Raw genomic sequence first — 56,885 nt, 5'->3', positions numbered from 1 at the left:
TTTGCGGTAATCGGCTCTTGTGCTGTTTCCAGCGCAGTCGTCTTGGTCAGACCGACAATCCCGTGTTTTGCAGCGATATAGGCCGATTTAAAGGGTGATGCTGTCAGGCCATGGGCCGACGCAATGTTAATCACCCGCCCCCAGCCTGCGCGCCGCATCATCGGCAATGCCGCAGCCGTGGTGTGAAAAGCCGAGCTTAGATTGATCGCAATGATCGCATCCCATTTAGCCGCCGGAAAATCGGGGATCGGTGCAACATGCTGGATACCAGCGTTGTTGATCAGGATATCGCAACTGCCCGCATCCTCAATCAGTTTGCGGCACGCATCGCCGTTGGACATATCGGCCTTGATGTAGCGTGCGGTCACACCTGTCACATTGGCGATCTCTTCAGCCAATGCATGGTCTTCGTCGCGGTCTGTGAATGAATTCAAGACAACATTTGCGCCTGCCTGTGCCAATTGCTGTGCAATGCCCAAACCGATGCCAGAGTTAGAACCAGTGATAACGGCAGTCTTGCCGGACAGATCATACGTAAGGGCCATTGTGGTGTTCTCCTGCGGTTAGGTTTACGCGTGCTTATGGCGTGCGTGGCTTGGAATGAAAATGCACAATGCGGTGTGGGCGTTCCAACAATCTGGTGAAAAACCAAACGGCGCATCAACGGACCAAGCAGTGCCCTAGTTTTAGGCTGCACAAACAAAAAAAACGCCCGCACAAGGCGGGCGTCAAGTTATTGAGGCAGGTTTCATACAGGCAAGAAACCTATCGAGCAGTGACACCTTTATAAGGAATTACCGCGCTTTCGCCAAGCATAAAGTTTGCGCCTGCTGTGATACCCCGTTAGACGTTTGGATAATAAAAAAAAGGGCAGCGCAGGATTGTTTCGAAAATGGCTTTAGATATTTTCCCAAGGCTACGGGGCGTTGTCGCCCTGTCTTCACTGATTCTCTGGGGAATCGCAGCGCATGCTGAACCGCAACATGCGATCGCTATGTATGGCGCTCCTGCCCTGCCTGCGGATTTCGCAAATCTGCCCTATGCAAACCCTAACGCCCCTACAGGCGGCAGCATCGTTTTGGGCAATACGGGTGGTTTTGACAGCCTTAATCCTTTCGTTCGCAAAGGCACCGTTCCTTGGCAGCTGCGCTTTTTCACCCACGAAACGCTGATGGGCCGCTCGTGGGACGAGCCGTTCACGCTGTACGGTCTATTGGCGGAGACAATCGAAACCGATGAAGACCGCACATGGGTGGAATTCAAACTGCGTGAAGGCACCACATTCTCCGATGGCAGCCCGCTGGGCGTCGAGGACGTGATTTTCAGCTTCGAGCTTTTGGGCACACAGGGCCATCCCCGCTACTTGGGTCTCTACAATCAAATCGAAAGTGTTGTCGAGACCGCGCCGCGCACTGTGCGGATAACCTTCAACACTGAAAACCGCGAGCTCGCCCTGCTTGCAGGTCTACGCCCGATCCTATCAAAAGCGCAGTGGGAGGGCCGTGACTTCGCCAACGCGCCAATTCAGGACATCCCTCTCGGCTCTGGGCCATATTTGGTCAGTGACTATGAACCGAGCCGCTTTGTGCAGCTGACCCGCAACCCAGACTATTGGGGGGCAGACATTGCGCTGCGCCAAGGCACCCACAACTTTGATGGTATCAAGCTGGACTTTTACGGCGACGCCAAAGTACTGTTCGAGGGGTTCAAGGCCGGTGAAATCTCGGCGGTGCGCGAATTCAATGCCGAAAGCTGGGAGACCCAGTACGATTTTCCCGCCATTGCCCGCGGCGATATTGTGAAATCTGTGATCCCACACCAGAAACCTTCTGGCATGACCGGGTTTGTCATGAACACCCGCCGCGCACCTTTTGACGACTGGCGCGTGCGCGATGCGCTGATCCATGCGTTCAATTTCGAATACATCAATGACACGCTTACAGGCGGTGCACAGCCGCGCATCACCTCGTATTTCTCGAACTCCGTTCTGGGAAAAGAGGATGGCCCCGCCCAAGGCCGTGTGGCCGACCTGCTGCTGCCCTATCAAGATACCCTGCCCGTTGACACGATTGAGGGATATGACCTGCCTGTCTCGGATGGCTCTGCGCGCAACCGCGCTGGAATACGCGCGGCGATGGCGCAACTTGATGCAGCAGGCTACGTCGTTCAGGAAGGGACCATGCGGCGCGGTGACGGTACGCCTGTCACTTTCACAATCCTGATCGCAAAGGGCAGCACAGAAGACATCGCCATCGCCGAGCTGTACCTGCGCGCGCTTGAACGGTTGGGCATTGGTGCCACCATCGACGCAGTGGATGACGCGCAGTATTTCGCACGAATTGCGGCGTTTGATTTTGACATGACACCCTTTCGCCGTGCCCTATCGCTGAGCCCTGGCAATGAGCAGAAATTCTATTGGGGCGTAGCGGCCGCCGATCAGGAAGGCTCGCGCAATCTGATGGGCGCGCGCAATCCTGCGATTGACGCTATGATCGATGCAATGCTCAACGCGCGCGACAGCGCCGATTTCGTCGCCGCCACCCGCGCATTGGACCGTGTTTTGACCGCGGGCCGCTACGTCATCCCGTTCTGGTCCTATACCGAGGGGCGCATCGCCCACAGGCAAGAGATGAAATTCCCCCAGACCCTGCCGATCTACGGAGACGGATCACAATGGATGCCAGAGGTATGGTGGTGGGAGCCAAGCCAGTGATGCAAGCGTCTTGTCATAAATCTGCAATAACGCTCCGCTAAGCAGGCTCACATGAATATTCTTGTCCTCTGCACCGGTAATTCCGCCCGATCAATCTTGCTCGAATGTATCCTGTCGCGCCTCGGCGGCGATACATTTGCCGCCTTTTCTGCAGGCAGCAAACCAGCGGGCAAGGTGCATCCACAGTCCTTGTCACTCTTGAAAGCCAAAGGATACGATACATCCCAACTCGCCTCCAAAAGCTGGGACGTATTTGCGGGAACCGATGCACCCCGAATGGACGTGGTCATCACGGTTTGCGGCTCAGCCGCTGGCGAGGCTTGCCCCCTTTGGCCGGGTACACCGCTGCGGGCGCATTGGGGCGTAGAAGACCCCGCAAATGCACCGCAAGCCGAAGCGCCTACGGCGTTTGAGACAGCTTATGACATCCTCTACCGCCGCGCCGAACGCTTCGTTGATGCCCGACTATCAGGTATGGACCGCGCTGCACTGCAGTCTCACCTAAACACTTGTGGGGCAGTAAAATGAATAGAAAACTAGCTGCCGAATTCTTGGGGACGGCAATGCTGCTCATCTCCGTCATCGGATCGGGGATCATGGGAAGTGCGCTTGCGCAAGGGAACGATGCAGTTACCTTGCTGGCCAACGCTATCGCCACAGGCTGTATGCTGTTCGTCATCATTACGGTGCTCGGCCATATTTCAGGGGCACATTTCAATCCTGCGGTCAGCCTTGCCTTCTTTTTGCGCGGCGAATTAAAACCATTTGCGCTGGCTGGTTTTGTGACCGCCCAAGTTGCGGGTGCTGTGATCGGGGTCTGGGCTGCGCATCTCATGTTTGATCTGCCCGTCTTGCAGGTAAGCCAGACGATGCACCGCACCGGCGTTACGCAATGGTTCTCAGAAGGGCTGGCGACGCTGGGCTTGCTGTTTGTGATTTTTGGGGGTTTGCGGGCGCGGGCCGATGCGGTTCCCGTTTTGGTCGCGCTCTATATCACGGGGGCCTATTGGTTTACGTCATCCACCAGCTTTGCAAATCCTGCCGTCACATTTGCACGCGGTTGGTCTGATACATTTGCAGGCATCTACCCCGGCCATATCGGCGCCTTCATCGCGGTTCAGATCACTGCCGTAGTCATCGGCCATCTGGTTTTGCGACCCCTCCTAGAGGAGTGATGTGACCCACAATATCGTTGCATCATCATCACTGGTCGAGATCACGTTATGGCCCATCGCGGCATCGTAATATGCACTGTCCCCGCGCCGCAGTTCTATCGGCTCATAAAACTCGGTGAATAGCTGAACCACACCTGTGAGGACATATAGAAACTCCTCACCGTCATGGCGGACCCAGCCGTCAAATTCTTCCATCTGGCGCGCACGGATGCGGGCGCGATACGGCAGCATGTTCTTTTTACGCAGGCTATCGGCAAGCAACTCATGCTCGTAGGTTGCGGTTGCCTGCTCAGCTCCTTCACCTGATTTTGTGATCGCCATCCGACCATTGATCTGCTCTCCCGCTGGCGGAGTGAACAGCTGCGGCACCGAAATTTCGAGCCCGACCGCCAGCTTTTTCAGCGCGTCATAGGTAGGCGACATCTGCGCATTCTCGATCTTGGAAAGGGTCGAGCGGGCAAGCCCCGCCTGCGACGCGGCCTGTTCCAGCGTCCAGCCGCGCGCCTTGCGCAATTCGCGCACCCTCGCGCCCAGATCAACAGGCGGCGCGGGGTGCGATGCGCCGTCTTCGCGGGCGATCTGGATCATTGATTTTGCAGCGGTGTCATTCATACGCCAACATATAGCTGCCCACCTCGGACCTTGCAACGCACCTGCACTCAAGGTACCGAAATGAAATGCTTTCCGTTTTTGATCACGGCCCACCGCCACCCTGCCCTGCGCCATTCAATATGGCTGCCCATGTCCTTGGGCATGCCGATATGGCACCAGATAAGATAGCTCTTAGTATTCTGGGGGTTGAAGAGTGGACTTATGCCGCGCTCAAGGCCGCTGTGCTGGGCACTGCAACAGGATTATTGCAGGCTGGAGCCAAGCCTGGCGCACGCATCTTGATGCGTTTGGGCAATACGATAGATTTTCCGATTGCCTATCTGGGCGCGTTGGCTGCCGGGCTGGTGCCTGTGCCCACTGCCGCAGCGCTCACAGCGCGGGAAGTGGCCCCCATGATCGCAACGCTGAACCCCGCACTGATCCTGCGAGATGGCGATGTGGCCTGCCCCGATAATCCACGGATTATTCCGATCGACAAATTGCGCGCCATGCGCAGCCTACCGCCAGCCGATTGGCACATGGGCGACCCAGAGCGTGCGGGCTATATCATTTATACTTCTGGCACTGCTGGCAAACCCCGCGCAGTAGTGCATGCCCACCGCGCCATCTGGGCGCGCCAGATGATGCACCGCGACTGGTACGGATTGCGCAACACCGACAGGATGCTGCACGCGGGCGCGTTCAATTGGACCTATACATTGGGCACTGGCCTGATGGATCCATGGACAGTGGGTGCAACTGCACTCATCCCAGCGCCTGAAACAGCAGCCCAAGACTTGCCCGCACTGATAGCGACCCACCGCGCAACGATTTTCGCCGCAGCCCCGGGTGTTTACCGACAGCTTTTAAATGCCCAGCGTGTCCCGCCGATGCCCCACTTGCGCCACGGCCTGAGTGCGGGGGAAAAACTGCCTCCCGCCACGGCAGCAAAATGGCAGCAGGCGACAGGAACTGCTGTGTATGAGGCCTATGGCATGTCCGAATGCTCGACCTTCATTTCCGCCAGCCCTGACCGTCCGGCCCCCGCCGATATGCTGGGCTGCCCGCAAATAGGACGCCGCATTGCGCTGGTCGGGCCTGACGGGCCGGTTCCCTTGGGCGAAGAAGGCACGATTGCCGTACATCGCAGCGATCCCGGCCTGATGTTGGAATATCTGAACGCACCGGAGGAAACTGCCGCTAAAATGCAGGGCGAGTGGTTTTTGACTGGCGATCAAGGCCGCATGAACGCCGATCATCAGATTGCCTATCTGGGCCGCAATGACGATATGATGAACGCAGGCGGCTTTCGCGTTTCACCCGTGGAGGTAGAGGCATGCCTTGCCCGCTTTGCCGGCATCACTGCTGTGGGTGCCGCAGAAGTGATGATAAAGCAGGACGTCAGTGTAATCGCTGCCTTCTACACTGCCCCTGCTCCACTGGACGAAGCAGCCCTGCGCGGGTATGCGCAAGCCAATCTGGCGCGCTACAAGCAACCGCGCCTCTATATCCATTTGCCACAGCTGCCCATGGGCGCAAACGGCAAGATCCTGCGCCGCGCGTTGCGCGAGAATTTTGAGGCCACCAGATGACCGATCCCGTAAAACTCGACATCATGTCAGATCCGATCTGCCCTTGGTGCTATATCGGCAAGGCGCATCTGGACCGCGCCCTTGCGGCGCATCCCGACCATCCGTTTGTGATTGAATGGCATCCTTTCCAGCTGAACCCCGACATGCCCCCAGAAGGCATGGACAGACGCGCGTATCTGGAGGGTAAATTCGGCGGTAAGGACGCGGCAGTAAAGGCCTATGCTCCTGTGGTTGAGCATGCTGAAAAGGCAGGCCTCAATATCAATTTCGAGGGGATGAAGCGCACGCCCAACACGATGAACGCGCACCGTCTGATCCATTGGGCCGGAATTGAAGGGCGCCAGACAGCAGCCATATCTGCCCTCTTCAAAGCCTACTTTGTTGAGACACGGGACATTGGCGATACCGAAGTGCTGGCCGACATCGCTGATAGCATCGAAATGGATGCCGCCATGGTAACGCGCCTGCTGGGTACCGATGCAGACCTCAAAGAGATTGCAGATCGTGACCAACACAGCCGTGAGATGGGTATCAATTCTGTCCCGACGTTCATTGTCGGCGGCCAACACGCCGTTCCGGGCGCACAGCCGCCCGAACTCTGGGCGAAAGTGATTGCCGAAGTGATGGGCAGCGCCTGACAAGATATCCTTGCTACAATTTCTGCCGTTCTGTTGCAAATGGGTCGCATCGCGATGGCTCTTGTCGCAACAGGCTGGCCGAATTATGCGCGCTGGCCTAGGGTTAGTCCCAAGGGGCAAAAAGCCTCAAGAATAAAAATACCTTTGAGCAGGTGTGCAGGCAGTGAACAGGACAGCGCCGTTTTCCGGCGCACCCTTTCCAATTTTCAGCGGCGATAACGCCGCCATACCGCTCTTTTCGCGCGTTTGCGCGGGGTTTGGTGATGTTGAGAAAGGCTTGTCTATGATTACTCCGATGTCTTCGCGTGTTGTGCTAACCTATGGCTCGTTTGATATGTTCCACCAGGGACATGCGCAGCTGTTGCAACGCCTCTCGATGTTGGGAAGCGAACTGATCGTCGGGTGTTCAACCGATGCATATAACGAGAAGATGGGCGTGCCTGCTGTTACCTCATACGCGCAACGCCGCTTGATGCTGGAAAGCTGCCGTTTTGTCAGTCGCGTCATTGCCGAACAGGACTGGGATCAAAAATACACCGATATCGTCAACTACAATGTCTCTGTCTTTGCCATGGGCGAAGAGTGGACAGGGCAGTTTGACCAATTCGAGGATGTCACCCAAGTGGTCTATGTCCCGCGCAGCGAGATTATTGGTGCCCGCCGCCCTTTTCATGCTGTGCCGCAGCCGTCTTTACGTGTGGCCGCAGCGGGCTGAGCCACAGACCCTCCGCCCTTTGACATTGCGTTACGCTGTCTCAGTCTCTACCTGCTTGAGGGAATTCAATTTTCCGAACGGCGGAGCAGGCTTTGACCACCCCAATTGATCCCCCCCAAGACGCCCCCTTTCGGATGAGCCGCACAGAGTTTGTGGCCCTTATCGCGATGATGCTCGCGTGTGTTGCTTTTTCAATCGATGCGATGCTACCTGCCCTGCCCCAGATCGGCGTTGATTTGTCACCCAACGCACCTGAACGCGCGCCGCTTATCCTTAGTACGTTTTTGTTGGGGATGGGCTTGGGGACATTCTTCATGGGACCGCTTTCGGATGCATTCGGGCGCAAGCAGGTGATCCTAGGCGCAAGCGCCCTCTATATCGCTGGTGCCGTGCTGGTTTTGGTCAGCCAAACCATCGAGATGGTAATGATCGCACGGGTATTGCAGGGCCTCGGTGCCGCTGGGCCGCGCGTTGTATCGCTGGCGATTGTGCGTGATCGTTATTCGGGGCGGCAGATGGCGCAGGTTGCATCTGTTGTGATGATGATTTTCACCTTGGTTCCTGCGGTTGCCCCCCTGATTGGAGCAGGCATTCTACACATCGCAGATTGGCGCGGCATCTTTGTAGCGTTCATCACATTCATCTCGGTGCTGTGCATCTGGATGATGCTGCGTTTGCCCGAGACATTGCCCGCAGAAAAACGCCGCCCCCTGCGTATACCTGTGCTGCTGTCTGCCCTGCGTGAGATGGCAACACACCGCATCGTGCGTCTGTCTGTCTTTGTGCAAATGCTCGTCTCGGCGATGCTGTTTCTGACGCTTATGCTGGTGCATCAGACCTACGATCATGTTTATGGGCGTGGTGACGAATTTCCCTATTGGTTCTTTGGTGTGGCCATTGTGGCAGGCAGCGCCAGTCTACTCAACGCGCTGCTTGTGATCCGTTTGGGCATGCACAGGTTGATCGTACTGGCCCTTGGCTTCCAGATCGTTCTGTCAGGCTCGTTTTTGCTGTTTGATCTCGGCGGTGGCACTTATGGGTTCTACTTTTTCGTGTTCTGGCAAACCTTCATTTTCTTTCAGGCAGGCCTGACCATCGGCAACCTCAACGCAATCGCGATGGAGCCTATGGGCCATATTGCAGGCATGGCTGCATCCGTAATCGGGGCGTTTTCGACAGTGGGCGCAGTTTTGATTTCTGGCCCCATCGGCACCATGTTCAACGGCAGCGAAAAGCTATTGGTTGTTTCGGTATTTATCATGGCCGCCGCAGCCTTTGCCGCGATGATGTGGATGGGCCGCTTGATGCGCCGGACAGGGACCGCCTAAGAGGCCGCCTTGGCCTTCTTTGCCGCCTTTTGTTTTGCCACCACATGTTCGGCCAGATCGCGTGCGATTGCAAAACCACCTTTGATTTTATCAGTGTCGGTTTTCCAGTCACGGCGCACAACGATCTTGTTGTCTTTAACGGACGCCAAGCCACGCTGATCCTGAATGAACTTCACCAGCCCTTCGGGTGACGCGAACTTGTCGTTATGGAACTGTATTGTCGCGCCTTTTGGTCCGCCATCGAGCTTTGCGATCCCTGCCCGTTTGCACATGGCCTTGATGCGCACGACCAGCATCAGCGTGTTCACCTCCTTGGGCAAGCTGCCGAAACGGTCAATCAACTCGGCTGCAAAGCCTTCCAGCTCCACTTTCTTGGTCAGTTCGGACAAGCGACGATAGAGCCCCAGCCGGACGTCGAGGTCGGGCACATAGGCTTCGGGGATCAGGACGGGCACGCCAAGATTGATTTGAGGCGCCCACTGGCCGTCATCATCTACTACACCTTCCAATTCACCAGAGCGGATCTTGGCAATCGCTTCCTCAAGCATGGACTGATACAACTCGAACCCGACGTCGCGCATCTGGCCTGATTGCTCCTCGCCCAGCAAGTTGCCCGCGCCGCGAATGTCCAGATCCTGAGACGCCAGCGTGAACCCTGCCCCCAGCGTGTCGAGCGAGCCTAGGACCCGCAAACGTTTTTCTGCCAGCGCCGTCAGCTTGGCGCGCGGCTTGGTCGTGAGGTAGGCATATGCGCGGGTCTTGGAACGTCCCACGCGGCCCCTGATCTGATAGAGCTGCGCCAGACCGAACATGTCGGCACGGTGCACAATCATCGTATTCGCGGTCGGGATATCTAGCCCGCTCTCGACAATCGTGGTGGCCAACAGAATGTCATAGCTGCCATCGTAGAAGGCATTCATGCGGTCATCCAACTCACCCGCTGCCATCTGGCCATGGGCGATGACATAAGACAGCTCTGGCAACTGATCTTTCAAAAACGCCTCGATCTCTGGCAGATCGCTGATACGTGGCACAACATAAAAGGACTGTCCGCCGCGGTAATGTTCGCGCAGTAGCGCCTCGCGCAGGGTGATGGCATCAAACTCGGAAACATAGGTACGGATGCTTAGGCGGTCGACGGGCGGTGTGCCGATAATGCTCAGATCGCGCACACCTGTAAGGGACAGCTGCAAAGTACGCGGGATGGGCGTTGCGGTAAGCGTCAGCACATGCACGTCCGTGCGCATCGCCTTTAGCCGCTCTTTATGACCCACACCAAAATGCTGCTCTTCGTCGATCACCAACAGGCCAAGGTTTTTGAACTTGATAGATTTCGCCAACAGGGCGTGGGTGCCGATAACGATATCGACGGTACCTTTGGTAATCCCGTCACGGGTCAGTGTCGCGTCTTTTGCGCTGACAAACCTGCTTAGCTGGCGCACTTCGATTGGAAAGCCGCGAAAACGCTCCGCAAAGCTTTTATAGTGCTGCCGTGCCAGCAGGGTTGTGGGCGCAATCACAGCCACCTGAACGCCAGACATCGCCGCAACGAATGCCGCACGCATTGCCACTTCCGTCTTGCCAAAGCCTACGTCGCCCACGACGAGGCGGTCCATCGGATTGCCGCTGGTCAGATCGTCGATCACATCGCCAATGGCCGATAGTTGATCGTCGGTTTCCTGATAGGGGAACCTTGCGCTGAAGGCATCCCACATACCCGGTGGCGGCTCCAGCACGGGCGCGCGGCGCAGCGCACGCTCGGCCGCGATGCGGATCAGTTTGTCCGCCATCTCGCGGATACGTTCTTTGAGTTTCGCTTTTTTCGACTGCCACGCACCACCGCCAAGCTTGTCTAACAGGCCTTCGTCATGGCCGTATTTGCTCAGCAGTTCGATGTTCTCAACGGGCAGGTACAGCTTGGAACGCTCCGCGTATTCCAGCACCAGACATTCATGCGCGGCGCCCGCTGCGGTCACAACCTCCATCCCCAGATAACGGCCAATGCCGTGATCCACATGTACGACCAGATCGCCGGGCGTCAGGCTCTGCACCTCACTCAGGAAGTTCTCTGCGCGACGTTTGCGCTTGGGACGGCGGATCAGTCGGTCGCCCAGCACATCCTGTTCGGAGATGACCGTCAGCTTGCCCGTACCACTGCTGCCATTATTCCAAGGCGCTTCAAACCCATGCTCCAGCGCCCAGACGGCTAGATGCAGACCGCGCTTGCCCATGCGGGTGGCGTCGGTAATCGGGATCGCTTCGGCCAGCCCTTCCTCTTCGATCAGACCTGTCAGACGTTCGCGCGCACCTTCGGAATAGCTTGCGATCAGTACAGGACCATCCTCAAGTCTTGCCTTCACATGGGACGCCAAAGCACCAAAAAGACTGATAGATTCCTGTTGGCGCTCTGGCGCGAAATTGCGCCCGATGCGCCCGCCTGTGTCCAGCACCCCCATGCCTGTTGGCTGTGGGAGCGGGGCCAGTTGCAGAACACGGCGCTGGGCAATCGCAGCCTCCCACGCGGCATCATCCAGATATAGCCCCTCGGCCGGAGCAGGTTTGTAAACGCTGTCCATACGCGAGCGGTTCGCCATAGCGATTTTGCGCGTCTCATATTGATCGGCCACACTGTCCCAACGGGCAAGCCGCATCGCGGTCAATTGATCGTCCAGCGTGACTGTCGCTTCGGGAAGATAATCAAACAGCGTCTCTAGCCGGTCGTAATAGAACGCCAGCCAATGCTCTGCCCCCTGATGCTTGCGGCCCGCGCTAATCGCCTCATAGAGCGGGTCATCCGTCCCCGCCGCGCCAAACTCGATCCGGTAGTTCTGGCGAAACCGCGTGATCGCGGCCTCGTCAAGGATCACTTCGGAAACGGGAGCAAGCTCTACCAGCTCCAGTTTTTCCGTGGTTCGTTGTGTGGCAGGGTCGAAACGGCGCGCACCGTCCAGCACATCGCCAAACAGATCAAGACGGACTGGCCCCAGATCACCGGGGGGATAGATATCGATGATACCGCCGCGCACCGCGTAATCGCCTGGCTCCATCACTGTGGGGCTTTGCACAAAGCCCATGCGCACCAGAAATTCGCGCAATCCCTTTTCATCCACGCGCCCGCCGACTTGCGCGCTCCATGCGGCGGTACGCAACACTTCGCGCGCAGGCACGCGTTGAGTTGCGGCGCCCAAAGTTGTCAGCAGAATATATTGTGCCGGCATTCCGTGCACCAACCCCGCCAATGTCGCCATCCGCGTAGCAGAGATATCCGCATTCGGTGAAACACGGTCATACGGCAGACAGTCCCACCCCGGAAAGACGACAACAGGCATATCTGGCGCAAAAAAGCGCAGCGCTTCTTGCATGGCGGCCATGCGCTTGTCATCGCGCGCCACATGGATCAGCGGCGCGCTGGACTTGGCAACCTCGTCCAGCAACAGCTTGGCGTCAAAACCCTCGGGTGCGCCCGACAGAGTGATATGTGTGTCAGCTTTCATAGGGTGTGTGATGTGGCGCAAGCGCTGCTTGTGTCAACCAAAGGGGCCAACACTTAGGTTTTGGAACATGCCCCAGAGAGCCGTCACGAAAATCGCGATCATTCCGATAATCTGGCTATAGAGCCTGTGACGCATCAAACGGCGGCGCAACTGCTCTCCACGCGCATCTTCTTCCTGAATCAGCCGTGCTGTAGACAAGCTCAGCAGTCCCACCAGCGACAGCGGAAAGCCCAGCAACAAAAGTGCTTGCGCAAATTCATTGCCATAGACAAATCCCAACAGCGCCAGCATCGTCAGGAAAAAGCAGCCGAACCCCGCAATCCACAGCCCTGACATCTGCGCGATGAACAGCAACCGGTTGGTGTTGATCCGCACAAGGTCTTCGAGGTCTGTCTCGCTTTGCCCGCCGTGGCGCTTGGCCCGCAGAACCATGTCAAACGGAACACCGAGGCCATAATGGCTGGTCGTCGACCACACGACAGCAAGCACAATCCAGAACCACAGGTTCGAGAATGAGCGCATGTCAATCAGTTCAAAAAGTGTCTGGTACCAGTCCAAATCAATACTCGATATTCGCGTCACCCGTGTCATAGCGGGGCAAGCCTGCGATTCCTACCCCTAGAGACCTCTTGAGCGTGGCAAAAATACGTGTCAACTTTGCGTGACAGTATTTGAGGACCAGACCATGCAACCCATTCAAGCCCCCTATCCCGCCACCCGCCTGCGCCGTGTGCGCCAAAATGAGGGCGTGCGCGGTCTGGTGCGTGAAAACTACATCGCTCCGGCTGATTTCATCTGGCCGGTTTTTGTGCGCGGTGGTGAAGGTATTGTTGAAGAAATCCCTTCTATGCCAGGCGTGATGCGCCGCTCGGTGGACAAGATCGTCGAGGCAGCGCAAGAGGCGTGGGACCTTGGTATCGGAGCTTTGTGCCTCTTTCCCTATACAGGTCTGGAAGAACGCACAGAGGACTGTGCAGGCGCATGGGACCCCGAGAACCACGTGAACCGAGCAATCCGTGCGATCAAGGCCGTGTTGCCCGATCTGGTGATTATGACGGACGTGGCGCTGGATACCTACAATATCAACGGCCATGACGGGTTTGTGGTAGACGGCGAGATTATCAATGATGAAACCGTTGAAGCGCTCGTGAAGATGTCAATAGAGCAAGCCCGCGCTGGCGCTGACATCATCGGCCCTTCGGATATGATGGATGGTCGCATTGGCGCGATCCGCGCGGGGCTTGAGACAGACGGCCACCGCAATGTCATGATCCTGAGCTATGCGGCCAAATACGCCAGTGCATTTTATGGCCCCTTTCGCGATGCCGTGGGCGCATCCGGCGCGCTGACGGGTGACAAGAAAACCTACCAGATGGACCCCGCCAACAGCGACGAGGCATTGCGTCTTGTTGCCCGCGACCTGACCGAAGGTGCTGACATGGTCATGGTCAAGCCCGGCCTGCCCTATCTCGATATCTGCCGCCGCGTGAAAGACGCCTACGGCGCACCGACCTTTGCCTATCAGGTGTCTGGCGAATACAGCATGATCAAAGCGGCAGCAGCAGCAGGCATGATCGACGAAGAGCGCGCGATGATGGAAAGCCTCATGGCGTTCAAACGCGCAGGCTGTGACGGTATCCTCACATATTTCGCACCTGCCGCCGCCCGTTTGCTGAATGCACAGACCCCGCATGGCTGACCCGTGCATGAAAGCGGTGCTTGTCACCCCCGAAATTCCATTCAACACTGGTGCGATCGGGCGCACATGCGTGGCCCTTAACATGGAGCTGATCCTGATCAAGCCTTACGGATTCTCACTGGATGAGAAATCCGTGCGCCGTGCTGGTACGGATTATTGGCAATATGTCACGCTGACGGAATACGACAGCTGGGCAGACTTTATTGCGGCACGCCAGCCTGCGCGCGATCACCTTTACTTCTTTGAGGAACACGCAGCGCAAAGCATCTATGAGCCAGTGTTCCAAAACGATGCCTATCTGGTATTCGGATGCGAATCTGCCGGCCTGCCACAGTCCATTCTGAACGGTGTCGAAGACCGCATGTTTCACTTGCCGATGCTGAACCCGAAAGTGCGTTCCCTCAACCTTGCCAATGTAGCCACAGCAGTGATCTATCAGGCAATGCGCACGCAGCTCGCCCCCTAGCCGAGAAATGGCGGTAACAGCGTCTTTTCGCCACCGTGCTCAAACACCATGACAACCTGCAAAAAACCGCCTATAGGTGGGGACAAGTCGGACTATACCGGCAATTTTTGAGCAGTGTAACGATGACAGGCAAATCACATGACCCAATCTAATATTACGCGCCGTGCATTTGGCCTTGGCGCGGTGGCTGGCACATCCGTGCTGGCGGCGTGCGGCAATGGTGTAGGCTCCACCGGTTCGGGGCGCATCGACGCGCGCGTGAACGCCACCCTATCGGAGATGTACCGCACCTTTCCCAATACCCGCACACTGGCCGAGAAATCCAACGGAATGCTGGTGATGCCACTGGTCACCGAGGCAGGTCTCGGGCTGGGCGGCGCATACGGACGCGGTGCGCTGCGGGTAAACGACATTTCGGTCGACTACTACTCGGTCACCAAAGCATCGGGCGGTTTGCAGATCGGGGCACAGCAATATGCCCACGTTTTGTTCTTCATGACCAATGATGCGCTAAGCAATTTCCGCCGCTCGCCCGGCTGGGCAGCGGGTGCCAACATTGAATATGTGATCTCGGATCGCGGTGACAGTGTGAACGCGGATACAACCACCGTTCTGTCGCCTGTGCTGGCTGTCGTGTTTGGCCGTGCAGGTTTGCGCATAGGTGCGACGCTTGAAGGCAGCAAATACACCCGCATCATTCCCTGATACACTTAAGGCGCTACCGAAGCGTAGCGCCTTAAGATACTGCTTTTACTAGCCCATCTTGCGCAATCTCTGGATCAGGCTGGAGGTATCCCAGCGCCCGCCGCCCAACTTTTGCACGTCCTTGTAAAATTGGTCGACCAACGCGGTGAGGGGCAAGCTCGCGCCTGTCTCGTCAGCGGTGTCCAGACATATCCCGAGATCTTTGCGCATCCAGTCTACAGCAAAACCATGCTCGAATTCATCATCCAGCATCGTCTCATAGCGGTTGGACATCTGCCAGCTGCCAGCGGCACCTTGTGAAATGACCTCGACCACTGCGCGCCCGTCGAGGCCCGCCTTCTCGGCAAAATGCAGTGCCTCCGATAATCCTTGTACCACACCTGCAATCGCGATCTGGTTGCACATTTTGGTCATCTGGCCTGCGCCGCTATCGCCGATACGGCGGCAAATTTTCGAATACACTTCCATCACGGGCAACGCACGGTCAAACGCGCTTTGATCGCCGCCACACATGATCGACAGCTGCCCGTTTTCGGCCCCTGCCTGACCGCCCGAAATAGGCGCATCAACGAAGCTGATCTGCGCCGCCTGCGCGGCTGCATAAAGCTCTCGCGTCACCGCAGCAGATACGGTTGTGTGATCCACAAAGACTGTATCCGTGGACATGCCGGCAAAGGCACCATCGTCACCTAAGGTGACCGAGCGCAGATCATCATCATTACCAACGCACGCAATCACAAAGTCAGCACCCTGCGCCGCCTCGCGCGGCGTGGTCGCATAAGCACCATCATAGGTACTGACCCAGCTTTCCGCTTTGGCTGTTGTGCGGTTGTATACCGTCACGCTGTGGCCCGCTTTTTGCAGATGCCCTGCCATTGGGCCACCCATTACGCCCAGACCTAAAAACGCCAGCTTCGCCATGTGCTTTTCCTTGCTTTGATGTTGCGCTATTGCTGCGCCATACCTAACACCGTGGCCCGCAGGGTCAAACGCGGGCTTGGGCGTTCTCAGAGAGGGATCTGATATGGCATTGGTGTTTCGCTGGCTCATACGACTGGCTGCTGGCCTGCTTGTGCTGAGTGTGCTTGCCGTTAGCATGGTCTATTGGTTGGCCTCGCGGTCCTTACCTGATTACAACGCCGAGGTCATTGTACCCAACCTACAGCGACCGGTGGAGATTGTGCGCGACAACGCCAATGTCCCGCATATCTTCGGTGAGGAGGATGTTGATGTCTTCTTTGGCCTCGGTTTTGCCCATGCCCAAGACCGTTTGTGGCAAATGACAACCATGCGCCGCACGGCGCAAGGGCGGTTGTCTGAGGTGTTTGGCACAACGACTCTGGACATAGACAAGCTGCTGCGGCGCTTTGATATCTACGCCCTCTCCGTCGCCTCGATGGAAGCACTGGACCCGACAACCCAAGCCGCTCTGCGTGCCTATGCAGCGGGCGTCAATGCGCGGCTTGACCAGATCAACACCGAAGCATTAGGGCGTGGCGCGCCCGAGATGTTTCTCTTTAACGCGCCTATGGCCCCTTGGCGGCCTGCCGATAGCATCGCAATCGTAAAGTTAATGGGCCTGCAGCTATCAGGCCATCTGGACGCCGAAGTCATTCGCGCGCGCGTCTCTCTTGCTCTGCCCGATGCTGCACGGCTGCAAGATATACTGCCCGACGCGCCCGGCAGCGGTGTCGCAGCCTTGCCCAAATTTGCATCGCTCTTTCCCACAGCACCCCGCTTTGCCCAGACCGAACCTTATACATCGCACCCTTTGTCCCCGTTCAAGCGGACAGCCCTAGCCGGAGCATCCAACGCTTGGGCAGCCGCACCTTCCCGTTCGGCATCGGGCGGCACATTGCTGGCCAATGATCCACACCTCGGATTTACCGCACCGGCGATCTGGTATCTGGCACGGCTAGAGCTGCAAACAGGTGGTGTTATCGGTGCCTCCATTCCCGGCCTTCCTGTCATCCTGACAGGACGCTCTGCCGATCTCGGCTGGGGGCTCACCTCCTCTTATCTCGACGATCAAGACGTCTATATAGAAGAGCTGAATCCAGCCAACCGTGAGGAATACCGCACACCAGACGGGTTCAAAAAGTTTCGCACCCGCGCGTCGATCATTACGGTCAAAGACCAAGATCCCGTCACTCTGACACTGCGCTGGACCGACAACGGCCCCGTTTTGCCAGGCAGCCATTACAACCTCGCCAGCATTACCCCGCCCGGCCATGTGGCCTCGGTCAACTGGACCGTTCTCAGCCAGCGCGATACAACCCTGCAAGCGGCGATGGAGCTTATGCGTGCCAAAACGGTGGGTGAAGGTATTGCGGCGGCAGAGCGGTTTATCGCACCGTCCCAAAACCTGACGCTGGTGGACCGCGAAAACATCGCCATGAAAACGATCGGCGCAGCGCCAAAACGCGACCCCGCCCACCAAAGCCAAGGCCGCCTGCCCAGCCCGGGCTGGATTGCGGCCAATCGCTGGCAGGGAACCCTGCCTTTCACCGCCAATCCGGGCTTTGTTGCACCGGCAGGTGGCATCCTTGGCAATACCAACAACAAGATGGTTGACCGCCCGTTTCCCAACCACGTCTCGTATCTCTGGGGCGATACGCAACGCATCCAACGCTGGCAGCGCCTGATGCAGGGCCGTCAGGTCCACACCCGCGACAGCTTTATCGAAGCACAGCTTGATACTGTCAGCTTTACGGCCCGTTCCCTGCTGCCCCTCATCGGTGCAGAGCTTTGGTTCACTGGCGAAGCCGCCCCCGCTGGTACACCCGAGGCACTGCGCCAAAACGCGCTGGCACTTCTGGCGGGCTGGTCGGGCGAGATGAACGAACACCTTCCCGAGCCGCTGATTTACGCCACTTGGCTGCGCGCACTCCAAGACCGTCTGATCAGGGACGAACTTGGCCCCCTTGCGCCGGAATTCGACCATGTCGAGCCATTGTTTATCGAGCGCGTCTTTCGTGATGTGAACGGCGCGTCCGCGTGGTGCGACGTGTTCCAGTCCGCGCCAACCGAAACTTGCGCGGATATGGCGCGGCTCGCACTCGATGATGCTCTGCTGACCATTTCCCAGAAATATGGCACCGCTCTCGAATCCCTGCGCTGGGGTGATGCTCATCAGGCGACACACGATCACCCTGTTTTGGGAACCGTTCCTGTGCTGCGCTACTTTGTGAACATCCGTCAAAGCACGTCAGGCGGTGACCACACCCTGATGCGCGGGCGCACAAAAGGCACAGATCCGAACCCCTTCCACAACGTACACGGCGCAGGATACCGCGGTGTCTATGACTTTGCAGACCCCGACAGCTCTGTCTTTGTATCGTCCACAGGTCAATCAGGGCATTTCCTGTCGCGCCACTACGACGATCTGGCGCAACTGTGGCGGCGTGGCGAATACATCCCCATGTCTCTGGACCAAGACCTTGCCCGCGCCGCAGCTGTCGGCGAGACGCGGCTTGTTCCGCAAACCCCATGAGCAACAAGGTCATCCTCTTTAACAAACCTTTCGGGGTTTTGTCGCAATTCACCGATAAGGGCACAGAAGGCTCGACCAGACCCACATTGTCCGGCTTTATCGACGCGCCCGGCTTTTATCCTGCAGGCCGCCTTGACCGTGACAGCGAAGGGTTGATGGTGCTGACCGATCACGGCCCCCTGCAAGCACGTATTTCAAACCCGAAATACAAATTGAAAAAGACATATCTGGTGCAGGTCGAAGGCGAACCGGATGACACCGCCCTCACAGCATTGCGCAACGGCGTCCCCCTCAAAGACGGAACGACACGCCCTGCAATGGCACAAATTACTTCCCCCCCTGATGATCTGTGGCCGCGTGATCCGCCGGTTCGGTTTCGCAAATCTGTTCCAGATGCATGGCTACAATTGACGATATCAGAGGGACGGAACCGACAAATCCGTCGTATGACTGCCCATGTAGGCCTCCCAACGCTGCGTCTGATCCGCGTGCAGATCGGCGATTGGAATCTGAACCAGCTTCGTCCGGGCGCTTGGCGATATGCCGCGTCAACGGGCGCGTAATATGCTTCTTTCTTGGCGTTGGATCATTCAAAACCGCGCCACTGGGCGTGCGCCTAGCCAACGACAGCCCGCGTAATTGCAACACCGGCCATAGCCGATGTGCCAGTAAGAAGCGTGCCCCACGTCAGATCGACAACAACCAATTGCAATGTCCAATCCCGTAGCAAGGCATAATTTGTAAATTCATACGTTCCATAAGCCGCTGCCCCCAGCAACGCAGCAGAGCCAAAGACCCAAATCAGGGAATGCCCTTCATTCAATGCAGGCCATGAAACAAACCACATGATTACCAGAACCAAAAATGCATAGAATAAGAACGCAGGTAACACGCGAAAATTCTCAAGCATCAGATGACCAATAGTGCGTTGGAATATGGGTTTGATTAAATAACTCAGACCAATGAAATCCGCGATCAGGAACACTGCAAAGGTGGCGACATACGCGATGAGGTAAGACATGATAAGGCGGCCCCTTGTGGCTGTTACCCCCTTCAGATGGGGCGCAAAGCAGCTACGTCTAGGCCTGACAGCGTTTGATTTTACAAACGCTGGAATGCCGCTTCAACATCAGCAGACCACCGCACCGTCAAATCAAACCCTTCTTCGGTCTGCTCTTCTTGCACCACAACGTCTTGATCAAAAAGCCACGCACGTTTGCGTCCCTCGGCAAAGCTCAAGCTAAGGTCTGCGGTCCGCAACGCCCCTTGCAACGCCTCGGCCACAACAGTTTGCAATGCCTCTAGCCCCTCGCCTGTCACAGCAGAAATAGCCATGACAGAATCGTCACGGGCCGCACGCTCGCGTTTTGCATCAGCCGCGTCCTGTGGCAGCAGATCCAGCTTATTCCAGACTTCGAAGGTACGTGTGTCTTTGGGAACGCCGAGTGACGTGAGAATATCGCGTACATCGCGCGCTTGCTCTTCGGTTTCTGCATGGCTGATATCGCGCACATGAAGCACAATATCGGCTGCCAAAACCTCTTCGAGTGTGGCACGGAACGCGGCAACAAGCTCGGTCGGCAAATCGGAAATAAATCCGACCGTATCGCTGAGAATAATCTCTGGACCGTCCAACAGTTCGAGACTGCGCATCGTCGGGTCTAGTGTGGCAAACAACATGTCCTTGGCCATGACATCTGCCCCTGTAAGGCGGTTGAACAGCGTGGATTTTCCAGCGTTGGTATAGCCGACAAGCGCCACAATCGGATAAGGGACTTTGGCCCGTGCAGCGCGGTGAAGCGCGCGGGTTTTGACGACCTTTTCCAACTGCCGCGCGAGGCGCACCAATTGCTCGTCAATGGCACGACGGTCCGCCTCGATCTGCGTCTCGCCCGGTCCGCCGACAAACCCAAGACCACCGCGCTGGCGCTCAAGGTGGGTCCACGCGCGGACCAGACGGGTGCGCTGATAGTTGAGCGCGGCCATCTCTACCTGTAACACGCCTTCTCGCGTTGCGGCACGGTCACTGAAAATCTCCAGGATAAGCCCTGTCCGGTCCAGAATTTTTACATTCCAGATTTTCTCCAGATTACGCTGCTGCACAGGCGTCAGCGGGCCATCAACCAGTACCAGCTCGACTTCGTTTTCTTCGATCAACTGGCGGGTGTCTTCGATCTTGCCTTTGCCAAACAGCTGGCCGGCGCTCACACTGCGCAGTTGCACCACATGCGCGCCCACAACCTCCAACCCCGGAAGAGCTTCGGCAAGGGCTACTGCCTCGGCCAGTGCTGGCTCGGGGCTGCGGCGGTCTGAATTGGTGCGGATGTCAGGGTGCAGGACCCATGCGCGTGTTTTCGCGGGGCCGTCTGTCTCGTCAATCTGGAATTGCGCTTTGCTCAAGAAGCGTCTTCGCCCTCATACAGGCTGATCGGCTGGCTTGGCATGATTGTCGAAATCGCGTGCTTGTAAACAAGCTGCGACTGACCATCGCGGCGCAGCAGAACGCAGAAATTGTCAAACCATGTGATCACGCCTTGCAGCTTGACCCCGTTGATCAGGAAAATAGTGACCGGTACTTTGGTCTTGCGTACGTGGTTCAGGAACGCATCCTGAAGGTTCTGTCTGTCAGACGCCATAGTTTGTTCTTTCGTTTTTTCTTGTCTTTCGCCGCTCACGGCCTGTCCGAACCTGACTATGAAGCGGGTGAGGTAAAGTTTCCACCCCCAAAATCAAGCATTTGCACAGCCACGCATCCGCGCGTGTCAGCTACGCCACAGGTCAGGAGTGAGCAGTGCAATAATCGCAAGCGTCTCAAGGCGCCCCAAAACCATTGCCGCTGCCAGAATTGCCTTGGCCGGATCGCTAAGCGACAGTAGCACAATTGGCGCCTCGCCGCCCCATTCGGTCAGCGGTCCTGTAGTTGATAACATGGCAATCGCCAGCACCAATGCTTCGTCGAAAGTAACGCCGACGTAGGTCAAAGCGAGGGTCACAGCTGCAAACGACAGCGCGAATAGCATAAAGAAAATCCATGCGATAAATGCGCCTCCCGATTGCAACCGCCGGCCTGCAACCCCCGCACCCGATACCGCGTTAGGATGGACGAGCTGCTCCATCTCGCGCACGCCGTTGCGGTAAAGCGCAAAGACGCGCAGCAGTTTCACACCGCCAGCCGTAGTCGCAACGCCGCCGCCAACCAATGCAAGGCCCATAAGGATCAGACCCGGCGTACGCAACCCTGACCAACTTTGCGTCTCGCTCCAGAATTCCGAGACAAAGCCGGTGGTTGACAGGAATGACAGCACTGTAAATATCGATCCCCACAGTGCCATCAGCGCCCCTGACAGCGTATCACCGCTGCTCAGCCCGAAAGCACCCAGAAAATGCCGCGCAAACAAGACAGTCGGCACCAGAACGAGAATGCCCAGACCGATCCGGAATTCAGGGTCAGTACGCAGCCCGCCTTGGGTTGCTGTGACCGTGTCAGATGAAAACATGAGGCGTGACAAGGCAAAGAGCATGAAAAACGCCATAAACACCTCTGCGACGATACCCCCTGACCCGACCATGCCGCCTGTGGCAGATATCCCTGATGTGGCCATCACGGACATCGCGTGACACAGGGCCGCCAGCGGCTCTTCCCCCGCGAAAACCAGCAGCACCCATAGCAACAGGGTCAGCCCGCCATAAAGCGGCGCAAGCCCCTGCAGCGCACGCCCGATGCGACGGCGCGGACTAAGGGGTGCGGTGCTGTAAAGCCCGGTCTCACGGCGGCCCGGTTCTGCCTGTGCCGTTACTTCAAAACCGCCCAGGTTCAGCGGCGCAAGGATAGCAACCGCCGCCACCCACATCAGCAATCCGCCCATCCAGCCCACCTGCGCGCGCCACAAATGCAATGTTGGACTAAGACGCGCAGGATCGTCAAACAGGGTCGCACCTGTTGTTGTAAGCGCGCTCAGCATCTCGAAATAGGCATTATAAAAGCGCGTCGTCGGCAATGCCTCGACAAAGGGTATGGCAAAGGCCGCGGGCAAAAAGACAAATGCAGCAAACAGCGACAACAGCGGTCCCAGTGCGCCTTGACGCGGGGTGCGGCCCGCATGTGCGACCCCAATCAGCAAGAACGTCACCGTTCCCAGCAAACCCGCATAGAAAAATGCCTGACTGGCGCTGTGGTTATCGGCAAGCAAAGCATAGATCGCAGGCACAAACATCGACATCATGCCGATGCCGAACATCAGCAAAAACAGCGGCAGCTGCAAAAGATCGGATCGTAAGCTGCTGTTTCGCCGCACGAGCGGTCCCTTCTTGTCAGAAAAAGTCGATAGAGACTTGCATCAACTGTTCAAGCTGGGCGACATCTTTGGTCAGCACAAAGACAGCAATCACATCGCCCTCTTCAATACGGGTGTTGCCCATGGGGCGGATGATTTTGTCACCCTTGCGCACGGCCCCCACCAGCGCACCTTCGGGAAAGTCGATCTCGTTGATTTTCTTACCCGCCATAGGCGAGGTCGAGAGGACTTCGGCCTCGATCACTTCGGCCTCTGCATCCCCGATGGAATAGACGGCCCGCACCCGCCCGTGACGGATGTGACGCAGGATCGAACTGACAGTGGTGGCACGCGGATTGATATAGGCATCAATCCCCAGTGGCTGCATCAGCGGCACAAGTGTCGGATCATTGATCAGCGCGATCACATAGGGGCATCCTTCGGCGCGGGCGCGTACACAGGCCAGCATGTTGGTCTTGTCGTCATCTGTGACAGCCAGCATTGCATCTGCACGCTCAATCCCTGCCTCAGCCAGCAGGGCGGCGTCCAGACCGTCACCGTTCAGCACAATCGTCCGTTCCAGTGCCTCTGCTGCACGCTCGGCGCAGTGGCGGTTCTTCTCGATCACCTTGGCGCGGATCCTCTTTGCACGCCGCTCCAGCGTGAGTGCGACAGACAGGCCGACATTGCCACCGCCCACCAGCACCACACGGTCCTGACTGGAAGATTTCTTGCCAAATATCTCCATCGCACGGGAGATGTCGTCGCGGTGTACAAAGATATAGGCATCATCGCCCGCAAAAAGCTGGTCCTTGGGTTCGGGCGCAAACAGCCGTCCGTCACGGCGGATGCCGACGACAACGGCGCGCAACGTCGAGAAGAGATCGGTCAATTGGCGAAGCGGCGTGTTGAGCACAGGGCTATCCGCATCCAGCGTGATGCCCATCAGTTGCGCATGCCCGTCCATAAACAGTTCGGTATCAAAGGCAGCAGGCGCGGCAAGCCGTTGCAGGGCGGCAGCGGCCACTTCACGCTCGGGGCTGATGACCACATCAATCGGGAGATGGTCACGGCGATACAGATCGGAATAAATCGCATCGAGGTAGGATTGTGAGCGCAGCCGCGCAATCTTGCGGTTAATGCCAAAGACCGAGTGGGCAACCTGACAGGTCACCATATTCACTTCGTCAGAATGGGTAGCAGCGATGATCATATCTGCATCGCGCGCGCCAGCGCGATCGAGCACATCGGGATAGCTGGCAAACCCCGCCACGCCCTGCACATCCAGCGTGTCAGTAGCGCGGCGCACCAGATCGGCGTTGCTGTCGACGACAGTAACATCGTTCCGCTCCCCCGAGAGGTGACGTGCAATCTGCCAGCCGACCTGCCCTGCGCCGCAAATGATGACTTTCATATGGTGGAAATCCCCTGCTGCGCGGGCGCTGTCATCAGCTGCCACCACGCCCCTGCCTGATAGCGGTATGGTTGGCAGATGCGATGGGTGTGGTCAATTCAAATGTGGCTGGATTGCCCACAGGGCAACGGGGCTGTGGACAGGCGCGATGCGTTACACCTTTTGTCAAAATACCGCTGGCACGGGAGATTTTTGCAAGCTACGCAGAAGCGGTAACCAAAAAACAGCAGGACCAAGATGCCCCAGAACACCGCCCTTGTCAGCGCCGCAAAATTGCTGGTCCAAGACCACTATGCAGCCATGGAGGCCGCCACAGCCGAGACCATGCCACAGGTTCTTGCAGACCGGATGTCGCCAGACTGTCTTTGGCGCGGCTTCCATCCGTGGAATATCCAGACCGGCCCTCAAGCTGTGGCAGAAGTGTTCTGGCAGCCGTTACTGCGCGCATTTACCGCGCCGCAACGGCGCGAAGATGTGTTTTTTGCAGCCCACAACCACAACACTCCCAGTGAAGACGTCTGGGTTGTGTCGATGGGGCATATCATGGGATTGTTTGATGCCCCGATGCTTAACATCCCCCCAACAGCGAAGCTGGCCATGTTGCGCTATTGCGAGTTCAATCGTGTATCGGATGGCAGGATTGTGGAAACCGCAATGTATTGCGATCTGCTGCACTTGATGCGGCAGGCCGGCATCACGCGCTTCCCAGATCAAACAGCTGCCCATCTGGTGCAACCGGGACCACGTACGCATGACGGGTTACTATACGGTGCAAGCGATGATGCCGAGGGCGACAAAACACTAGATGTGATCAACAAGATGGTCTTTGCCATTGATGCGGCCAACGAAAACCCGAAGGCGCGGACGCCACGCGAGGAAATGCTGGAAAACTGGCATGACGATATGCTGTGGTGGGGCCCTGAAGGGATCGGGGCGACCTACACAATCGACCGCTATATCGAACAGCACCAAGGCCCTTTTCGCCGTGGTATCGGCACGCGGACTTTCAACGGCCATGTCGCGCGTCTGGCTGAAGGCAATTATGGCGGATTCTTTGGCTGGCCAAATCTGAGCCTGATCAGCGCGGGCGGCTTTATGGGACTACCCGCCAGCGAAACACCAGCCGACATGCGCGTCATTGATATCTATCGCCGTGATGGTGACAAACTCGCCGAGAACTGGATCTTCATCGATATGTTGCATTTTTTGAGAATGCAGGGGGTGGATGTGCTGGCCGAGCTTGCCGAGGATTGAGAGCGCGCAGGGGCTCTGCCCCATCCGCCCTTTGGGGGCGGACCCCCGGAGGATTTAAGGCCAAGAAAAATAAAGCGACAGGCCGCCGGGCCGGTTTTCCCTTGGTTGCTCAGTCCTCGTCTACATGGGCCACACGGGTACCTGATTTCGCAGATGTAACTACGCCAAGGCTTTTGAGTTTGCGGTGAAGAGCCGACCGCTCCATTCCGACGAAATTCGCGGTGCGGCTGATGTTTCCACCAAAGCGATTGATCTGGGTCAGCAGATATTCGCGCTCGAACGCCTCGCGGGCTTCGCGTAGGGGCAGGCTTGCCATAGCTCCCGAAAGCACGACGCGCCCTTCTTCCTCGCTGTGGTCCTCTTCGCCCGGCAATTCACGCGCCTCGATAGGGGCTGTACCTTCGCCAAGGATCAATACCCGTTCGACCATGTTCTTCAGCTGTCGCACGTTTCCAGGCCAGACCATTGTCTGCATCAGAGCTTGGGCATCGTCGGTGATCTCGCGCTGCGGCAAACCTTGGGTGCTGTTGAATTCGGCGATGAAATGGGCGGCGAGCAACGGAATATCCTCGCGCCGCTCGGCCAATGACGGCACAGCAATCGGAACCACGTTGAGGCGGTGATACAGCTCCTCGCGGAAAGTCTCGGCCGCGATTTCGGCACTGAGGTCTTTGTTGGTACTGGAAATAACGCGCAGATCAACGCGGACTTTGTCGTTGCCACCGACACGGGTGAATTGTTGGTCCACCAGCACGCGGAGTATTTTGGATTGGGTGCCCAGCGGCATATCCGCCACTTCGTCGAAATAGACGACACCGCCATGTCCCTGCTCAAGCAGCCCCGGCTCCACGCCCCGCTCGGGCGTTTCGCGACCGAACAGAACTTCTTCCATACGGTCCGGGGCCACGCCTGCGCAATTAACTGTCACAAACGGGGCAGATGCGCGGTTTGAGTTGGCATGGATATAGCGTGCCGCCACTTCTTTGCCCGCGCCAGCAGGGCCTGTCAGCATCACGCGGCCATTTGATTTCGTCACTTTGTCCAACTGGCTGACCAATGTCCGGAAAGCCCCCGAATTCCCTATCATCTCGGTATTGGAGCTGTCTTTGCGTTTGAGCGTGAGGTTTTCCCGGCGCAGGCGCGATGTCTCCATTGCGCGGCGGATCACCACCATCAACTGGTCAATGTTGAACGGTTTTTCAATGAAATCATAGGCACCCTGTTTGATCGCAGCGACTGCAATTTCCACATTTCCGTGGCCCGAAATGATGACGACAGGTACATCAGGATTGTCGCGTTTGACGGACTTGAGGATATCGATCCCGTCCATCTTGCTATCCTTGAGCCAGATATCGAGAATCATCAACGCAGGTGGCTCTTTGTTAACCGCGGCCATTGCATCGTCCGAATTTCCGGCAAGGCGCGTTGCAAATCCCTCGTCTTCCAGAATATCCGAGATCAGTTCGCGAATATCTCGTTCATCATCTACAATCAGAATATCACTCATGGTTTTTGCTCCTCAATGCCTGTGCTCAGGTCTTTATTCAGATCAGGGGTGGTGCCCTGCATGCCGTCCAGCCCCATGGGCAGGGTTATCTCTGCCATAGCGCCAAAATGTGATTGCCCATCGAAAACAGGCGCATCAGACAGAACAAGGCTACCGCCATGTTCCTCGATAATTTTCTTGACGATTGGCAGGCCCAGCCCCGTGCCTTCGCTGCGGGTGGTTACATAAGGCTCAAACAACGCGGCGCGGTCTTCGGGCAAGCCGATGCCGTTATCGGCGATGGTAATATGCGCCGAGCCATCCGCGATGCACAGTTGGACCTGCACTTGTGGCACCAGATCATCAGGGGCGCCTTTTTCACGAAGCGTATCTATAGCCTCACCTGCGTTTTTGATTAGGTTCGTCAACGCCTGTGTAATCATTGTGCCATCAATCAGCGCGGGGAACTCGGACTTGGGCACGTCAGATATGAGTTTGATATCCGGCCTGCCCGTCTTTTGCAGCAAAACGGCGTCGCGGACCAACTGCGTAAGGTCCTGCGGCTTGCGCTCAGGCTCTGGCATACGGGCGAATTTGCTGAACTCGTCTACGATACGGCGTAGATCGCCTGTCTGGCGGATGATAACGCGTGTCATTTGTTCCAGACTGTCGCTGTCTTCACCCAGTTTGGGCCCAAATTTACGTTTGATCCGCTCTGCGGACAGCTGGATTGGCGTGAGCGGGTTTTTGATCTCGTGCGCAATACGGCGGGCCACGTCGCCCCATGCGGCCATGCGCTGGGCGCTGACCAGATCGGTGACGTCATCAAAGGCCACCACGTATCCCTCAAGCCGCCCCTCATCCGTGCGCCGCGTGGCCATTCGGACAAGAAGGTTCTCCATACGCCCTTGGCGCGACACCTTTATTTCTTGTTGGGTGGCTTCGGTCGCAGTGGTGGTCAGCGTCTCATAGAGAGGTCCAAACTCTGGCACGGCAACGGTAAGTGCAAGTGATTGCTGGTCTTCTTCCCAATCCAGCAGACGCATGGCAGATCGGTTCACAAAGGTCACCCGACCCTCGGGATCAAGCCCTACAACACCAGAAGTCACCGAACTGAGCACGGAATCAAACAGGCGGCGGCGGCGCTCAATCTGGCGGGTATTGTCCAGCAAAGTGTTGCGCTGCCCTTTGAGCTGTTTGGTCATCTGGTTAAAGTAGCGGCCCAGCTCGGCGATCTCGTCATCGCCATCATCCTCGCGCACCTGCACGTCCAGATCACCCGCACCTACCTGTTGCGCGGCCCCCGTCAGCCTGCCCACAGGGCCTGACAGACGTTCTGCAAACCACAGGCCAAGCCAGACCGCCGCCAGAATAATGATCACCGCGAAAGCAAGGTAGAGCAGACCAAAATCAAACAGCATCTTGCCGCGTTCGCTCTCCAGTTGCTGGTACAGCAGGATCGTCTCTTGGGTTTCTTCAAGAAGGCTCAGGATTTCGCCGTCAACTTCACGACTGATGTATAGGAAACGGTCCACGAACGAGTTCAGGCGCACCAGCGCGCGAAACTCGTTGTTGGTCCAATCCTCGATGATCTGGACGTCCACCTCGTTCGCGGCGGCGATTTCGCCAGCAGTCGGCACGTCATAGTCAAAGAGATACGAGCGGTCGCCGCGTGCGCGGATTTCACCTGTACCGTCTATCATATAGGCCTCGCGCAAGCCCCGCTGGACCTGCCTTTGCCCCTCGCTCAGCAGTTCGCTATCGCCAAGGCGGGTGCCGGACCGGCGCGCACGGTCAATGCTGCGCGCAAGGCCAATGGCATCATCGCGCAGACCGTCCCGCTCTTCTTGTGCATAGGCCTCGGCTGCCAGAAGCGAGTTGCCAACCACAACGCGCACCCGCTCGGAGAACCACCCCTCGATGCCCACATTGATCGTCAGAACGGCAAAAACCGCCACCGAGACTGTCGGGATGAGCGCCATTAGCGCGAAAACGCCCGTCAGGCGCAGGTGCAGGCGCGAACCTGCGGATTTAGCGCGCCGCGCCGCAATAAGCCGTGCAACCTGCGCAAGGACCAATGCCGCAAGTGCCAGAATATAGACCAGATCCAACAGGAGAATCAGCCGTAGCGTGTCGGTACTGCCTTGATCGAGCGGCCCCAACGCCAAATAGGTCGCCAAGGCCAGTAACGGGCCCAATACAACCAATCCGAGCGTCGTTAACGTGCGCACACGCCGCTGCCGCCGCAAACGCGACAGCCGAACCATCCATAAATTCCGTGTTCGGGAAGCCACGCAGGGACCCTCACCTGATGTGGTGCAAACGCACCGTACCGCCATATTATGTGGTCCTGACCAAGGATGTCCCTTGATGGCCACGCTTATGTGACAGTTTTACATCATTTTTCGACCGCGTGTAACCTCTATTTCGAGGTCTGTGATCTTCTTTCTTAGCGTATTTCGGTTAATCCCCAAAAGTTCCGCACATTTCGCCTGATTTCCAGAAGTTGCAGCAAGGGCAACTTCGATTAATGGAGCCTCTACCTCGCGCAGGATACGCTGGTATAATCCCGGCGGTGGCAACATATTTCCATGCAGCTCAAAGTACCGGCGGATATGGCGCTCGACGCTGGCTCCCAACTTTTCACCGTTTCCGGTGGCCCGCGTGGGCTCGGGGCCGGCCTGACCGCCTACAATCTGGCTGGCATCGGCTGCTGTGATTTCAACCGCGCGGCTGGTCAACGCCAACTGACGCATGGCGTGTTCAAGCTGGCGTACGTTTCCCGGCCAAGTGTAGTTTGCAAAAACCTTCACGGCCGCTTCTGACAACGCATGAGGCGCACCTGCACCTGCATCTGCACGCTCCAGAAAATGGGTGGCAAGCAGTGGGATGTCTTCGACCCTGTCGCGAAGAGCGGGCACATGCAGCGTTGCACCGGACAAACGGTAATAGAGATCGCGCCGCATGGTGGTATCGCTGGTATCCTGCCCCAGATCGGTCTGTGACGTCGCGATGAAACGGGGCTGGTTTTCGGTCTCTGTGTCCATCATGCGCGCAATGCGGGCCTGTACTTCGGCCGAGATATCACCGATCTCGTCAATCAACAGCGTACCGCCCCGCACCCGCGCCATTACCCGCGCGGGTCCTTCAATGTCGCTCAGCTCTGCTTCGGTAACGGTGACAAAAGGCAGACTGCGGCGGTCGGACAGATCATGGATGGCCCGTGCAATCAGGGATTTTCCCGTACCGCTCTCCCCCCAGATAAGAACAGGCAAATCCGCATTCATTACCCGTGCAATCACACGGTAGAGCGATTGCATAACAGCCGTTTTACCAACCATCGGCAAATCGTCTTCATCGCTTACGGTGGTCGGATTTTCTGCGCGGCGCGGTGTCCCAACCCGTTCCAGCGCGCGCGCCGTGCGTTTCATCAGGTCAGGCAGGTCAAACGGTTTGGGCAGATAGTCATAAGCCTGCGCCTCGGCCGCTTTGATAGCGGTCATGATCGTATTCTGGGCCGAGATCACGATCACGGGCAAATCGGGACGGTCGGCAGCAATTTTAGGCAACATCTCCAGACCGTTGCCATCAGGCATTGCCACATCCGTAATAACCACATCACCCTTGCCCTCGGCCACCCACCGCATCAGCGTGGTCAGGCTAGAGGTTGCATGCACCTTGCACCCAGCCCGCGTCAGGGCCTGTGTCAGAACCGTGCGAATGGTGCGGTCATCATCCGCCACCAGAACTGTACCATCCATGGATTAACTCTCCTGTTGCGGCAATATCGCAGCGTTTTTGTTGCGTTCTTCGGCGGCATCAGCGCGCGGCAGCGAAATGCGAAACACCGTATGACCGGGTGTCGAGGATACAGAAATCCAGCCGTCATGCTCGGACACTATCTTGCTGACGAGTGCGAGGCCAAGCCCCGTGCCGTTTTCGCGCCCTGACACAAAAGGATCAAAGACATCACCTGCGATGTTTTCCGGCAGACCCGGCCCGTCATCAATAACTTCGATCTGCAAAGGCAGCAGCACGCCATCACCATCAGCACGGCGCAAACGGAAGGAGTGTTCATAATAGCTGTGCAGACGGATTGTGCCGCCCGCGTCACCCGCCGCCTCGGAGGCATTCTTGACCAAATTCAGGACAACTTGCAGCAACTGGTCCTTGTCCCCCCATGCCAATGGCAAGGAGGGATCATAGTCTTCAATAATACGCATATGCGCTCCGAACCCCAGCAGCGCCGAGCGGCGCGCGCGGTCCAGAACATCGTGCAGATTAACAGCTGCACGCTCGGGCACTGTCAGGTTTCCGAACTGCTCTACCTGTTCCAAAAGCTTCACAATGCGGCGGCTTTCGGCGACAATTAGGTCAGTCAGTTCCAGATCATCCTTGGGCAAATTCATACTCAGCAGTTGGGCGGCCCCTGTGATACCTGCCAGAGGATTTTTAATCTCATGGGCCAGCATCTCGGCCATACCGATTGCGGACTTTGCGCTGGATTTCACCGACTGGTTCTGTGTCATGCGCCCCGCCAGTTCGCGTGGCGAGATCATCAGAATCATTACTCCTTCTGCCTCTGACATTGGCGCCACTTGCAATTGGGATTGCAGCGGGGCGCGTTGGCCGCTGCCGACATCGACATCATTCACAAAAAGCGTGGTTTGCGACGCCCGCGCACGGGCAAAAGCTGCCTCCAACGGTGCATCTACCGCAATAACGTCCCAAACGGGCATGCCACATACAGCCTTGGCCGACGCGTTCAAGAACCCTTCGGCAGCTGCATTAATATCAACGATCAAATCATCAGGCCCTACCAGAACGGCAGGAACCGGCAATGAGGCCCAAAGCGCACGCTCTGACGTGCCAAGCGGTGATGCGGGGCGCGTCATGCCGCGGCCCCCCACAGCGCGGGGTCCAGTGCTGCTGGAAGCAGGATTGTCGTTTCTTCAACACTTCCGGCGGTCAGAACATCACGGCGTGCCTGTGCAGGTGTCTGCGCGTGATCCATGTACCAACCCAGATGTTTGCGTGCCACGCGCAGGCCCAGCTTGGTACCGTAAAAGCGAAGCAAATCATCATAGTGCCCCAGCACCATATCTACAAAATCTTGCCCCTGCGGCACGACGGGTGCAGGGGTGCCGTAGATATCATGGGCAATCTGCGCCAGCAGCCAAGGCCGCCCCTGCATGCCACGCCCGATCATCACCCCTTGCGCGCCGGACTGCGCCAGCGCCTGACGCGCACTGTCTGTATCTGTGATGTCGCCATTGGCGATAACGGGAATATCGACCACATCAACAACGCCGCGGATCGCCGCCCAATCTGCCGCGCCTTTGTAGAATTGGCAGCGTGTGCGCCCATGGATTGTGATCAAGGTAATGCCCGCCGCTTCTGCACGCCGCGCGATATCAGGCGCGTTCAACATATCGTCGTCCCAACCGAGACGTGTTTTTAGCGTGACAGGCACATCAACCGCATTCACCACCGCCTCGATCAAGCGCAGCGCATGGTCGGGTGTTTTCATCAATGCAGAACCTGATGCACCCTGCGTAACCTTTTTGGCAGGACATCCCATATTGATATCGATAATCCGCGCGCCCTGCCCTGCGATCATCCGCGCAGCCTCTGCCATAGGTTCAGCTTCGCGACCTGCAATCTGGACGGATGTACCATCAATGCCCAAGCCCAGTTCGGCCTTTTCACGGGTGCCAGGGCGGTGGGTCAGCCATTCACCTGACGCGATCATCTCGGACACGACCAGCCCTGCGCCAAAGCGCGACACCAGACTGCGCGTGGGCAAATCGGTAATGCCGGCCATCGGGGCCAGAAAAACAGGAGGGGTCAAATCGAGCGGGAAGGTCATAACAAGTGGTGCTTAATCCTTGGGCGAACGTTGCTAAGTTACGTCAATGCAAGGTGCTACACAATGAATGACGGTCCAATGACCTATAATCACCCTGCCCAAATGCTTAAAAATTAAGCACCTGATCTGATGGCGGTGCCGTGCCGCCACATTGCGCTGCGCGCAGGGATTTCCTAAGACGGGGCAATGAACATACGAAAGTGGACCTGATGCGTGTCTTCGCTCTGATTGTAGCTGCCGGACGTGGCACACGCGCGGGTGGGCAACGCCCCAAGCAGTGGCAACCGCTGTGCGGCAAACGCGTGATCGACCATACTGTCACAGCTTTTGAAGACCACCCGCTGATAGACGGTATCACGCTGGTTCTGCATCCGGACGATATGCCAGAAGCGCCTGCTTTCCAGTCGCGAGGAATTGTTGTCACCACGGGCGGAAGCGAGCGTAACCTGTCTGTGCTTGAGGGCCTGCGCGCCCTGCCCGACTGCGATGCTGTGCTGATACATGACGCAGCGCGCGCTTGTGTCAGTGCAACGTTGATCTCGGATGTGATTGACGCGCTGGCACAGCACAGCGCCGCCGCCCCCGGCCTTGCCGTGACCGACGCTCTTTGGACAGGGAATACAGGAATGGTGACAGGCACACAGGACCGCGAGGGCCTGTTTGCAGCGCAGACACCCCAAGGGTTTCACCGCGATGCGATACTTGCCGCGCACGAAGCCTATAACGGCATTGCCGCAGATGATGTCGCGGTTGCACGCGCCGCGGGTATGCACGTTGCAATCACTCAAGGCGACGCAGATAATATAAAAATCACCACGCCTGCAGATTTCACCCGCGCGGCGCGGATATTGGAGAAGTAGATGGACATTCGTACAGGCAACGGATTTGACGTACATGCATTTGGCGCAGGCGATCACGTTATGCTGTGCGGCGTACGCATTCCGCATACACACGGGCTGGTAGGCCACTCCGACGCTGATGTGGGGCTGCATACCGTTACCGATGCGATCTACGGCGCGCTGGTCGCGGGGGATATCGGCACCCACTTCCCACCGTCTGACCCACAGTGGAAAGGCGCGGAAAGTCATATTTTTCTGAGGCACGCCGCACAAATGACACGGGATCAGGGGTTTACTTTGACCCACGTGGATTGCACCCTGATTTGCGAATTTCCCAAAATAGGCCCCCACGCCGCTGCAATGCGTGCCGCCGTCGCTGAAATGGTCGGCATCGACGTGGCGCGTGTATCGGTCAAGGCCACCACTTCAGAGCGTTTGGGCTTTACCGGACGCGGCGAAGGCATCGCCTGCATCGCAACTGCCACCTTGGTGAAATCATGATCGCACGCATGATCGCAACAGTTATGGGGGTTGGTTATCTACGACCTGCGCCCGGCACTTGGGGCTCGCTGGTTGCACTGCCCTGGGCTTGGCTGCTTCACGTGATAGGCGGCCTGCCGTTATTGGTTATCGGCATCATCGCCGCATTTTTCAAAGGCTGGTGGGCCACTTCCGCAATGACCAAAGGCAGTGATGATCACGACCCTTCCGAGATTGTGGTTGACGAATTGGTGGGGCAATGGATCGCCCTGCTGCCGCTGTCAATTGCAAGCTGGCGTATGGGGATCGACATTACCGTCATGTGGCCGGGCTGGATCGCGGCATTTGTGCTGTTTCGGCTGTTCGACATCTGGAAGCCTTGGATCATCGGCTGGGCGGACCGCCGCGGTGATCCGCTAGGTGTGATGCTGGATGATGTGTTTGCAGGCCTGTTCGCGGCTATTGGCGTTGTGATCCTTGCGGGGGTGGCCCATGCGATCTGAGATTCTGGCGCTGGCCAAACAGCATGGCATCATGATTGCCACCGCAGAGAGCTGTACTGCTGGCATGGTCGCAGCCGCCCTCACCGATCTGGCAGGGTCATCCGCCGTGTTCGAGCGCGGGTTTGTCACCTATTCCAACGCGGCCAAGCGCGACATGCTGGGCGTTACCGAAGCCGCGCTGCGCACCCATGGCGCAGTTTCCGAGCAGGTGGCAGAGCAGATGGCGCAGGGTGCCTTGGCCCAAAGTGCCGCTCAACTCGTCGTTTCAATCACGGGAATTGCAGGGCCCGGCGGGTCCGAACACAAGCCCGAGGGGCGGGTCTGTTTTGGCATCGCGGGGCCAATGGGCATTAGCACCGAAACGGTGGAGTTTGGCCCGCTGGGCCGGGATGCCGTGCGCATCGCAGCGCGGGACCATGCTCTGCACCTGCTGCGCAAGGCACTTTGCGAAATGCCCGAAAACTAACCCTGCCAATCAAATTCGCGCCAAAAAATTAGGCACTCTTACAAACGCCCGAAAATATAGCGCCTTTTGAGCGGTTGCAACTTTTCGCATCATTCACGGCACGCCATACCGCCCTCAAACTTTGGGGAGACTACTAGTATGAATGCCGCCGATACCGCATGGATTATGACCGCAACAGCGCTGGTGCTGTTTATGACGCTGCCGGGGCTTGCCCTGTTTTACGGCGGTCTTGTCCGTGCCCGAAATGTACTCAGTGTGTTCATGCACTGCTATGCCATTGCCTGTTTGATGAGCGTTCTCTGGTTTCTCTTTGGTTATTCCATTGCCTTCGGCGACGGCAGCACAGGTCTTTGGGGCGGTCTGGGCAAGATCGGTTTGAACGGTGTGACAGCGGACAGCCTGTCAGGCACCTTGCCAGAGATCGCCTTTTTCGCCTTCCAGATGACATTTGCCATTATCACACCCGCGCTGATTGTCGGCGCTTATGTTGAGCGGGTGGGCTTTGGATTTGTCATGCTTTTTTCGGGCCTCTGGATGTTGTTGTGCTACGCGCCTGTAGTGCATTGGGTCTGGGGAGGCGGGATGCTGGCCGATGGCGGGATATTCGGAGACGTCGGCGTGCGCGACTTTGCGGGCGGGATCGTTGTGCACGAGACTGCAGGGCTCGCCGCGATCATCCTCGCGATTTTCCTCGGGGCGCGCAAGAATCAGGCAACTCCACCGCACAACCCCGGTTTGGTTATGATCGGCGCTGCGATGCTCTGGGTGGGATGGTTCGGCTTTAACGGTGGCTCGCAGCTAGCCGCTGATGGCGGCGCTGCCATGGCGATCACAGTGACACATATCTCGGCCGCGACGGCCTCGCTGACATGGGCACTGTGGGAGCGGATCAAATTCGGAAAATCATCGTTGGTGGGCATCGTCACAGGTACGATTGCGGGCCTAGCTTCGATTACCCCTGCATCCGGTTATGTTGGCCCATGGGAGGCGCTGTTGATTGGGGGTGTGGCAGGCATCCTGTGTCAGGAAGCGGTGGTGTTGATCCGCAACAAAGCCAAGATCGATGACACACTGGATGTCATGGCGGTACACGGTGTTGGCGGCATCTTTGGCACGATCATGATCGCCGCCTTCGGCGCGGGGTCATGGGCGGCGCAATTGGGCTCTCTGGCGATTGTCGGAATATATACGACTGCTGTTACAATAGTGCTGATCATCGTATGCCGTGCGATCACGCCCTTGCGCGTGGATGCCGAAACCGAAGTCAACGGTCTGGACCTCGCCGTACACGGCGAACGGGCCTACGATATTTCAAGCTGATCCCGCTTGATCCTTCAGACAAAGGGCGGTCCAGAAATGGCCGCCCTTTTTGCGTTCCAGCTCAGGTGCCTTGGAAACAGGCTGTCACAGCATCCAGATCAGTGCCGATCGCTGCATTCCACAGTGTCGTGGCCCGTGGCTCTCCCAGCAGTTCCAGTACCTTGGTGCGTAGCTTGGCACTGCGCACCTCAAGGCTGACAGGCGCAAGCAGATCGTGGCGCAGTCGGCGCACCTCACCCGATGTGAGGGTTAGGGTGACTAGCGACTGTGTCTCGCTCAGATTGGCATCCTCAACAACATCGATTTTCTCTCGGAGCGCGCAAACGTCTTTATCGCGGGCGATTTCATCGCTGAAGCTGCTGATCGCCCCTGTAGAATGACCCGACAATGTCATTGCCGCAGTATGACGGTAGCTGAATTTCACCTCGAGCCCTGTTTTGGGCTCAGCGATGTTGCACACGCTCATCCAGCGCGGATGGGTGCGGATTTTCACAGCCTCGATCCGCTCGGCTTCGATGCCCGCATCGCCCAAGGCCTCGAGCATTGCGTGAAGCCCGTGGCAACAGGCATGAAACTTGTGGCTGATGCTGCTGATCTGCCAGTCCTTGCGCGGCAGTTTCACCTCTGCTCCCTCGCCGTGGTGCGTCTCGCCGAACCCAAGCGGCCCCGCCAGCCCGTCTGGTGCTGCTGTCATGCCCGCCTGCGCCCACAGAGCTGTTTCAACACCTGTTCGCGCGGCCAAGCCGGCGTTCAGCGGTTTGGCCATTGTACCAAACTGCGCCTTGATCCCTGATGCCATGCTGGCACACAGCCCCAGCGCATGGCGCGTTTGCCCCTTATCCAGCCCTAGCAATCGCGCCGTGGCAAGTGCGGCCCCAAAAGCGCCAGCTGTTGCAGTCTGGTGATAACCAACCTGATAGTGTGCGCGGCCCAACCACAGGCCTGTCAGAATAGATCCCTCTACCCCTACGGTCGCTGCATCAATCGCGTCAGTCAGGGCAATGTCCATCGTCTCGGCCACAGCGACCACTGCGGGCAAGACTGCCACCGAAGGATGCCCGATATGGGCGAAATGCGTGTCGTCATAATCCAGCGCGTGGCTGAGCGTGCCATTGACCAAAGCAGCAACCGCCGCGCCACCCGCATCCCCGCCAAAGATATGCGCTGGGCCTTCCTCGACCATCTGCGCACGGCGAAACGGCGCGAACTCGGCCTCGGCTGCACCTGCGATACCACAGGCCGCCCAATCAAACAGTGACAGCCGCATCATGGCGGCCGCCTCCTCAGGCACCTCGGTGGTCCTGAATTTAACCAGTTGTTCTGTTATACCCATGGCGTCCTCCCCTGACGGGATCAGCCATAAAGTGTGTTCGCGCGCTTCTCAAACGCTTTGACGACCCGCTGCATCGCCTCGTTAAAGACGACACCGATAATTTTCTGCAAGATTGCATTGCGGAACTCGAAATCGACAAAGAACTTCACCTCGCAGCCGCCATCGACATCTGCAAAAGCCCAGTTTGATTTCATATACTTGAAAGGGCCATCAAGATATTCAGTGTCCAGCTTTTTGGCGTCGGGCCACAGGACCACGCGTGAGGTGAACCGCTCTCGAAACACCTTGAACGAGATGACCAGATCAGCATCCATGACGCTATGATCTCCCTTGTCCGTCACCGATTTGATCCGCGCAGCGGCAGTCCACGGCAGAAATTCTGGGTATCGGGCCACATCGGCCACCAGATCATACATTTGTTGGGCGCTGTAGGGCAGCACGCGGGTCTCGCTATGGGTGGGCATTGATTTCCTAGTCTCGTTTGGCTAGCGCTGTATCAAAGCCCGCGGGGGCGCACAATCAAGAGGTGGCCATGCCAACGCGTCCTTATGTCATAGACCAGATGATCTCGGCCAAATCCATCGCGGCGCGGATCGAAGAGCTGTGCCGCGAAATCCAGAGCGAATTTGCCGATACAGACAAACTGGTTGTCGTAGGACTGCTGCGCGGCAGCTTTGTCTTTATCGCTGATCTGGTGCGTGAGCTTGATCTGCCGATCGAGGTCGATTTTCTGGAAGCATCCAGCTATGGCGACGGGACCGAAAGCACGCGCGAAGTACGCATTCTCAAAGACTTGCGCGGCGGCATTGAAGGACGTGATGTGCTGCTGGTCGAAGATATCGTTGATACAGGCCACACATTGCACCACGTCACCGGTATGTTGCGCGCCCGTAAACCTGCACGCCTTAAAACGGTGGCATTGCTGGACAAACCCAGCCGCCGCGAAGTCGATTTGCGCGCAGATCACACAGGGTTCGAGATACCGGACGAATTTGTCGTGGGCTACGGGATCGATTTTGCACAACGCAACCGGAACCTTCCGTTTATCGGCAAGGTCAGGTTCACGGACGGCGAATAGGCCGTGCTGGACCCGCGCCATTTGATGCGTATGCGCCTTTGGGCGCGAAACCCGCCCTCAATGAAGCGGGTCAAGCTGGTGTTCGCGGCAATCGCGTTGGCCCTTTTGGTGATCGGGTTAGAGCGGCTTGGTTTTTGGCCCGACTGGGCCCAGAGCGCGCGTATCCCCCGTCGATTCTGATACACTGGCCATTTCAACTCTGTGTGAATTGTTGACTTTAGGGAAACCAGAGCCATTTTTTGTGTTATAATGCACAAAACAGGAGGTCCACATGAATACACTAGAGAAAACCCTATTTGTCGTCACGCTTGGCGCAGGTATCGTCGCGAGCACTGCATTTGCGGCCAGCCACGCGGATAAAGCTGCCGCGGATGCAGTTAAAGCACGACATGCGCAGATGCAGATGGTCAGCTATCATATCGGTGTTCTTGGCGGGATCGCAAAGGGTGAAGCCCCCTATGACAGCGCTGTTGTCGATGCAGCGGCCAATAATCTGGCTGCCCTTGCCTCTATGTCGCATGCGACACTATGGGTCGAAGGGTCCGAACAGGGAGCGGTCGAAGGATCCCGCGCCAAGCCCGAAATCTGGAGCGATTCTGCGGGCTTCGAGGCAAAATTCAATGATATGAAGATGGCTGCAAGCGCCCTTGTCGGTGCTGCGGATGCTGCAGCCGTTGGCGCCGGAATGGGCGCATTGGGCGGATCATGCAAAGGCTGCCACGAGACATACCGCGGCCCCAAGAATTAAGCCGTGGGAAAGATCGCCATGTTGCTGGGGGCCTGTGCCGTGTTTGGTGCAGGTCTCGGGTGGCTTATCTCCGCACCCGAACGGCCGCCTGCGCAGGTTGCGCAGAGCCATACTGCTGATGCTGAAAACGGTGCGTTGGTCTTCGCCGCTTCTGGCTGCGCTTCGTGCCATACGGCCCCGCAGTCTCAAGACAAGGAAGTCTTGGCAGGAGGGTATGCGTTCGACAGTGCATTTGGCACATTTTATGCGCCCAATATCTCGTGGGGCGCTGAAGGCATTGGTGATTGGACCCTTGTTCAATTCGCACATGCCTTGCGCGCTGGCGTATCGCCAGAAGGGCGGCACTATTACCCCGCGTTCCCCTATACAGCATACACACGTATGACGGACGGTGATGTCGCTGACCTTTTTGCCTATATGGGCACCCTGCCCGCCGATCCAACGCCTAGCCTTGACCACGAGGTCAGTTTTCCGTTCAACATCAGGCGCGGGATTGGCATCTGGAAACGCCTATATCTGACAGACGCCCCCGTGATGGTCGGTGATATGGGCGCCCCGCTAGATCGAGGGCGCTATCTGGTTGAGGGGCTAGCCCATTGCGCCGAGTGTCATACAGAACGTGACGCCTTGGGCGGGTTGAACCGTGCGAAATGGCTGCAAGGCGCGCCTAATCCGTCTGGCAAAGGGCGAATTCCCGATATCACCCCTTCTGCCCTAGGCTGGTCAGCGGCTGATCTGGCAGAATATTTCAAGTCAGGGTTTACGCCAGACTATGACAGCGTGGGAGGGTCTATGGTGGCAGTAGTCGAGAACTTGGCAAAGCTGCCGCAAAGCGATCGCGATGCGATAGCAGCGTATTTGCTGGCGCTGCCAGCGTCGCAGTGATCGCTCGGGACTAGCCAGTCCCGAGTTTTTTCAAACGCGCGGCGCGCAGGCGGGCAAAGTCATCGCCCGCATGATAGCTTGAGCGTGTCAGAGGGGTAGCCGATACCATCAAGAAACCCTTGCCGTAGGCCGCTTTCTCATAGGCGGCAAATTCATCAGGATGCACAAAACGATCGACTGCGTGGTGCTTTGGCGTCGGCTGCAAATACTGGCCAATGGTCAGAAAGTCGATGTCAGCGGCACGCATATCTTCCATCACCTGCATGACCGATTGGCGGTCTTCGCCCAGCCCGACCATGATACCCGATTTGGTGAACATCGCGGGATCAAGCTCTTTTACCCGCTGCAACAAGCGCAATGAATGGAAGTACCGCGCACCGGGGCGTACCTCGGGATACAGGCCCGGCACAGTCTCAAGGTTGTGATTGAACACGTCGGGACGCGCTTCGACAACCTTTTCAAGGGCTTCCGGCGCACACTTGATGAAGTCCGGCGTCAAAATCTCGATTGTTGTCGCGGGCGCACGGTGGCGTATGGCGCGGATGGTTTGTGCAAAATGCTCGGCACCGCCATCCTCTACGTCATCGCGGTCAACAGATGTAATCACGACGTGGTTCAGACCAAGCTTTGCCACGGCGTCGGCCACACGGCCCGGCTCAAATGCGTCTAGCGCTTCTGGCGGCTTGCCCGTTGCGATGTTGCAAAAGGTACAGGCACGGGTACAGACCTCGCCCATAATCATCATGGTTGCGTGGCCTTGGCTCCAACACTCGCCGACGTTGGGGCAACCGGCCTCTTCACATACTGTCACCAGCTTGTTTTCACGCATGATTTTTGCAGTCGTTTCATAGCCCTTGCCACCGGGGGCGCGAACGCGGATCCAGTCAGGCTTTTTCGGCTGCGGGTTATCGGGACGGCGCGCCTTTTCAGGGTGGCGCATCTCAGGGATTTTCAAATCACGCATGGAAACCTCATGTGTTGGCTGCCACTTACCTAACACATCAGACGTTAAACAAAACCCTGTCGCGGCGCATTGCCGCTATGCACCTGCGCGATTTTTACCGCGCAGGTGAGGCTGACTGCACTACGCTAACCAATCATCGCGCCGCCAAGGTTTGCTTCTTTGGCATAGTGACGCCGCAACTGCATGAGCGCGATACGCAGCACAATTTTACCCGAACGCGCGGACCAGCCCAGCTTTTTCTCAGCTGTTTCAAGCCCTTCAAGGAAACAGCAACACCGCAACGTCACGTCCGACAACCCCGGACCGAGGTCCTGAAGGGCGGCAATAACACGCGCGTGGGCCTGTCTCATGGTAAACCCACTGCCCGCCTGCGGGGGGCGTGCCTCACCGCGCAGGGTCGCCAGAAAGCCCTCCCAGTTTCCGGCAACATCTGCCTCCATCTGTGCAAGCTCGAAATCTTCGCGCAGGCGTTCACCTGCGTGCACAAGATCGTCTTGCAAGAAACGCGCGCCACTGCGATCGCGTCTGCGGGCCAGTGCAGCCAATGGGCTTTCGGCGAGGCTATAGCGGATGCGGCGGGGGATCTCTCGCATGTTTTCGGCATCAACGGCCTCTGCACCAATAACCTGCGCATTTTCGTCCCGCGCCATCATATCGGCTAGCGCACTGCGCCCTGCCGCAGTAATCTGATAGCGCGTTACCCGACCGTTTGCGGGGGCAGCGATCCATCCCTTTAAGGCCATCGCCTCGGCTATTGCGCGGTCAACAACACCTGTTCGGGTATTCTGTCCTGTTTGCCCGTCGCGCACGATGACACCTTTTTCCATGTCTGCCGCTACGGCCAAAACTGCGCCCGTTTCGCATAGACGTCGCAGAACGCGCAGCGCATTCACACTCAACGCAGCCGTATCAGGCAACGCAGGCGCCACTGTATTGGTTGGCGCAACGGTATCTTCTTTGCTTGGCTGCGCATTTGGCACATGCATAGCCCCCTCTGCACCGCCGAGGGTTTTCAGAACCCCGTCCACTAACGGATCATCACGCAGTGTCTCCACGCGTCTGATCTGGCGCAGTATCGTCGATGCGTGGCATCCTTGTGCGCGTGCCAAAGCGCGGATGGGGATGCCCATCTCGGTATGGTCGAGGTAGTTCTGAACGGATCGCGGCACCCAACCGGGCACTGTGCCGTCGCCGCTTTGTGTTGCATGTTCTATGTGCTCGATCTCTCTTGCCGTTTGTCCCATTTCTGAGTGTCCCTCCTCAGTGTCGTTAACAATAGGTAAATGCAACCTATGGGAGAATTGATTACCTATTCGTTAAGATTCAACGTGAGGGACATCATTGTTTACAAAAGATAAACAATCTTGAAGCAGCCGTTCGCAGTTTAAGCAAGTCACGCAACACCCGCATAAGTAGTGTTTATTGTGGATGCCGGACATCAGCATTGTATCGGAAGACCAGCTTCAGGAGCGCAAAATAATGAAAGATATCCACAGCCTACTCGCCACTCTGCACCGCCCCCGTTTACTCATGCGTGCCGCGCGTATCGGCGCACAAGACTATCGCCGCACAGCCCACTTACCGCCCTTGCTAGGGTATGGCGTTTTGCCGCGCCACGGGGAAGCATTGATGCGTCTGATGGACATTGAGGATGATCTAAACAACCAACGCAGCGAGTCTGACGCAGCTTACAATGTCGTCACCCACGTGGATGTTCTGATTGCTATCGTCGCCGAAGCAAGGGATCTGCGGGCCGCGCAATCGGGCCCGCAGCTAGTATGACTACATAAAGCTGTCAGGCTCTGCCTCTTTGCGGGTCGCAACAAAGGCATCCAGCGCCTCTGAGATTGCGGGATCCATCGGCGGTTGTTGATAATCGCCCAGCATTTTTGCAACACGCAGGCTTGCCAGAGTCTGTGTGTCGCGCGCGCCCTCATCTTCCCATGTCTCAAATGGTTTGTAGTCCAGCAGGTCCGATTTCCAGAAGGCGGATTTGAAGTTTGCCTGTGTGTGCGCACAGCCCAGATAATGCCCGCCAGGGCCCACTTCGCGGATCGCATCCATCGCTTGGGCGTTCTCGTCAATCTCGACGCCCCGCGCCAGATGGTGCAGCGTACCCAGCTGATCGGCATCCATTACGAATTTCTCGAAGGAGGACACAAGCCCGCCTTCCAGCCAACCACAGGCGTGGAGCATGAAGTTTACACCAGACAACAGCCCCATATTCAGGCTGTTTGATGTCTCATACGCCGCCTGCGCATCAGGCAGTTTTGAACCACAGAACGAACCCGCAGAGCGGTAGGGAAGGTTCAAGCGTCGCGCCAACTGCCCCGCGCCGTAGGTGATATGCGCAGCCTCGGGCGTCCCAAAGGTCGGCGCACCGGAATTCATATCAATCGACGTTACAAACGCACCCATGATCACCGGCGCACCTGGCTTGATAAGCTGGCTGTAGGCAATGCCCGCCAGCGCTTCGGCCAGCACTTGGGTCAATGTGCCCGCAACCGATACGGGCGCCATCGCACCCCCCACAATAAAGGGCGAGATAATGCAGGCTTGGTTATTTTCTGCATAGACCTCCAACGCGCCCATCATCACGTCATCGAATGTCATCGGTGAATTGATGTTGATGAGTGATGTCATCACAGTATTTTCCTGCACGAACTTCTCGCCGAACAAGACCCCGCACATATCAACCGAATCCTGTGCGCGGCTGGGCTCGGTGACGGACCCCATGAAGGGCTTGTCACTCAGCGTCATATGGGCGTGCAGCATATCAAGGTGGCGCTTGTTCACCGGAACGTCCGTAGGCTCGCATACTGTTCCACCAGAATGGTGCAACCATTTGGACATATAGCCCAGCTTTACGAATTTACGGAAATCTTCCATCGTTGCATAGCGTCGCCCGCTTGCTGCGTCGCGCACGAACGGGGGACCATATACAGGGGCCAACACAAGGTTTTTGCCACCCACGACAACATTCCGCTCTGGGTTGCGTGCATGCTGGGTATAGGATGCAGGCGCGGTTTTGATCAATTCGCGGGCCAAACCTTTGGGAATGCGCACCCGCTCGCCCTGAACATCGGCACCGGCATTGCGCCAGCGGTCCAGCGCACGGGGATTTTCAGGGAAATTTACGCCAATCTCTTCCAGAATCGTCTCGGCGTTGGTTTCAATGATTTCCAAAGCCTCTTCGCTGAGAACTTCGAAATTAGGGATGTTGCGTTCAATATATTTTGCCGTCTCGAAAGAGATCGCAGTGCGGGCTGCGCGCCGCGCGGCTCCCCCTCCACCACGTGCACGCCGTGCTGCTTCAGCCATGATATATCCCCTTTGTTTACCTGTTGGCTTCGCAATACTCCTAATCCCCTGCGCGGCGTCCACGAATTGCGGCGGTGCAGGTAGAAAAGCGACATTCGAGAAACTTGGAATGTCAAATTTGCGCAGCACGGACCCTCGCGCAATCCATTTGCCACAAGCTTTGACAAGGCGTGTTCACCAAATCTGTCTTGCCTCCCTGCCCGCACCTGCCTAATCAGACCATATGACAGATCAAACCCATGACCGCCTTCTTATCATCGACTTCGGCAGCCAAGTGACCCAGCTGATCGCGCGCCGCTTGCGCGAGCTGAATGTCTATTGCGAAATTCACCCGTTTAATGTGGTCGATGATGCCTTTCTGAAAGATTTTGGCGCAAAGGCAGTCATTCTGTCTGGTGGCCCGTCCAGCGTGGTACACGCGGATTCGCCCCGCCCGCCCGCATCGGTGTTTGACCTTGGTGTACCCGTGCTGGGCATCTGCTACGGCCAGCAGGTTATGATGCAGATGCTGGGCGGTCTGGTTGAGGGTGGCAAGATTTCGGGCGGTGGCGGCACGGCGGAATTTGGCCGCGCCTTTGTGACGCCCGCAGATGAGAAAACGGAATTGCTGCAAGGCTGGTTTACCGCCGAGCGAGAGCAGGTCTGGATGAGCCATGGCGACCATGTCAGCCGTCTGGCCCCCGGGTTCAAAGTATATGGCACCTCCCCCAATGCGCCATTCGCGATTACCGCCGATACCGAACGGCAGTTCTACGCAGTGCAATTTCACCCGGAAGTCCATCACACGCCCAACGGCCTGAAATTGTATGAAAACTTCGTCCGTATCGCCGGCTTTACCGGCGATTGGACAATGGGTGCTTACCGCGAAGAAGCAATCGAAAAGATCCGCGCACAAGTGGGTGACGCGCATGTAATTTGTGGACTGTCGGGCGGCGTCGATTCGTCGGTTGCAGCAGCCCTGCTGCATGAAGCGATCGGCGACCAGCTGACTTGTGTTTTTGTCGATCACGGCTTGCTGCGCAAAAACGAGGCCGAAGAAGTTGTCACAATGTTCCGTGACAACATGAACCTCAAGGTTATCTACGCCGATGAACGCGACCTGTTTCTGGGTGAGCTTGAAGGCCAGTCGGACCCCGAAACCAAGCGCAAGATCATTGGTCGTTTGTTCATCGACGTGTTCCAGAAATACGCCAATGAAATCAAAGATGCCAAATTTCTGGCCCAAGGCACGCTGTACCCCGATGTGATCGAATCGGTGTCCTTTGCAGGCGGTCCTTCTGTCACCATCAAAAGCCACCACAATGTAGGTGGCTTGCCCGAAAAGATGGGTCTGAAACTGGTTGAGCCGCTGCGCGAACTATTCAAAGACGAAGTCCGCGTTTTGGGCCGCGAGCTGGGCCTGCCGCCCAGTTTTATCGGGCGCCACCCCTTCCCCGGTCCGGGCCTTGCCATCCGCTGCCCCGGTGAAATCACACGTCAAAAACTGGATATCCTGCGCGAGGCCGATGCCGTCTATATCGATCAGATCCGTCGCCATGGCCTATACGATGAAATCTGGCAGGCCTTCGTAGCCATTCTGCCTGTGCGCACCGTTGGTGTGATGGGTGATGGGCGTACATATGACTTTGCCTGCGCGCTGCGTGCAGTAACATCGGTCGACGGGATGACTGCCGACTACTATCCGTTCAGTCACGAGTTTTTGGGCGAAACAGCAACGCGCATCATCAACGAAGTACCGGGCATCAACCGCGTCACCTACGACATCACCTCCAAACCTCCCGGAACAATCGAATGGGAATGAATAACGAAGTCACCCTGACTGGAACGCTCACTTGCGTGTCGGAGGAGGAAGCCGCACGTGTACGCGCCGCCCTCGACACACATATAGCGCTGACCCGTGCCGAAAAGGGCTGTCTGTCATTTGAAGTGACGCAAACCGATGATCCAATGGTGTGGTCCGTGGCCGAGCGTTTCACTGATGCTGCTGCATTCGAGGCCCATCAGACCCGCGCGGCATCCTCCGATTGGGCGCAAGAAACCAAAGGTATCGCACGCGATTACACCATCACGGGCCTTGAATGAACGTCATCCTCAAAGCTGCCCTTTGGATGACGGGGGCCATCGCGTCTTTTTCGTTTATGGCCGTAGCCGGGCGGAGCTTGGCCGCCGAATATGACACCTTCGAGATAATGCTGTACCGCAGTCTGGTCGGTGTAATCATCGTGGTCGTCGTTACGATTTACGGCAACCGCTGGCGCGAGTTGCGGTTTGACCAGTTCGGTCAGCACTTTTTGCGCAATGCCTTTCACTTTACTGGTCAGAACCTGTGGTTTTATGCGGTCGCAGTCGTGCCTCTCGCACAGGTTTTTGCGTTAGAGTTCACTTCCCCGCTCTGGGTCGCCGTCCTTGCACCCCTCATACTGGGCGAGCAGATGACACGGATCCGCGCATTGGCCGCTGTATTGGGATTTGTCGGCATCCTGATCGTTGCGCGACCCGACGTAGGAACGTTGGATATCGGTCTGGCAGCAGCCGCAACTGCTGCAATCTTTTTCGCCCTGACGATCATGCTGACAAAACGACTGACCCGCGACAATTCAATCACTTCGATCCTGTTTTTTCTTACCACGATCCAGTTGGTATTCGGCCTGATTACCGCAGGCTATGATGGCGATATTGCATTGCCCAACGCACAAAGCCTGCCTTTTCTGGTGCTGGTCGGGTGTGCAGGGTTGTTGGCGCATTTCTGTCTGACGAATGCACTTTCTATTGCGCCTGCCACCGTCGTCGTGCCGCTTGATTTCGCCCGCTTGCCTGTAATCGCCATCGTTGCGATGATCCTGTTTGACGAGCCGATCGAGATTTGGGTCTTTGTGGGCGGTGTGATCATTTTCTCAGCCAACTACCTCAACATCTGGAACGAAACACGCAAACGGCCATGAGGTTTTGCGCAGCTTTCGGATCGCTTGCCCCCGCGCAGGGGGTCTAGTTTCATCACATGACACACCGGACGATATCAACACAGGCTTGGGGGCTTTTGATGCTCTTGGCGGGACTTTGGGGGGCAGCATTTCTCTCCATCCGCATCGCACTGGACGAGATCCCTCCCCTTACCTCTGTCGCACATCGTGTCGGCTGGGCGACGCTTGTATTGTGGATCTACGTTTTGCTGCGCCGCTTGCCTTTGCCGCGTGGACGCAGCGTTTGGGTCGGCTTTGCGTGTATGGGAATTCTCAACAATGTGATTCCGTTCAGCCTGATGGCTTGGGGGCAGCTATATATCCCGTCGGGGCTCACTTCTATTTTCAATGCTACTGCGGCGATCTTTGGTGTCTTGGTCGCGGCCTTGCTGCTCAGCGACGAGCGTTTGACGCCGCGCCGTGCGCTGGGAGTAGCTGTCGGCTTTGCCGGTGTCGTGATCGCCATCGGGTCTGACTCGCTGCGCGATTTTGATATTACGTCACTTGCACAACTGGCAGTATTGGCGGGCACGCTGTCCTATGCCTTTGCAGGGGTCTGGGCCCGCAAGCGTCTGGTCGGTTTGGCCCCGCAAGTGGCCGCCGCGGGTATGTTGACCACCTCAACTCTGATTATGGTGCCGCTTGCATGGTACTTCGACGGGCCAATCAGGCTGGACCTGCAACCACGCACCCTGCTGGCTATCGCCTATTACGCGTTGGGGGCCACGGCACTGGCCTATCTTCTCTATTACCGCGTGCTGACGCTGGCGGGCAGCGGCAACTTGATGTTGGTCACACTAATGATCGCCCCAATCGCCATTGTGCTGGGTGCTGTCGTTCTGGGCGAGCAATTAGCGGCAAATGCGTACAAAGGCTTTGGCCTGCTTGCCCTTGGTTTGCTGATCATTGACGGACGCGTGATTGACCGTCTGCGGCGCGCGCGCTAGGGAAGTCAGACCCTAATGGCGGAGACACGCATGCTCTATCCCGATGCAAACAGCTGGCGCAGCGCGCCCCGCAAATCCGTGCTATTTTTCGGCATGTCGGGCTTGGGAAAGACCCATATCTCCAAGTTGCTTGTGCAGCAGGGCGACTGGTTCCATTATTCTATTGATTACCGGATCGGCACATCGGGCATGCATCAGCATATCAAGGATAATCTGATCGCCCACGCCATGCGAGAGCCGTTTCTGGCACAGATGCTGCGCGCAGATGCCATGTATATTGAACCAAACGTACATGACCACGATCTTAGCGCCGTCGCTGCCTATCTTGGCAAACCCGGCAATCCCGCTGCGGGGGGGCTGCCGATGAAGGAATACAGCAGACGGCAGCGCCAGTTTCGCCGCGCCGAGATCAAGGCGCTGGTCGATACAGCCGCTTTCAAGACCCGTGCGCAGACCCTCTACGGGTATCAAAACTTCATCTGCGACACGGGCGGCTCCATTTGTGAATGGATCGACACGGAAATTGACGATGATCCCTTGCTCATGGAACTGGCAGATCAATGCTTGCTGGTCTGGATCAAAGGGGACGAGGCGCATTCCCAAGAGCTGATCCGCCGCTTTGACCGCGCGCCAAAACCAATGGCTTATCAACCAGAATTCCTAGACCGCGTATGGAATGAATATCTAAGCGAAAACAACATGACGGAAAACGATGTTGATCCAGACACCTTCATCCGCTGGACATATGCACAGGCACTGGCGCACCGCCAGCCGCGCTATGCCGCTATGGCGCGCTACGGTGTCACTGTCACAGCCGAAGACATTCATGCCGTTACATGTTCGCAGGAGTTTGAAGACTTGATTGCCTCCAAACTCTGAACACGCATTCGTGCGCGCCCTTGAGTACACGCGGCGTCGCCTCTATCTGTCCGCTGAACCACTTTAAAGAGATCGCCTGCCCCATGCCTATCAAAATTCCAGCCGCCTTGCCCGCCTATGACGTCCTCACCCGTGAGGGTGTCAGCGTCATGGACGAAGATCAGGCCGCACGGCAGGATATCAGGCCACTGCGGATCGCACTGCTCAACCTGATGCCAAAGAAGATCCAGACTGAAAACCAGTTTGCCCGATTGATTGGCGCCACGCCTTTGCAAATCGAACTGACGTTGCTGCGTATGTCCGATCACCAGACACGCAACACCGCCGCCGAGCATATGGAGAGCTTTTATCGTCCTGTCTCAGAGGTTTGGAACGAAAAGTTCGACGGTTTAATTATCACAGGTGCGCCCATCGAACATCTCGACTTTGAGGATGTGGACTATTGGGCCGAGCTGCAGCGTGTGATGGACTGGACCCAAACCAACATACAGTCGACCATGGCTGTCTGCTGGGGTGGCATGGCGATGATCAACCATTTTCATGGTGTGAAGAAACACATGCTGGAGGCGAAGGCTTTCGGCTGTTTCCGCCATGTGAACCGCGCGCCCGCCTCGCCTTATCTGAACGGCTTTTCCGACGATTGCGTGATCCCTGTGTCGCGATGGACCGAGATCAGGCAAGATGAAATCGATGCGGCAAACGGTCTGAAAACCCTGCTTGGCAGTGACGCGGTAGGCCCTGCACTGGTCGAGGATCCAGCCCACCGCGCTGTCTATATCTTCAATCATTTCGAATATGACCGCGACACGCTCAAGCAAGAATACGACCGTGATATTGCCGAAGGGACGCCAATTAACATACCTGTAAACTATTACACCAATGATGACCCGAGTTTGCCGCCTGTGAACCGCTGGCGCAGCCACGCGCATCTGCTTTACGGCAACTGGATTCAGGAAATTTATCAATCAACGCCATATGACATTGAAAAAATCGGTCTTTAGTATGCTGGTGTTTGCAGCACTTATCTTAGCCTTTGTAGTTGTGGTGCAATGGCGCGCCGCTGCACGCGAGGCAGCTGCAACATCTGCGTACCCCCCGCAGGGCCGCGTTATTGATGTAGAAGGCACCCCTGTTCATGTTCTGATCGCGGGTTCGGGCCCTGATCTGGTGTTGATCCACGGTGCCAGCGGCAATGTGCGCGACTGGACGTTTGATTTTGCCGATCGTGTCTCGGACCGGTACCGCGTCATCATGTTTGACAGGCCGGGATTAGGCTGGACAGGCCGTCTGCCCGACAAATCCGGTGCATGGAACGGCCAGTCAGAGACACCGATGGAGCAGGCAGAGCTACTGCAAAAGGCAGGACAAATTATAGGTATGGATCGCCCTATTGTGGTTGGCCACTCCTACGGTGGTGCTGTTGCGATGGCTTGGGCTCTGGGCGCGCCGCAAGATACGGCGGCGGTGGTTATGTTGGGCGCGGTGTCCAACCCCTGGCCAGGAGATCTTGGATGGACCTACACTGTAAACGGCAGCACATGGGGCGGCGCGTTGGTTGTACCTGTCTTGTCGGCACTGGTCCCGTCCAGCTTTATCGACACAAGCATCGAGACAATATTCGCCCCCCAGCCCGCACCGCAAGGCTATGCCGAACATGTGGGTGCGGGCCTCGTTCTGCGCCGCGAAAGCCTGCGCGCCAACGCCCAGCAGGTTAACAGCCTGCGGCCCCACATCGTAAAAATGTCAAAGCGCTACAGTAGCTTGCAGCTTCCGCTAGAGATCGTGCATGGTGACGCTGATACGATTGTTCCACTCTCCGTACACTCGGAACCCTTGTCAAAGCAGGTAGAAGGTGCTGTTTTGACCGTCCTTGAAGGCATTGGTCACATGCCACAGCATACGGCACCTGACGCTGTGGAAGATGCGATTGACCGTGCTGCTGCCCGCGCAGGTTTGCGCCCGTCCCTTTAACGTCGCATAGTGCATCAAATTCAATGCAGGAACCCCATCATGCAACTGCCCTTTGACGGTGCCATCAGTGCCTTCTACGAGAATGATGCACCGACTGACATTCGCCTAGCCATCCAAACGGCCGACAAGAGTGAAATTCTGTCTGAAACCTATCCTCACCGTAAACGGATGGGTCGAAAGTCCTATGAACGTCAGATGGCTGCTCTCCAGATCGAATTGGTCAAGCTACAGTCTTGGGTGCGCGAAAGTGGCACACGCATCGCGATGGTTTTCGAGGGCCGCGATGCCGCTGGCAAGGGTGGCACAATCGGACGCTTCAGGATGAACCTCAATCCGCGCGCAGCACGTGTTGTAGCACTCAGCAAACCGTCGGACACCGAGCAGAGCCAATGGTATTTTCAACGCTATATCAAACACCTGCCCGCAGCAGGTGACATGGTTTTCTTTGACCGCTCTTGGTATAACCGCGGTGTAGTGGAGCCGGTTTTCGGTTTTTGCACCCCCGCGCAAAACGCCCATTTCTTTTCCCAGGTCCAACCGTTTGAACAAATGCTTGTGGATGACAATGTGCATCTTTTCAAATTCTGGCTCAACGTGGGTCGCGCCGAGCAGTTGCGCCGCATGCTCAAACGCGAATCCGATCCACTTAAACAATGGAAGCTGTCGGGGATCGATGTAAAAGGTCTGCACCTGTGGGACGCATATTCGGCTGCCATACAAGACACTCTCAGCCGCAGCCACACCGATATCGCACCTTGGACCATTGTACGCTCGGATGACAAACGTCGTGCGCGCCTGAATGCAATCAGAACCGTGCTGCATACCTTTGACTACACCCGTAAAGACAAAGATGCGATTGGTCGGATCGACCCCAAGATTTGCGGCGGTCCAGACATCTGGGATGCCTAAACGTGGTTATCATCACGGCAATCTGCGCCAGGCATTGGTTGATGCCGCCCTGCAACTGATCGAGTTGCGCGGCCCGACAGGCTTTACCTTGTCCGAAGCTGCCAAGCAGGCAGGTGTCACCCCTGCCGCCGTCTACCGCCACTTTGAGGGCCGCGAGGACCTGATCGCTGAAGCCGCCCTTCAGGGCTATGAAATCTTTGGCGATTTGATGCAATTTGCGTATGAGAGCGGCCAACCCTCGGCCCTGCGCGCCTTCGAGGCGACAGGCCGCGCCTATCTGGCCTTTGCGCGTAAATATCCCGGTCACTATATTGCGATGTTCGAAAGCGGCGTCCAGATCAACCGCTCCGCTGCGTTGGCATCGGTGGCCAACCGCGCCAATATGGTCCTGGAGCAGGCAGCGACCGATCTCAGCCAGCACATTCCCGCAGACAAGCGCCCGCCCCCCTCCATGTTCTCGGCCCATATCTGGGCGATGAGCCACGGCGTGGTTGAACTATTTGCCCGCAATTCACCCGGTCGTGCATCCCCTTTCCCGCCAGAAGATTTGCTAGAGACGGGAATAGGCATTTACCTGCGTGGATTGGGGTTAATCGCACCTGATGAATAGATTTTGGCAGCTTTTGCCATTGGAATGGCGGCTTTTAGCGCATGAATATGGCGCGCTGATCCTGTCGGGCGGCGTGTTTATTGCTGCTGCAGTCACCTACTTCATCCTTGCCACGCCAGACAGACACAGCCATGTGGGTTACTTCGCTGTTGAAGTCATCTCCACATTCGATAGCTCATCGGATACCCAATTAAGCTTTCGCGCAGTTGTCCGCCTTCCAGATGGCACCACAACTACGGTAAGCACGAACAGCCTTGCCGCTGCGCAATGGTTTGTCTCCGATACATGTGTCGAGCAGCGCCAACGTGAAAATGGGCGCACTTTCTACAGGCTGGCCGCACCTTCCAATTGCCGCTCCTGAGCCAGATCACGCATTACCTCCGCTGCTATCGTGAAAGATCGTTTGCGCGCTGTCTGATCGTGAATTTGCCCTGTCAGGATAACTTCATCAGGCTGATACTTCGACAAGATGTCTGATAACTGCCGTCGAACTGTTTCGGGCGATCCGGCTGCAGTGATCCGCAGGGCCTGATCCACTGCACGTCGCATGGGCAATCCGATTTCGGCGTCAATATCATCAACAGGGCGCGGTAATTTACCCGGCGTACCGCTGCGCAAACGCGCAAAAGCCTGCTGGACAGAAGTACGCAAATAGGTTGCATCGGCGTCCGTCTCGGCAGCGATAACATTTACCGCCAACATGAATTTGGGTTTGTCCAATGTCTCGGACGGTTTGAAATCACGCCGGTAGATATAGGCCGCGTCCTCCAGCGCGTCAGGCGCGAAATGCGAGGCAAACGCATAGGGCAAACCAAAATGTGCGGCCAGTTGCGCACCGTACAGGGATGACCCCAAAATCCATAGTGGCACATGCGTCCCTTGCCCTGGATGGGCCTGTACCGCAGCACGCGAATCAGCGTCGCCAAGATATCCCATCAATTCAGCTACTTCCGCGGGGAAGTTATCTTCGCCAGTGCGGCCACGCCGCAATGCTTGCCATACTGCGTGATCCCCGCCCGGCGCGCGGCCAAGCCCTAGATCAATGCGCGCACCATAAAGGCTTGCCAATGTGCCAAACTGCTCTGCGATGGTGAGGGGCGCGTGATTTGGCAGCATGACGCCACCTGCGCCCACGCGGATGGTGTTTGTCTTGCCCGCGATATGCCCCAGCAAAACAGATGTCGCCGCCGAAGCGATGCCCGGCATGTTGTGATGCTCTGCCATCCAATAGCGATGATAGCCCAACTGCTCCACATGCTGCGCCAGTTCGACGCTGTTGCGCATGGCGTCTGATGTGCTGCTGCCCTCTGGCACCGGACATAAATCAAGAACAGAGTATTTCATGGGCTTCCCTCATTGGTTAACACCAACATAGGTACGATCACAGACGCGCAAAAGCCCCTATCGATCAAACGAAAAAGGCCGCGCCCAGTGGCGCGGCCTTTTCCAGAAGTGTCGTAAAACTTAACGCTTGGAGAACTGGAAGCTCTTACGCGCTTTGGCCTTACCGTATTTCTTACGCTCAACAACACGGCTGTCGCGTGTGAGGAAGCCTGCCGCTTTGAGTGCGCCGCGCAGGGAGGGATCGTAAAGTTGCAGTGCTTTGGAAACACCGTGCTTTACTGCGCCCGCCTGACCAGATAGACCGCCGCCTTTGACTGTCGCGTAGACGTCAAACTGGCCATCTGTACCTGTGATGCCAAAAGGCTGCTGAAGGATCATCTGCAGCACGGGGCGTGCAAAATACTCGTTCTGCGGCTTGCCGTTGACGGTTACTTTGCCGGAACCGGGTTTGATCCAGACGCGGGCGACCGCATCTTTACGCTTGCCAGTTGCATAGGAACGGCCCAGCTCGTCGCGGATGGGCTCACGGGGGGTCAGCTCGACTTCTGGAGTGGCTTCAATGCCGGCTACAGATGCGAGGTCTTCGAGTGTGTTGATTTCGTCAGACATGCTCATGCGCTCCGTGTGTTTTTCTTGTTCATGGATGCAACATCCAGAACTTCAGGCTCTTGGGCCTCATGAGGATGCTCACCACCCGCATAAACGCGCAGGTTGGTCATGATCTGGCGGCTCAGACGGTTGCCGGGCAGCATACGCTTGACGGCCAGTGTCACGATACGCTCGGGGTGCTTGCCATCAAGGATGTCTTGCTTGGAGCGTTCTTTGATCCCGCCGGGGTGGCCGGTGTGCCAATAGAACATTTCTTCACGCTTCTTGCCGGTCATCTGGATTTTCTCGGCGTTGATCACGATGACGTTGTCGCCGCAATCCATGTGAGGTGTGAAGGAGGGCTTGTGCTTGCCCCGCAGACGCATGGCGATGATCGACGCAAGACGGCCCAACACGATGCCTTCGGCGTCGATGATGATCCATTTCTTGTCAATGTCTGCCGGTGTTGCAGAAAAGGTTTTCATATACGGTAATCCCGCTAGTAGGTGACAGGGGCGATGCCCCGTTGTGATGGGCGGGTTATACCCGTGCCACCCTCCACGTCAAGCGCGACCAACCGCAATAAAAACATACAAAACATGGACTTACAATTACGGTATTATTTTACCCCATAAAAATCGGATATATCGACAGCTTTTTACCGCGCTCAGCGAAATTCCCGTAGATCACCGCAGCAGTTTGAACGATATTGTCCCCAAATGCTATTGCCCTATGCCCCTACCCTTGCCGCCTTGGCTCTTTTTGTCGTCTCGGCTGTGATTGGTATCTTACCCATGCGCAAACTGATCGAGGTGCGTGAAGCGCAGCACGAATTGCGCATCGGCTCTGCCAGCCGCATATCGCGCATGGGCGGCTGGGCCATCATTGCGTTCTGGCTAATGGCGGTGTGGTTTTTTGCAACCATCATTGGCGATTGGGGGGCGACAGGTGATCTGGACGGCGCGATGGATCGTGCATGGCTGCGTTTGCGTATCTTGCTGGAAATCGCCGCCGCTTTGGGGGATTCGGATTGAGCACCACAAACCCTTCCACACCCGACCCCGACCAATCTGCGCTTTATTGTACGAATTGCGGCGGGCAGTGCCACTATGCACCGACCCGCCATGCACTGGAATGCCTCAGTTGCGGCGAAAAATTCGACCTCAGCCAACCCGACGACAATCGCGCGGCAGAAGAGTTTCCGCACGATCCCGATGCGCCCCAAGCAGACCCGCCGGTCCTGAATACCAGCGACACGCACCAGTGCCGCAATTGCGGTGGCGAAGTGATCTTTACCGGCCCCGCCCTGTCAGAGGCATGCCCCTACTGTAACGGCCCTATGGTCCTGCACAGCGGTGACGCGGGATACGCCACCATGGCGCTGATCCCCTTTCGCATAGACAAAAAACACGCGCAAAAGCAGGCTGCTGCTTGGGTCGCATCGCGCACGGCGGCCCCTACCAACCTGTCTGCCCATGTAGGGCGCGCTGATCTGGCGGGGCTTTATGCGCCTTTCTGGACCTTCGATAGCCAAGAGGCCGTTCAATACTGGGCAAAATACACAACAGGGAGCGGCGATAACAGACGCACACACAGCACCACGGGGCGCATGAACATCACCTTTGACGATATGCTGATGCCTGCCTCGCCCCATGTCACGCCACTGATCCGTGACGGTATTTTGCATGAGTTTGATCCATATGACCTGAAACCTTACCGTGCGGGATATCTGTCAGGCTTTGCCGCCGAACGACACCATCAGAGCGTTGCGCAAGGGCTGGTCGCGAACATGCCCGACAAAAATCTACTGATCCGCAATAAGATCAAGCGCAAG

55 protein-coding genes and 1 pseudogene (2 of these 56 cut by a window edge) are annotated in these 56,885 nt (G+C 57.2%); 33 read left to right on the top strand and 23 right to left on the bottom strand.

Going from position 1 to position 56,885, the window contains the following annotated elements:
* Positions 1 to 545 carry the 5' portion of a 3-hydroxybutyrate dehydrogenase gene (locus tag Q0903_RS15630; RefSeq protein WP_299030167.1) on the bottom strand. The gene continues 241 nt to the left of window position 1, outside the view, so only the first 545 of its 786 coding nucleotides appear in the window; its start codon is at positions 543 to 545; its stop codon lies off the left edge, out of view.
* Between the two features lie 449 nt (positions 546 to 994).
* On the opposite strand from Q0903_RS15630, the gene Q0903_RS15625 reads away from it, so the two are divergent.
* Genes Q0903_RS15625 through Q0903_RS15615 form a run of 3 tightly spaced genes read left to right on the top strand, consistent with a single transcriptional unit; the run spans position 995 to position 3,888 of the window.
* On the top strand, positions 995 to 2,713 hold the full coding sequence (locus tag Q0903_RS15625) for an extracellular solute-binding protein (RefSeq protein WP_299416918.1): 1,719 nt from the start codon (positions 995 to 997) through the stop codon (positions 2,711 to 2,713).
* A 51-nt stretch (positions 2,714 to 2,764) separates the two neighbouring features.
* Positions 2,765 to 3,241: an arsenate reductase ArsC gene (locus Q0903_RS15620; RefSeq protein ID WP_299416917.1), complete on the top strand. Its 477-nt coding sequence runs from the start codon at positions 2,765 to 2,767 to the stop codon at positions 3,239 to 3,241.
* Positions 3,238 to 3,888 (top strand): MIP/aquaporin family protein, encoded by a 651-nt coding sequence (locus Q0903_RS15615; protein ID WP_299416915.1) that lies wholly within the window; start codon positions 3,238 to 3,240, stop codon positions 3,886 to 3,888. Before Q0903_RS15620 ends, Q0903_RS15615 begins: the two co-directional genes overlap by 4 nt.
* Here the strand turns inward: Q0903_RS15615 and Q0903_RS15610 are convergent.
* Positions 3,877 to 4,500, bottom strand: a complete 624-nt coding sequence (locus Q0903_RS15610; protein ID WP_299416913.1) for an XRE family transcriptional regulator — start codon at positions 4,498 to 4,500, stop codon at positions 3,877 to 3,879. The two genes, Q0903_RS15615 and Q0903_RS15610, sit on opposite strands and share 12 nt — an antisense overlap.
* Before the next feature lie 65 nt (positions 4,501 to 4,565).
* Between Q0903_RS15610 and Q0903_RS15605 the strand changes: the two genes are divergently transcribed.
* The 4 genes from Q0903_RS15605 to Q0903_RS15590 all read left to right on the top strand — a co-directional run bounded on the left by Q0903_RS15605 (position 4,566) and on the right by Q0903_RS15590 (position 8,752).
* On the top strand, positions 4,566 to 6,071 hold the full coding sequence (locus tag Q0903_RS15605; RefSeq protein ID WP_299416911.1) for a class I adenylate-forming enzyme family protein: 1,506 nt from the start codon (positions 4,566 to 4,568) through the stop codon (positions 6,069 to 6,071).
* Positions 6,068 to 6,709, top strand: a complete 642-nt coding sequence (locus tag Q0903_RS15600; protein WP_299416909.1) for a DsbA family oxidoreductase — start codon at positions 6,068 to 6,070, stop codon at positions 6,707 to 6,709. Before Q0903_RS15605 ends, Q0903_RS15600 begins: the two co-directional genes overlap by 4 nt.
* A gap of 283 nt (positions 6,710 to 6,992) precedes the next feature.
* Positions 6,993 to 7,424 carry an adenylyltransferase/cytidyltransferase family protein gene (locus Q0903_RS15595; protein ID WP_299030145.1) on the top strand — a complete coding sequence of 144 codons (432 nt, stop codon included), beginning with the start codon at positions 6,993 to 6,995 and terminating at the stop codon, positions 7,422 to 7,424.
* A gap of 92 nt (positions 7,425 to 7,516) precedes the next feature.
* Positions 7,517 to 8,752, top strand: coding sequence for a multidrug effflux MFS transporter (locus Q0903_RS15590; RefSeq protein ID WP_366141509.1), 1,236 nt, complete (start codon positions 7,517 to 7,519; stop codon positions 8,750 to 8,752).
* On the opposite strand, the gene mfd is transcribed toward Q0903_RS15590, so the two are convergent.
* Together mfd and Q0903_RS15580 are read right to left on the bottom strand one after the other, a co-directional pair.
* The gene (gene mfd, locus Q0903_RS15585; RefSeq protein ID WP_299416907.1) at positions 8,749 to 12,246 is read right to left on the bottom strand and encodes a transcription-repair coupling factor; all 3,498 of its coding nucleotides are present in this window, start codon (positions 12,244 to 12,246) and stop codon (positions 8,749 to 8,751) included. The two genes, Q0903_RS15590 and mfd, sit on opposite strands and share 4 nt — an antisense overlap.
* 33 nt (positions 12,247 to 12,279) lie before the next feature.
* The gene (locus Q0903_RS15580) at positions 12,280 to 12,804 is read right to left on the bottom strand and encodes a component of SufBCD complex (RefSeq protein WP_299030644.1); all 525 of its coding nucleotides are present in this window, start codon (positions 12,802 to 12,804) and stop codon (positions 12,280 to 12,282) included.
* Positions 12,805 to 12,931: 127 nt separating this feature from the next.
* On the opposite strand from Q0903_RS15580, the gene hemB reads away from it, so the two are divergent.
* The 3 genes from hemB to Q0903_RS15565 all read left to right on the top strand — a co-directional run bounded on the left by hemB (position 12,932) and on the right by Q0903_RS15565 (position 15,116).
* On the top strand, positions 12,932 to 13,945 hold the full coding sequence (hemB, locus tag Q0903_RS15575; RefSeq protein WP_299030136.1) for a porphobilinogen synthase: 1,014 nt from the start codon (positions 12,932 to 12,934) through the stop codon (positions 13,943 to 13,945).
* Positions 13,938 to 14,411 (top strand): tRNA (cytidine(34)-2'-O)-methyltransferase, encoded by a 474-nt coding sequence (locus tag Q0903_RS15570; RefSeq protein WP_299416905.1) that lies wholly within the window; start codon positions 13,938 to 13,940, stop codon positions 14,409 to 14,411. The genes hemB and Q0903_RS15570 overlap by 8 nt, the downstream gene beginning before the upstream one ends.
* A 138-nt stretch (positions 14,412 to 14,549) precedes the next feature.
* The gene (locus Q0903_RS15565; RefSeq protein WP_299030132.1) at positions 14,550 to 15,116 is read left to right on the top strand and encodes a YSC84-related protein; all 567 of its coding nucleotides are present in this window, start codon (positions 14,550 to 14,552) and stop codon (positions 15,114 to 15,116) included.
* A 48-nt stretch (positions 15,117 to 15,164) separates the two neighbouring features.
* Here Q0903_RS15565 and Q0903_RS15560 read toward each other — a convergent pair whose 3' ends face one another.
* Positions 15,165 to 16,166 carry an NAD(P)-dependent oxidoreductase gene (locus Q0903_RS15560; protein ID WP_299416903.1) on the bottom strand — a complete coding sequence of 334 codons (1,002 nt, stop codon included), beginning with the start codon at positions 16,164 to 16,166 and terminating at the stop codon, positions 15,165 to 15,167.
* Here Q0903_RS15560 and Q0903_RS15555 point away from each other — a divergent pair.
* Together Q0903_RS15555 and Q0903_RS15550 are read left to right on the top strand one after the other, a co-directional pair.
* Entirely contained in the window at positions 16,141 to 18,609 is a 2,469-nt protein-coding gene (locus Q0903_RS15555; protein WP_299030128.1) for a penicillin acylase family protein, read from the top strand. The genes Q0903_RS15560 and Q0903_RS15555 overlap by 26 nt on opposite strands.
* Positions 18,606 to 19,172 (top strand): pseudouridine synthase, encoded by a 567-nt coding sequence (locus Q0903_RS15550; RefSeq protein ID WP_299416901.1) that lies wholly within the window; start codon positions 18,606 to 18,608, stop codon positions 19,170 to 19,172. Before Q0903_RS15555 ends, Q0903_RS15550 begins: the two co-directional genes overlap by 4 nt.
* Positions 19,173 to 19,225: 53 nt before the next feature.
* Here the strand turns inward: Q0903_RS15550 and Q0903_RS15545 are convergent, their stop codons facing one another.
* The 5 genes from Q0903_RS15545 to trkA form a co-directional block, all read right to left on the bottom strand.
* Positions 19,226 to 19,630: a DUF2177 family protein gene (locus Q0903_RS15545; protein WP_299030122.1), complete on the bottom strand. Its 405-nt coding sequence runs from the start codon at positions 19,628 to 19,630 to the stop codon at positions 19,226 to 19,228.
* Between the two features lie 80 nt (positions 19,631 to 19,710).
* Positions 19,711 to 21,009, bottom strand: coding sequence for a GTPase HflX (hflX, locus tag Q0903_RS15540; protein ID WP_299030119.1), 1,299 nt, complete (start codon positions 21,007 to 21,009; stop codon positions 19,711 to 19,713).
* A complete protein-coding gene (gene hfq, locus Q0903_RS15535; protein WP_007119530.1) occupies positions 21,006 to 21,245 on the bottom strand; it encodes an RNA chaperone Hfq in 240 nt (79 codons plus the stop codon). Before hfq ends, hflX begins: the two co-directional genes overlap by 4 nt.
* Positions 21,246 to 21,371: 126 nt before the next feature.
* Entirely contained in the window at positions 21,372 to 22,904 is a 1,533-nt protein-coding gene (locus Q0903_RS15530; RefSeq protein WP_299030116.1) for a potassium transporter TrkG, read from the bottom strand.
* A 16-nt stretch (positions 22,905 to 22,920) separates the two neighbouring features.
* Positions 22,921 to 24,297, bottom strand: a complete 1,377-nt coding sequence (gene trkA, locus Q0903_RS15525; RefSeq protein ID WP_299030643.1) for a Trk system potassium transporter TrkA — start codon at positions 24,295 to 24,297, stop codon at positions 22,921 to 22,923.
* Between the two features lie 237 nt (positions 24,298 to 24,534).
* On the opposite strand from trkA, the gene Q0903_RS15520 reads away from it, so the two are divergent.
* Complete coding sequence (locus Q0903_RS15520) at positions 24,535 to 25,551, top strand: ester cyclase (RefSeq protein WP_299416898.1); 1,017 nt, start codon at positions 24,535 to 24,537, stop codon at positions 25,549 to 25,551.
* Positions 25,552 to 25,660: 109 nt separating this feature from the next.
* Here Q0903_RS15520 and Q0903_RS15515 read toward each other — a convergent pair whose 3' ends face one another.
* The 5 genes from Q0903_RS15515 to dusB all read right to left on the bottom strand — a co-directional run bounded on the left by Q0903_RS15515 (position 25,661) and on the right by dusB (position 32,906).
* Entirely contained in the window at positions 25,661 to 27,058 is a 1,398-nt protein-coding gene (locus Q0903_RS15515) for a sigma-54 dependent transcriptional regulator (RefSeq protein WP_299030110.1), read from the bottom strand.
* On the bottom strand, positions 27,055 to 29,304 hold the full coding sequence (locus Q0903_RS15510; protein ID WP_299416896.1) for a PAS domain-containing sensor histidine kinase: 2,250 nt from the start codon (positions 29,302 to 29,304) through the stop codon (positions 27,055 to 27,057). Before Q0903_RS15510 ends, Q0903_RS15515 begins: the two co-directional genes overlap by 4 nt.
* Before the next feature lie 126 nt (positions 29,305 to 29,430).
* Positions 29,431 to 30,798, bottom strand: coding sequence for a sigma-54 dependent transcriptional regulator (locus Q0903_RS15505; RefSeq protein WP_299030104.1), 1,368 nt, complete (start codon positions 30,796 to 30,798; stop codon positions 29,431 to 29,433).
* A 3-nt stretch (positions 30,799 to 30,801) separates the two neighbouring features.
* Complete coding sequence (locus tag Q0903_RS15500) at positions 30,802 to 31,932, bottom strand: ATP-binding protein (RefSeq protein ID WP_299030101.1); 1,131 nt, start codon at positions 31,930 to 31,932, stop codon at positions 30,802 to 30,804.
* Positions 31,929 to 32,906, bottom strand: coding sequence for a tRNA dihydrouridine synthase DusB (gene dusB / locus Q0903_RS15495; protein WP_299416894.1), 978 nt, complete (start codon positions 32,904 to 32,906; stop codon positions 31,929 to 31,931). Before dusB ends, Q0903_RS15500 begins: the two co-directional genes overlap by 4 nt.
* A 209-nt stretch (positions 32,907 to 33,115) precedes the next feature.
* Between dusB and Q0903_RS15490 the strand changes: the two are divergent.
* From Q0903_RS15490 to Q0903_RS15475, 4 genes and pseudogenes are all read left to right on the top strand, one after another.
* A pseudogene (locus Q0903_RS15490) lies at positions 33,116 to 34,246 on the top strand (bifunctional 2-C-methyl-D-erythritol 4-phosphate cytidylyltransferase/2-C-methyl-D-erythritol 2,4-cyclodiphosphate synthase).
* On the top strand, positions 34,240 to 34,728 hold the full coding sequence (locus Q0903_RS15485; RefSeq protein ID WP_299417200.1) for a phosphatidylglycerophosphatase A: 489 nt from the start codon (positions 34,240 to 34,242) through the stop codon (positions 34,726 to 34,728). The pseudogene Q0903_RS15490 and the gene Q0903_RS15485 overlap by 7 nt, the downstream one beginning before the upstream one ends.
* Positions 34,718 to 35,194, top strand: coding sequence for a CinA family protein (locus tag Q0903_RS15480; protein WP_299416892.1), 477 nt, complete (start codon positions 34,718 to 34,720; stop codon positions 35,192 to 35,194). The genes Q0903_RS15485 and Q0903_RS15480 overlap by 11 nt, the downstream gene beginning before the upstream one ends.
* A gap of 138 nt (positions 35,195 to 35,332) precedes the next feature.
* On the top strand, positions 35,333 to 36,514 hold the full coding sequence (locus tag Q0903_RS15475) for an ammonium transporter (protein ID WP_299416890.1): 1,182 nt from the start codon (positions 35,333 to 35,335) through the stop codon (positions 36,512 to 36,514).
* Between the two features lie 61 nt (positions 36,515 to 36,575).
* Here the strand turns inward: Q0903_RS15475 and Q0903_RS15470 are convergent, their stop codons facing one another.
* Both Q0903_RS15470 and Q0903_RS15465 read right to left on the bottom strand, forming a co-directional pair.
* A complete protein-coding gene (locus Q0903_RS15470; protein ID WP_299416888.1) occupies positions 36,576 to 37,847 on the bottom strand; it encodes an MmgE/PrpD family protein in 1,272 nt (423 codons plus the stop codon).
* A gap of 20 nt (positions 37,848 to 37,867) precedes the next feature.
* Positions 37,868 to 38,311 (bottom strand): type II toxin-antitoxin system RatA family toxin, encoded by a 444-nt coding sequence (locus tag Q0903_RS15465; protein ID WP_299030086.1) that lies wholly within the window; start codon positions 38,309 to 38,311, stop codon positions 37,868 to 37,870.
* A 68-nt stretch (positions 38,312 to 38,379) separates the two neighbouring features.
* On the opposite strand from Q0903_RS15465, the gene hpt reads away from it, so the two are divergent.
* The 3 genes from hpt (at position 38,380) to Q0903_RS15450 (ending at position 40,558) form a co-directional block, all read left to right on the top strand.
* Positions 38,380 to 38,925, top strand: a complete 546-nt coding sequence (gene hpt / locus Q0903_RS15460) for a hypoxanthine phosphoribosyltransferase (protein ID WP_299416886.1) — start codon at positions 38,380 to 38,382, stop codon at positions 38,923 to 38,925.
* 271 nt (positions 38,926 to 39,196) lie between these two features.
* Entirely contained in the window at positions 39,197 to 39,673 is a 477-nt protein-coding gene (locus Q0903_RS15455; protein WP_299416884.1) for a cytochrome c, read from the top strand.
* A gap of 3 nt (positions 39,674 to 39,676) precedes the next feature.
* A complete protein-coding gene (locus tag Q0903_RS15450; RefSeq protein WP_299416882.1) occupies positions 39,677 to 40,558 on the top strand; it encodes a cytochrome c in 882 nt (293 codons plus the stop codon).
* 10 nt (positions 40,559 to 40,568) lie between these two features.
* Here Q0903_RS15450 and lipA read toward each other — a convergent pair whose 3' ends face one another.
* Positions 40,569 to 41,522, bottom strand: a complete 954-nt coding sequence (lipA, locus tag Q0903_RS15445; protein WP_299030075.1) for a lipoyl synthase — start codon at positions 41,520 to 41,522, stop codon at positions 40,569 to 40,571.
* A 125-nt stretch (positions 41,523 to 41,647) separates the two neighbouring features.
* Positions 41,648 to 42,766 (bottom strand): DUF6456 domain-containing protein, encoded by a 1,119-nt coding sequence (locus Q0903_RS15440; protein WP_299416880.1) that lies wholly within the window; start codon positions 42,764 to 42,766, stop codon positions 41,648 to 41,650.
* A gap of 235 nt (positions 42,767 to 43,001) precedes the next feature.
* Here Q0903_RS15440 and Q0903_RS15435 point away from each other — a divergent pair, with 235 nt between their 5' ends.
* Positions 43,002 to 43,304, top strand: coding sequence for a DUF6477 family protein (locus Q0903_RS15435; RefSeq protein ID WP_299416879.1), 303 nt, complete (start codon positions 43,002 to 43,004; stop codon positions 43,302 to 43,304).
* Here the strand turns inward: Q0903_RS15435 and Q0903_RS15430 are convergent, their stop codons facing one another.
* Entirely contained in the window at positions 43,305 to 44,843 is a 1,539-nt protein-coding gene (locus Q0903_RS15430) for a trimethylamine methyltransferase family protein (RefSeq protein ID WP_299416878.1), read from the bottom strand. It lies immediately after the preceding gene.
* Between the two features lie 223 nt (positions 44,844 to 45,066).
* On the opposite strand from Q0903_RS15430, the gene guaA reads away from it, so the two are divergent.
* From guaA to Q0903_RS15380, 10 genes are all read left to right on the top strand, one after another.
* Entirely contained in the window at positions 45,067 to 46,644 is a 1,578-nt protein-coding gene (guaA, locus tag Q0903_RS15425; RefSeq protein ID WP_299030063.1) for a glutamine-hydrolyzing GMP synthase, read from the top strand.
* A complete protein-coding gene (locus Q0903_RS15420) occupies positions 46,641 to 46,925 on the top strand; it encodes an antibiotic biosynthesis monooxygenase (RefSeq protein ID WP_299416876.1) in 285 nt (94 codons plus the stop codon). Before guaA ends, Q0903_RS15420 begins: the two co-directional genes overlap by 4 nt.
* Positions 46,922 to 47,785, top strand: coding sequence for a DMT family transporter (locus tag Q0903_RS15415; protein WP_299416874.1), 864 nt, complete (start codon positions 46,922 to 46,924; stop codon positions 47,783 to 47,785). The genes Q0903_RS15420 and Q0903_RS15415 overlap by 4 nt, the downstream gene beginning before the upstream one ends.
* A gap of 56 nt (positions 47,786 to 47,841) precedes the next feature.
* Positions 47,842 to 48,750: a DMT family transporter gene (locus tag Q0903_RS15410; protein WP_299416872.1), complete on the top strand. Its 909-nt coding sequence runs from the start codon at positions 47,842 to 47,844 to the stop codon at positions 48,748 to 48,750.
* Between the two features lie 30 nt (positions 48,751 to 48,780).
* Positions 48,781 to 49,629, top strand: coding sequence for an ATPase (locus tag Q0903_RS15405; protein WP_299417198.1), 849 nt, complete (start codon positions 48,781 to 48,783; stop codon positions 49,627 to 49,629).
* Positions 49,630 to 49,712: 83 nt separating this feature from the next.
* A complete protein-coding gene (gene metA, locus Q0903_RS15400; RefSeq protein ID WP_299030052.1) occupies positions 49,713 to 50,630 on the top strand; it encodes a homoserine O-succinyltransferase in 918 nt (305 codons plus the stop codon).
* Complete coding sequence (locus tag Q0903_RS15395) at positions 50,605 to 51,600, top strand: alpha/beta hydrolase (RefSeq protein WP_299416870.1); 996 nt, start codon at positions 50,605 to 50,607, stop codon at positions 51,598 to 51,600. The genes metA and Q0903_RS15395 overlap by 26 nt, the downstream gene beginning before the upstream one ends.
* A 39-nt stretch (positions 51,601 to 51,639) precedes the next feature.
* Positions 51,640 to 52,509 carry a polyphosphate kinase 2 gene (gene ppk2, locus Q0903_RS15390; RefSeq protein WP_299416868.1) on the top strand — a complete coding sequence of 290 codons (870 nt, stop codon included), beginning with the start codon at positions 51,640 to 51,642 and terminating at the stop codon, positions 52,507 to 52,509.
* Complete coding sequence (locus tag Q0903_RS15385) at positions 52,502 to 53,119, top strand: TetR/AcrR family transcriptional regulator (RefSeq protein ID WP_299030043.1); 618 nt, start codon at positions 52,502 to 52,504, stop codon at positions 53,117 to 53,119. Before ppk2 ends, Q0903_RS15385 begins: the two co-directional genes overlap by 8 nt.
* Entirely contained in the window at positions 53,112 to 53,480 is a 369-nt protein-coding gene (locus Q0903_RS15380) for a hypothetical protein (protein WP_299416866.1), read from the top strand. Before Q0903_RS15385 ends, Q0903_RS15380 begins: the two co-directional genes overlap by 8 nt.
* On the opposite strand, the gene Q0903_RS15375 is transcribed toward Q0903_RS15380, so the two are convergent.
* The 3 genes from Q0903_RS15375 to rplM all read right to left on the bottom strand — a co-directional run bounded on the left by Q0903_RS15375 (position 53,444) and on the right by rplM (position 55,536).
* Entirely contained in the window at positions 53,444 to 54,463 is a 1,020-nt protein-coding gene (locus Q0903_RS15375) for an LLM class flavin-dependent oxidoreductase (RefSeq protein WP_299416864.1), read from the bottom strand. The genes Q0903_RS15380 and Q0903_RS15375 overlap by 37 nt on opposite strands.
* Positions 54,464 to 54,583: 120 nt before the next feature.
* On the bottom strand, positions 54,584 to 55,072 hold the full coding sequence (rpsI, locus tag Q0903_RS15370) for a 30S ribosomal protein S9 (RefSeq protein WP_299030034.1): 489 nt from the start codon (positions 55,070 to 55,072) through the stop codon (positions 54,584 to 54,586).
* Positions 55,073 to 55,074: 2 nt separating this feature from the next.
* A complete protein-coding gene (gene rplM / locus Q0903_RS15365) occupies positions 55,075 to 55,536 on the bottom strand; it encodes a 50S ribosomal protein L13 (RefSeq protein ID WP_299030031.1) in 462 nt (153 codons plus the stop codon).
* 234 nt (positions 55,537 to 55,770) lie between these two features.
* Here rplM and Q0903_RS15360 point away from each other — a divergent pair, with 234 nt between their 5' ends.
* Together Q0903_RS15360 and Q0903_RS15355 are read left to right on the top strand one after the other, a co-directional pair.
* A complete protein-coding gene (locus Q0903_RS15360; protein ID WP_299030028.1) occupies positions 55,771 to 56,085 on the top strand; it encodes a hypothetical protein in 315 nt (104 codons plus the stop codon).
* A protein-coding gene (locus Q0903_RS15355; protein ID WP_299416861.1) for a hypothetical protein crosses the window boundary here: on the top strand, positions 56,082 to 56,885 show its 5' portion. Its footprint extends 258 nt past the window's final position; the window shows 804 of its 1,062 coding nt (coding positions 1-804); its start codon is at positions 56,082 to 56,084; its stop codon lies beyond the right edge, outside the window. Before Q0903_RS15360 ends, Q0903_RS15355 begins: the two co-directional genes overlap by 4 nt.

This window comes from uncultured Sulfitobacter sp., from assembly GCF_947502895.1.
GTDB lineage: Bacteria > Pseudomonadota > Alphaproteobacteria > Rhodobacterales > Rhodobacteraceae > Sulfitobacter.
Note: the sequence above shows the minus strand (reverse complement) of the source record. Positions and strands in the feature narration are given on the sequence as shown.

Coding starts and splice junctions, on each gene's coding strand:
- hpt (WP_299416886.1), top strand. CDS start 38,380: ATGCCAACGCGTCCTTATGTCATAGACCAGATGATCTCGGCCAAATCC.
- Q0903_RS15465 (WP_299030086.1), bottom strand. CDS start 38,311: ATGCCCACCCATAGCGAGACCCGCGTGCTGCCCTACAGCGCCCAACAA.
- dusB (WP_299416894.1), bottom strand. CDS start 32,906: ATGACCTTCCCGCTCGATTTGACCCCTCCTGTTTTTCTGGCCCCGATG.
- Q0903_RS15480 (WP_299416892.1), top strand. CDS start 34,718: ATGCGATCTGAGATTCTGGCGCTGGCCAAACAGCATGGCATCATGATT.
- Q0903_RS15545 (WP_299030122.1), bottom strand. CDS start 19,630: ATGTCTTACCTCATCGCGTATGTCGCCACCTTTGCAGTGTTCCTGATC.
- Q0903_RS15410 (WP_299416872.1), top strand. CDS start 47,842: ATGACACACCGGACGATATCAACACAGGCTTGGGGGCTTTTGATGCTC.
- metA (WP_299030052.1), top strand. CDS start 49,713: ATGCCTATCAAAATTCCAGCCGCCTTGCCCGCCTATGACGTCCTCACC.
- hemB (WP_299030136.1), top strand. CDS start 12,932: ATGCAACCCATTCAAGCCCCCTATCCCGCCACCCGCCTGCGCCGTGTG.
- rplM (WP_299030031.1), bottom strand. CDS start 55,536: ATGAAAACCTTTTCTGCAACACCGGCAGACATTGACAAGAAATGGATC.
- Q0903_RS15475 (WP_299416890.1), top strand. CDS start 35,333: ATGAATGCCGCCGATACCGCATGGATTATGACCGCAACAGCGCTGGTG.
- Q0903_RS15385 (WP_299030043.1), top strand. CDS start 52,502: ATGCCTAAACGTGGTTATCATCACGGCAATCTGCGCCAGGCATTGGTT.
- Q0903_RS15560 (WP_299416903.1), bottom strand. CDS start 16,166: ATGAGCCAGCGAAACACCAATGCCATATCAGATCCCTCTCTGAGAACG.
- mfd (WP_299416907.1), bottom strand. CDS start 12,246: ATGAAAGCTGACACACATATCACTCTGTCGGGCGCACCCGAGGGTTTT.
- Q0903_RS15435 (WP_299416879.1), top strand. CDS start 43,002: ATGAAAGATATCCACAGCCTACTCGCCACTCTGCACCGCCCCCGTTTA.
- Q0903_RS15595 (WP_299030145.1), top strand. CDS start 6,993: ATGATTACTCCGATGTCTTCGCGTGTTGTGCTAACCTATGGCTCGTTT.
- lipA (WP_299030075.1), bottom strand. CDS start 41,522: ATGCGTGATTTGAAAATCCCTGAGATGCGCCACCCTGAAAAGGCGCGC.
- Q0903_RS15405 (WP_299417198.1), top strand. CDS start 48,781: ATGCTCTATCCCGATGCAAACAGCTGGCGCAGCGCGCCCCGCAAATCC.
- rpsI (WP_299030034.1), bottom strand. CDS start 55,072: ATGTCTGACGAAATCAACACACTCGAAGACCTCGCATCTGTAGCCGGC.
- Q0903_RS15510 (WP_299416896.1), bottom strand. CDS start 29,304: ATGGTTCGGCTGTCGCGTTTGCGGCGGCAGCGGCGTGTGCGCACGTTA.
- Q0903_RS15430 (WP_299416878.1), bottom strand. CDS start 44,843: ATGGCTGAAGCAGCACGGCGTGCACGTGGTGGAGGGGGAGCCGCGCGG.
- Q0903_RS15515 (WP_299030110.1), bottom strand. CDS start 27,058: ATGAGTGATATTCTGATTGTAGATGATGAACGAGATATTCGCGAACTG.
- Q0903_RS15360 (WP_299030028.1), top strand. CDS start 55,771: ATGCTATTGCCCTATGCCCCTACCCTTGCCGCCTTGGCTCTTTTTGTC.
- Q0903_RS15420 (WP_299416876.1), top strand. CDS start 46,641: ATGAATAACGAAGTCACCCTGACTGGAACGCTCACTTGCGTGTCGGAG.
- guaA (WP_299030063.1), top strand. CDS start 45,067: ATGACAGATCAAACCCATGACCGCCTTCTTATCATCGACTTCGGCAGC.
- Q0903_RS15615 (WP_299416915.1), top strand. CDS start 3,238: ATGAATAGAAAACTAGCTGCCGAATTCTTGGGGACGGCAATGCTGCTC.
- hfq (WP_007119530.1), bottom strand. CDS start 21,245: ATGGCGTCTGACAGACAGAACCTTCAGGATGCGTTCCTGAACCACGTA.
- Q0903_RS15470 (WP_299416888.1), bottom strand. CDS start 37,847: ATGGGTATAACAGAACAACTGGTTAAATTCAGGACCACCGAGGTGCCT.
- Q0903_RS15605 (WP_299416911.1), top strand. CDS start 4,566: ATGCTTTCCGTTTTTGATCACGGCCCACCGCCACCCTGCCCTGCGCCA.
- Q0903_RS15565 (WP_299030132.1), top strand. CDS start 14,550: ATGACCCAATCTAATATTACGCGCCGTGCATTTGGCCTTGGCGCGGTG.
- Q0903_RS15625 (WP_299416918.1), top strand. CDS start 995: ATGTATGGCGCTCCTGCCCTGCCTGCGGATTTCGCAAATCTGCCCTAT.
- Q0903_RS15380 (WP_299416866.1), top strand. CDS start 53,112: ATGAATAGATTTTGGCAGCTTTTGCCATTGGAATGGCGGCTTTTAGCG.
- Q0903_RS15600 (WP_299416909.1), top strand. CDS start 6,068: ATGACCGATCCCGTAAAACTCGACATCATGTCAGATCCGATCTGCCCT.
- Q0903_RS15610 (WP_299416913.1), bottom strand. CDS start 4,500: ATGAATGACACCGCTGCAAAATCAATGATCCAGATCGCCCGCGAAGAC.
- Q0903_RS15555 (WP_299030128.1), top strand. CDS start 16,141: ATGGCATTGGTGTTTCGCTGGCTCATACGACTGGCTGCTGGCCTGCTT.
- Q0903_RS15570 (WP_299416905.1), top strand. CDS start 13,938: ATGGCTGACCCGTGCATGAAAGCGGTGCTTGTCACCCCCGAAATTCCA.
- Q0903_RS15395 (WP_299416870.1), top strand. CDS start 50,605: ATGACATTGAAAAAATCGGTCTTTAGTATGCTGGTGTTTGCAGCACTT.
- Q0903_RS15415 (WP_299416874.1), top strand. CDS start 46,922: ATGAACGTCATCCTCAAAGCTGCCCTTTGGATGACGGGGGCCATCGCG.
- Q0903_RS15440 (WP_299416880.1), bottom strand. CDS start 42,766: ATGGGACAAACGGCAAGAGAGATCGAGCACATAGAACATGCAACACAA.
- Q0903_RS15520 (WP_299416898.1), top strand. CDS start 24,535: ATGCCCCAGAACACCGCCCTTGTCAGCGCCGCAAAATTGCTGGTCCAA.
- Q0903_RS15455 (WP_299416884.1), top strand. CDS start 39,197: ATGAATACACTAGAGAAAACCCTATTTGTCGTCACGCTTGGCGCAGGT.
- Q0903_RS15505 (WP_299030104.1), bottom strand. CDS start 30,798: ATGGATGGTACAGTTCTGGTGGCGGATGATGACCGCACCATTCGCACG.
- Q0903_RS15550 (WP_299416901.1), top strand. CDS start 18,606: ATGAGCAACAAGGTCATCCTCTTTAACAAACCTTTCGGGGTTTTGTCG.
- Q0903_RS15500 (WP_299030101.1), bottom strand. CDS start 31,932: ATGACGCGCCCCGCATCACCGCTTGGCACGTCAGAGCGTGCGCTTTGG.
- Q0903_RS15620 (WP_299416917.1), top strand. CDS start 2,765: ATGAATATTCTTGTCCTCTGCACCGGTAATTCCGCCCGATCAATCTTG.
- Q0903_RS15375 (WP_299416864.1), bottom strand. CDS start 54,463: ATGAAATACTCTGTTCTTGATTTATGTCCGGTGCCAGAGGGCAGCAGC.
- ppk2 (WP_299416868.1), top strand. CDS start 51,640: ATGCAACTGCCCTTTGACGGTGCCATCAGTGCCTTCTACGAGAATGAT.
- trkA (WP_299030643.1), bottom strand. CDS start 24,297: ATGAAAGTCATCATTTGCGGCGCAGGGCAGGTCGGCTGGCAGATTGCA.